This window comes from Aquabacterium sp., from assembly GCF_041915145.1.
Lineage (GTDB): Bacteria > Pseudomonadota > Gammaproteobacteria > Burkholderiales > Burkholderiaceae_C > Aquabacterium.
Genome location: NZ_JAYSBZ010000024.1, coordinates 1 through 43553 on the forward strand (window position 1 = coordinate 1; position 43553 = coordinate 43553).

At 69.0% G+C, this 43553-nt stretch carries 35 protein-coding genes and 1 tRNA gene; 29 read left to right on the plus strand and 7 right to left on the minus strand.

Annotated elements, in window-relative coordinates; genetic code table 11:
• Positions 1-98 precede the first annotated feature (98 nt).
• The 6 genes from ACE3SS_RS06450 to glcF all read left to right on the plus strand — a co-directional run bounded on the left by ACE3SS_RS06450 (position 99) and on the right by glcF (position 6736).
• On the plus strand, positions 99-758 hold the full coding sequence (locus ACE3SS_RS06450) for a PhaM family polyhydroxyalkanoate granule multifunctional regulatory protein (protein WP_374592343.1): 660 nt from the start codon (positions 99-101) through the stop codon (positions 756-758).
• A gap of 4 nt (positions 759-762) precedes the next feature.
• Positions 763-1983 (plus strand): FIST N-terminal domain-containing protein, encoded by a 1221-nt coding sequence (locus ACE3SS_RS06455; RefSeq protein WP_374592344.1) that lies wholly within the window; start codon positions 763-765, stop codon positions 1981-1983.
• Positions 1984-2191: 208 nt separating this feature from the next.
• Entirely contained in the window at positions 2192-2629 is a 438-nt protein-coding gene (locus ACE3SS_RS06460) for a hypothetical protein (protein WP_374592345.1), read from the plus strand.
• A gap of 115 nt (positions 2630-2744) precedes the next feature.
• Entirely contained in the window at positions 2745-4271 is a 1527-nt protein-coding gene (locus ACE3SS_RS06465; RefSeq protein ID WP_374592346.1) for an FAD-linked oxidase C-terminal domain-containing protein, read from the plus strand.
• Between the two features lie 5 nt (positions 4272-4276).
• Entirely contained in the window at positions 4277-5425 is a 1149-nt protein-coding gene (gene glcE, locus ACE3SS_RS06470) for a glycolate oxidase subunit GlcE (RefSeq protein WP_374592347.1), read from the plus strand.
• Positions 5426-5434: 9 nt separating this feature from the next.
• Complete coding sequence (glcF, locus tag ACE3SS_RS06475) at positions 5435-6736, plus strand: glycolate oxidase subunit GlcF (RefSeq protein ID WP_374592348.1); 1302 nt, start codon at positions 5435-5437, stop codon at positions 6734-6736.
• 31 nt (positions 6737-6767) lie between these two features.
• Here the strand turns inward: glcF and ptsP are convergent, their stop codons facing one another.
• The gene (gene ptsP / locus ACE3SS_RS06480) at positions 6768-8576 is read right to left on the minus strand and encodes a phosphoenolpyruvate--protein phosphotransferase (protein ID WP_374592349.1); all 1809 of its coding nucleotides are present in this window, start codon (positions 8574-8576) and stop codon (positions 6768-6770) included.
• A 226-nt stretch (positions 8577-8802) separates the two neighbouring features.
• Here ptsP and ACE3SS_RS06485 point away from each other — a divergent pair, with 226 nt between their 5' ends.
• The 8 genes from ACE3SS_RS06485 to speB all read left to right on the plus strand — a co-directional run bounded on the left by ACE3SS_RS06485 (position 8803) and on the right by speB (position 16375).
• Positions 8803-9645, plus strand: coding sequence for a GNAT family N-acetyltransferase (locus ACE3SS_RS06485; protein WP_374592350.1), 843 nt, complete (start codon positions 8803-8805; stop codon positions 9643-9645).
• 36 nt (positions 9646-9681) lie between these two features.
• Positions 9682-11070, plus strand: a complete 1389-nt coding sequence (gene rsmB / locus ACE3SS_RS06490) for a 16S rRNA (cytosine(967)-C(5))-methyltransferase RsmB (RefSeq protein ID WP_374592351.1) — start codon at positions 9682-9684, stop codon at positions 11068-11070.
• 26 nt (positions 11071-11096) lie between these two features.
• Positions 11097-11723, plus strand: a complete 627-nt coding sequence (locus tag ACE3SS_RS06495; protein ID WP_374592352.1) for a DUF4390 domain-containing protein — start codon at positions 11097-11099, stop codon at positions 11721-11723.
• A 27-nt stretch (positions 11724-11750) separates the two neighbouring features.
• Positions 11751-14009 (plus strand): ATP-binding protein, encoded by a 2259-nt coding sequence (locus tag ACE3SS_RS06500; protein WP_374592353.1) that lies wholly within the window; start codon positions 11751-11753, stop codon positions 14007-14009.
• A gap of 68 nt (positions 14010-14077) precedes the next feature.
• Positions 14078-14773 (plus strand): response regulator, encoded by a 696-nt coding sequence (locus tag ACE3SS_RS06505; protein WP_374592354.1) that lies wholly within the window; start codon positions 14078-14080, stop codon positions 14771-14773.
• 19 nt (positions 14774-14792) lie between these two features.
• A tRNA-Phe gene (locus ACE3SS_RS06510) sits at positions 14793-14868 on the plus strand.
• A gap of 73 nt (positions 14869-14941) precedes the next feature.
• Entirely contained in the window at positions 14942-15346 is a 405-nt protein-coding gene (locus ACE3SS_RS06515) for a YkgJ family cysteine cluster protein (RefSeq protein ID WP_374592355.1), read from the plus strand.
• A gap of 90 nt (positions 15347-15436) precedes the next feature.
• Positions 15437-16375, plus strand: coding sequence for an agmatinase (gene speB / locus ACE3SS_RS06520; RefSeq protein WP_374592356.1), 939 nt, complete (start codon positions 15437-15439; stop codon positions 16373-16375).
• Positions 16376-16404: 29 nt separating this feature from the next.
• Here speB and ACE3SS_RS06525 read toward each other — a convergent pair whose 3' ends face one another.
• From ACE3SS_RS06525 to ACE3SS_RS06550, 6 genes are all read right to left on the minus strand, one after another.
• A complete protein-coding gene (locus tag ACE3SS_RS06525) occupies positions 16405-17178 on the minus strand; it encodes a ferredoxin--NADP reductase (RefSeq protein WP_374592357.1) in 774 nt (257 codons plus the stop codon).
• A 146-nt stretch (positions 17179-17324) separates the two neighbouring features.
• The gene (locus tag ACE3SS_RS06530) at positions 17325-18824 is read right to left on the minus strand and encodes a PLP-dependent aminotransferase family protein (protein ID WP_374592358.1); all 1500 of its coding nucleotides are present in this window, start codon (positions 18822-18824) and stop codon (positions 17325-17327) included.
• A gap of 7 nt (positions 18825-18831) precedes the next feature.
• Positions 18832-19434, minus strand: coding sequence for a TetR/AcrR family transcriptional regulator (locus tag ACE3SS_RS06535; RefSeq protein WP_374592359.1), 603 nt, complete (start codon positions 19432-19434; stop codon positions 18832-18834).
• A 29-nt stretch (positions 19435-19463) separates the two neighbouring features.
• A complete protein-coding gene (gene adeC / locus ACE3SS_RS06540; protein ID WP_374592360.1) occupies positions 19464-20903 on the minus strand; it encodes an AdeC/AdeK/OprM family multidrug efflux complex outer membrane factor in 1440 nt (479 codons plus the stop codon).
• A 1-nt stretch (position 20904) separates the two neighbouring features.
• A complete protein-coding gene (locus ACE3SS_RS06545) occupies positions 20905-24054 on the minus strand; it encodes an efflux RND transporter permease subunit (RefSeq protein ID WP_374592361.1) in 3150 nt (1049 codons plus the stop codon).
• A 27-nt stretch (positions 24055-24081) separates the two neighbouring features.
• Positions 24082-25290, minus strand: a complete 1209-nt coding sequence (locus ACE3SS_RS06550) for an efflux RND transporter periplasmic adaptor subunit (RefSeq protein WP_374592362.1) — start codon at positions 25288-25290, stop codon at positions 24082-24084.
• Positions 25291-25578: 288 nt separating this feature from the next.
• On the opposite strand from ACE3SS_RS06550, the gene ald reads away from it, so the two are divergent.
• From ald to ACE3SS_RS06625, 15 genes are all read left to right on the plus strand, one after another.
• On the plus strand, positions 25579-26682 hold the full coding sequence (ald, locus tag ACE3SS_RS06555) for an alanine dehydrogenase (protein ID WP_374592363.1): 1104 nt from the start codon (positions 25579-25581) through the stop codon (positions 26680-26682).
• A gap of 43 nt (positions 26683-26725) precedes the next feature.
• Complete coding sequence (locus tag ACE3SS_RS06560; protein ID WP_374592364.1) at positions 26726-27538, plus strand: gamma-glutamyl-gamma-aminobutyrate hydrolase family protein; 813 nt, start codon at positions 26726-26728, stop codon at positions 27536-27538.
• A 3-nt stretch (positions 27539-27541) separates the two neighbouring features.
• Entirely contained in the window at positions 27542-28909 is a 1368-nt protein-coding gene (locus tag ACE3SS_RS06565; protein ID WP_374592365.1) for a glutamine synthetase family protein, read from the plus strand.
• 22 nt (positions 28910-28931) lie between these two features.
• Positions 28932-30323, plus strand: coding sequence for an aspartate aminotransferase family protein (locus ACE3SS_RS06570; protein ID WP_374592366.1), 1392 nt, complete (start codon positions 28932-28934; stop codon positions 30321-30323).
• Positions 30324-30380: 57 nt separating this feature from the next.
• Positions 30381-31523: a polyamine ABC transporter substrate-binding protein gene (locus ACE3SS_RS06575; protein WP_374592367.1), complete on the plus strand. Its 1143-nt coding sequence runs from the start codon at positions 30381-30383 to the stop codon at positions 31521-31523.
• Between the two features lie 76 nt (positions 31524-31599).
• Positions 31600-32712, plus strand: a complete 1113-nt coding sequence (locus ACE3SS_RS06580) for an ABC transporter ATP-binding protein (protein WP_374592368.1) — start codon at positions 31600-31602, stop codon at positions 32710-32712.
• Between the two features lie 15 nt (positions 32713-32727).
• The gene (locus ACE3SS_RS06585; RefSeq protein WP_374592369.1) at positions 32728-33642 is read left to right on the plus strand and encodes an ABC transporter permease subunit; all 915 of its coding nucleotides are present in this window, start codon (positions 32728-32730) and stop codon (positions 33640-33642) included.
• Positions 33639-34496, plus strand: a complete 858-nt coding sequence (locus tag ACE3SS_RS06590; protein ID WP_374592370.1) for an ABC transporter permease — start codon at positions 33639-33641, stop codon at positions 34494-34496. Before ACE3SS_RS06585 ends, ACE3SS_RS06590 begins: the two co-directional genes overlap by 4 nt.
• A 54-nt stretch (positions 34497-34550) precedes the next feature.
• The gene (locus ACE3SS_RS06595) at positions 34551-36023 is read left to right on the plus strand and encodes a DUF3138 family protein (protein ID WP_374592371.1); all 1473 of its coding nucleotides are present in this window, start codon (positions 34551-34553) and stop codon (positions 36021-36023) included.
• 26 nt (positions 36024-36049) lie between these two features.
• Positions 36050-37543 carry an aldehyde dehydrogenase gene (locus ACE3SS_RS06600; RefSeq protein ID WP_374592372.1) on the plus strand — a complete coding sequence of 498 codons (1494 nt, stop codon included), beginning with the start codon at positions 36050-36052 and terminating at the stop codon, positions 37541-37543.
• Between the two features lie 7 nt (positions 37544-37550).
• Positions 37551-39281, plus strand: a complete 1731-nt coding sequence (locus ACE3SS_RS06605; RefSeq protein ID WP_374592373.1) for a phytoene desaturase family protein — start codon at positions 37551-37553, stop codon at positions 39279-39281.
• Positions 39282-39418: 137 nt separating this feature from the next.
• A complete protein-coding gene (locus tag ACE3SS_RS06610; RefSeq protein WP_374592374.1) occupies positions 39419-40078 on the plus strand; it encodes a response regulator in 660 nt (219 codons plus the stop codon).
• A complete protein-coding gene (locus ACE3SS_RS06615; protein ID WP_374592375.1) occupies positions 40075-41406 on the plus strand; it encodes an ATP-binding protein in 1332 nt (443 codons plus the stop codon). The genes ACE3SS_RS06610 and ACE3SS_RS06615 overlap by 4 nt, the downstream gene beginning before the upstream one ends.
• A 66-nt stretch (positions 41407-41472) precedes the next feature.
• Positions 41473-42018, plus strand: a complete 546-nt coding sequence (gene pal / locus ACE3SS_RS06620; RefSeq protein WP_374592376.1) for a peptidoglycan-associated lipoprotein Pal — start codon at positions 41473-41475, stop codon at positions 42016-42018.
• A gap of 209 nt (positions 42019-42227) precedes the next feature.
• Positions 42228-43553, plus strand: a 1326-nt coding sequence (locus ACE3SS_RS06625) for an NAD-dependent succinate-semialdehyde dehydrogenase (protein WP_374592377.1), incomplete at its 3' end; no start/stop codon positions are given.

Sequence of the window (43553 nt, forward strand, 5' to 3'; positions counted from 1 at the left end):
ATTGCCATGAAAATCAGCGCGCGTCCCGCTGACGATCAGGTGACACCTGACGCGGCTGCCGATAATCAAAACCATCGATCAAAACCGGAGACCCTCCCATGAGCCAGGACCCATCCTCGACCGACCCCCTCAGCGCCGCCTGGAATCTCGGCAAGCTGATGCCCGGCTTCGGCTTCATCGAGCAATGGACCAAGGGGGCCAGCGCCGCGATGCCGTCCATGGGGCAGTGGGTGGCGCCCACGCTCGACCCGGCCGAGCTCGACAAGCGCATTCAAGACCTGCGCACCGTGCAGTTCTGGCTGGAGCAGAACGCCCGCATGATCTCGATGACCATCCAGGCGCTCGAAGTGCAGCGCATGACGCTCGACACGCTCAAGGGCATGAACGTGCCGGTCGATGCCTTGCGCGAATCGCTCAAGGTGGACACGCCGCAGGAGGCGGCGCCTGCCGATGCTGGCGAACCGGCCGGATCGGGCGGCGCCATCGACCCGATGCGCTGGTGGGGCTCGCTGACCAAGCAGTTCACCGACCTCGCCGCCAGCACCATGCAGGACGCGCTCAAGGCCGATGTGTCCGCCGCGCAGCACGCCGGCGGCAAGGCCGCCTCCGCCGCCAAGCCGGCGCGCAAGACCGGCGCGGCGTCGGCCACCAAGAAGACCGCCGCGCGCGGCAAGGCGGCCGAGGCCTCGCGCCAGTCCGGCACGCGCACCCGGCCGGCTGGCTCGCGACCGGCCCGCGATACCTCGGCTGAAGACTGACCGGATGGCGCTGTTCCTGCAGGCGCATGCCACGCACCCCGATTGGCGCATGGCGCTGGGCCTGAGTCTGGCGCAGCTGCATGCCCAGAGCGATGCGTGGGCGGCGCGGGCCGCGGCCGGTGGCGCCGAGCTGGAGCCGTTCACGCTGGGCTGGTGCTACGTCACCGACCACTACGCCGGGCACGGCGAGGCCATCGTGGCCGAGCTGCACGAGCGGGTGCCGGGGGTGTCGTGGGTGGGGGCCGTGGGGGCGGGGGTGTCGGCTTGCGGGGTCGAGTACCTCGACGAACCCGCGCTGGTCCTGATGCTCTCGACCCTGCCGCGCGGGCACTTTCGCATTTTCTCGGGCCGTCAGGCCTGGCCCGCGCCCGGCTCGGGTTTCGTGGCCCACACGGCGCTCGTGCATGCCGACGGCCACACGCCCGATCTGGGCGAGCTGCTGCCCGAGCTGGCCGAGCGCACCACCACGGGCTATCTGTTTGGCGGTCTGGCGGTATCGCGCGCGCCGTCGCTGCAGGCCTGGCATCTGGCGGACGCGGTGTTCAGCGGCGGGCTGTCGGGCGTGGCGTTCGATGCCGAGGTGGACGTGGTGTCGCGCGTCACCCAGGGCTGCCAGCCCATCGGGCCGGCGCGCGTCATCACGGAATGCGAGGGCAACCTCGTCATCAGCCTCGACGGCGAGCCCGCGCTCGATTGCCTGCTGCGCGACCTCGGCGTGGTCGGCGACATGGCGGCGGAGCTGCCGCAGCGCGAGCTGCTGCCGCGTCTGCGCACCACGCTCGCCGGCCTGACGCCCGCCGGGGCCGATGCGCTGGCCCGGCCGGGGCAGTTCGGCACCGACACCCGCGTGCGCCATCTCGTGGGGCTGGAGCCCTTGCGGCGCGGTCTCGCGGTGGCCGAGTCGGCCGAGCGCGGCGCGCGGCTGGCGTTCTGCACGCGCAACCCGCAGGCGGCGCGGCTCGACCTGACGCGCATCGCCACCGAGATCCGCGAAGAGATCGAGGGCGACGAGGGTGGCGCGCCGCGTCGGGTGGCGGGCGCGCTCTACGTGAGCTGCTCGGGCCGGGGCGGGGCGCACTTCGGGGCACCGCACGCCGAACTTCGCACGGTGCGCCAGGCGCTCGGCGAGGTGCCGCTGGTCGGCTTCTTCGCCGGCGGCGAGATCGCGCGCCAGCATGTCTACGGCTACACCGGCGTCCTCACGGTCTTCACCGCGCCGGCTTGAGCCTCGACAAAAGGCGCTCGGCGGAGCGCCCGGAAGTGGGCGCTCGGATGGGGGAGGGTTACCCTCTTCGGGTGTCGATTCCCCCCTGCCGGGCGGCCTGCAACCCTATCCATAGGGATCGCCCTGAACGCATTGCCTCGGCACAGTTCGATGCCACGCTGACGCTTGCTCACGGCAGGTCGGTCGGCGAAGGTTTCAGGAGTCGAACATGTCGCAAAACAGTTGGATGCGCCCCAGCCTCGCCGATGGCTGGACTTCACCGTCGCTGGAGGACTCGTCGGCCTCGCCCGTTGCCGCGCCGCGCGCCCGCGTTGCGCTGGGGGCCGCCTCGCCGGGCGCGCTCGATGGCTTGGGTGGCCGGGCCGGGCGCGCCGTTGCCCTGGGCGACGGCGGGGCGGCGCGCGCCAAGGCGGCCCCCGCCAAACCGGCAGTTGCGGCACGCGCGGGCAACGCCCCCTTGCACAGCGCCGGGCCGCGCGCGCGACCGCGACTGTTCGAGTTCATCGGCCACGGCGCGCTCAGCGTCACCTCGTCGATCACCGGCAGGCACTACCGCTTCACCGGGCACGGCGCGCAATTGGCGGTCGACCCGCGCGACTGGTCGCAGCTCTCGCGGGTGCCGAGCCTGCGCGTCGTGGTGGTGTGACGGCAACAAGGTGAGGCCCCAGGGCGCGAGCGCGGGGCCTCGCGCTACCATCGACGCCAGCCCGCGCGGGCCTCACGCTTCGTGAGGTGATCCGCGCGGCGCACGGAGCTTGTTGATGGATGCGCCCAGTCTGCTCGACACGAACGAGCTCGATCCCGAACACCCGGTTGACCCCACGCAGCGCGCGCGTCGCCAGGCCGAAGTCGTCAGCGCCTTGCGGGCCGTGCTGCCGGCGCATGCGCTGCTCCACACCGATGAATCGACCACGCCGTATGAGTGCGATGGCCTGAGCGCCTACCGCCGCCGCCCGCTCGCCGTGGCCTTGCCCGAGACCGACGAGCAGGTGGCCGCCGTGCTCAAGGCTTGTCATCGCCTCGGCCTGCCGGTGGTGGCGCGCGGCGCGGGCACGGGCTTGTCGGGCGGCGCCCTGCCGCACCCGATGGGCGTGACGCTCAGCCTCGCGCGCTTCAACCGCATCGTCCATATCGACCCGCTGGCCTGCACTGCGCGCGTGCAATGCGGCGTGCGCAACCTCGCCATCAGCGAGGCCGCCGCGCCGCACGGCCTGTATTACGCGCCCGACCCCAGCAGCCAGATCGCCTGCACCATCGGCGGCAACGTGGCCGAGAACGCGGGCGGCGTGCATTGCCTCAAATACGGCCTCACGGTGCACAACGTGCTGGGCGTGCGCGGCTTCACCATCGAGGGCGAGCCCTTCACGCTGGGCAGCGCCGCGCTCGATGCGCCGGGGCTCGATCTGCTGGCGGCCTTCATCGGCAGCGAGGGGTTGCTGGGCGTGGTCACCGAGGTGCTCGTCAAGCTGCGGCCCAAGCCGGCGCTGGCGTGCTGCATCGTGGCGAGCTTCCCCGACGTGCGCTCGGCCGGCAACGCCGTCGCCAACATCATCGCGGCGGGTTTGATTCCGGCTGGGCTCGAGATGATGGACAAGCCCATGACTGCGGCCGTCGAAGACTTCGTCAAGGCGGGTTACGACCTGAGCGCCGCCGCCATCCTGCTATGCGAGAGCGACGGCACGCCCGAGGCGGTGGAAGAAGAAATCGAGCGCATGGGCCAGGTGCTGGCTGCTAGTGGCGCGACCCGGCTCGACGTGAGCGACAACGAGGCGCAGCGCCTGCGCTTCTGGAGCGGTCGCAAGAATGCCTTTCCGGCCAGCGGGCGGCTCAGCCCCGACTACCTGTGCATGGACTCGACCATCCCGCGCAAGCGCCTGGCCGACATGCTCGAAGCCATCGAGGCGATGCAGGCGCAATACCAGCTGCGCTGCGTCAACGTCTTCCATGCGGGTGACGGCAACCTGCATCCGCTCATCCTCTTCGATGCCAACGACCCCGACCAACTGCATCGCGCCGAAGCCTTTGGCGCGGCGATTCTCGAAGCCAGCGTCGCGATGGGCGGCACGGTGACGGGCGAGCACGGCGTGGGCGTCGAGAAGCTCAACTCGATGTGCGTGCAGTTCTCGGCCGCCGAGCTGGCGCAGATGCGCGGGCTCAAGGCGGCGTTCGACCCGCAGGGTCTGCTCAACCCCGGCAAGGCGATCCCTTCGCTGCACCGCTGCGCCGAGTACGGCAAGCAAGTGGTGCGCGGCGGCGTGTTGAGCTTCCCCGAGCTGGAGCGGTTCTGACCAACATGCAGCTCAAATCGAATATCGACGTCCTGATCGACCAGGTGCAGGCTGCGGCGGCTGATGGCACGCCGCTGCGCATCGTGGGCGGCGGCAGCAAGGACTTTCTCGGTGGCCCGCTGGTGGGTGAGCCGATCAGCACGCGCACGCTCACCGGCATCGTCAGCTACGAGCCCAGCGAGCTCTATATCACCGCGCGCGCCGGCACGCCGCTCGAAGCGGTCGAAGCCGCGCTGGCGCAGCGCGGTCAGCACCTGGCCTTCGAGCCGCCGCGTTTCGGCCCTACCAGCACCATCGGTGGCGTGGTCGCGGGCGGGCTCAGCGGGCCGTCGCGCGCCAGTGGGGCGGCCAGCGGCGGCGCGTTGCGCGACCACGTGCTGGGCGCGACCTTGCTCAACGGGCGCGGCGAGTTGCTGCGCTTTGGCGGCTCGGTGATGAAGAACGTGGCGGGCTTCGATGTGTCGCGTCTGCTCGCGGGCTCGATGGGCACGCTCGGCATGCTGGTGGACGTGACGCTCAAGGTCATGCCCGTGGCGGCCGACACGCTCACGCTGCGCTTCGAGTGCGGCGAGGTCGATGCGCTCGAGAGCCTGGCGCGCTCGGCGTCCAAGCCCTGGCCCATCGACGCCAGCGCGTGGTGGGACGGCATGCTGCTGCTGCGCCTGCGCGGCGCGCGCGCCGAGGTGCAGACGGCCGCGCGCAAGCTCGGCGGCGATGTGATCCCGCCGCCCGCGTCCGACCAGTTCTGGGCCGGCCTGCGCGACCAGCAAGACGAGTTCTTCACCAAGGCCCGTGCGGCGGTGGCGGCGGGCAATGGGCGCGTCGGGCTGTGGCGCCTGTCGGTGCCGCCCACCGCGCCGGCGCTCGGCGTGCCGGGCGAGCAGCTCGTCGAGTGGGGCGGCGCGCTGCGCTGGGTCTGCACGGCGCTCAAGCCCGAGCAACTGCGCGAGCGCGTGGCCAGCGTCGGCGGGCATGCCACCTTGTTCGTCGGCCACCCCGGCACGCGCGCCACGGCGTTGGTGCACGGTGCGCTGCCGGCGCCGCTCGACCGCATCCACCGCGAACTCAAACGCGCCTTCGACCCCGCCGGCATCTTCAACCGCGGCCGCTTGTTCGACGACCGCCTCGGCGCCGACCGCCCTCGCGCGTCCTGACTCCTGCTCATGCAAACCAACCTCGCTCCCCAGTTCAAGGACACGCCCGAGGGCCGCGCCGCCGAGCGCGTGCTGCGCCAGTGCGTGCACTGCGGCTTCTGCAACGCCACCTGCCCGACCTACAGGCTGCTCGGCGACGAGCTCGACGGCCCGCGCGGTCGCATCTACCTGATGAAGCAGGTGTTCGAGGGCGCGCCCGTCACGGTCGAAACACAACAGCACCTCGATCGCTGCATCGGCTGCCGCCATTGCGAAACCACCTGCCCATCGGGCGTGCGCTACAGCGAGTTGCTCGAAGTGGGGCAGCAGGTGGTGGACCGCGCCGTGCCGCGCTCGCGTGCTGACCGCACGCTGCGCTGGCTGCTGCGCAACGGCCTCACCTCGCGCTTCTTCAAGCCGGCCCTGGGGCTGGGCCGCGCGGTGCGGGGCGTGCTGCCGCGCCGCCTGCGCGAGCTGGTGCCGCTGGCGCCGGCCTTGGCCGCGCCGGCCTGGCCGAGCGCCGAACAACAAGCCCTGCACACGCGCCAGGTGGTGCTGCTCAAGGGCTGTGTGCAGCCCGGTCTGCGCCCGCATGTGGACGCTGCGACGGCCCGCGTGCTCGACGTCTGCGGCGTCCGCACCGTGATGGCCAAGGGCTCGGGCTGTTGCGGCGCCTTGCACGCTCACCTGGGCGACCACGACGCGGCACGCGCCGCCATGCGCCGCAACATCGACGCCTGGTGGCCCTACATCCAGGGCCAGGCCAAGGGCGGACGCGGCGCCAGCGGCGTGCGCGCCGAGGCGCTGGTGATCAATGCCTCGGGCTGCGGCGCCATGGTCAAGGAATACGCCCACTGGCTGGCCGACGACCCGGCCTACGCCGACAAGGCTCGGCGCGTCAGCGACTGGGCGCGCGACATCGGCGAGTGGCTGCCCGAGCAGCTGCCCGCCATGCAGCGCCGCATGCGGGTGCGCAAGGGCGAGGCGCCGCCTGCGCTCGGTGCCGTCACCTACCACCCGCCCTGCAGCCTGAGCCACGCGCAGCGCTCGCCAGGCCGCGTCGAAGCGCTGATGCGCGAGCTGGGTTTCGAGGTGAATCTGGCGCTCAACGACCCGCTGCAATGCTGCGGTGCCGGCGGCGCCTACAGCGTGCTGCAGCCCGAGCTCTCGAGCCGCCTGCGCACGCAGAAGCTCGAGCAATTGCAAGCCGACCGCGCCGCGGTGATCGCCAGCGCCAACATCGGCTGCATCACGCACTTGCAGGCCGGCACCAACACGCCGGTCAAGCACTGGATCGAACTGGTGGACGAGGCCTTGTCGCGCGGCGCGTGAGGCGTCGCCAGCCGGCGCGATCAGGTCAACATCAGGCTGCCAGGCTGGTCGCCTTGCTCTCGCCGAAGGCCAGCTTGGCGGCGCGCTCGGGGTCGTCGCTGGCCAGGATGTCGTGCACCTTGGCCTGCAGGCGGCGCGTGTCGGCCCGCAGGATGCGCTGCTTGACCGACGCGATCTGCGTGGGGTGCATCGAGAAGCTGCGCAGGCCCATGGCCAGCAGGATCTCGGTGAAGGCGGTGTCGCCCGCCATTTCGCCGCACACGCACACGCTCTTGCCGGCCAGCCGCGCGAAGTGGATGGTGTCGGCCACCAGGCGCAGGATGGCCGGGTGCCAGGGGTCGTAGAGGTGGGCCACGCCTTCGTCGGCGCGGTCGATGGCCAGCGCGTACTGGATCAGGTCGTTGGTGCCGATCGAGACGAAATCGAAATGCCGCAGGAAGGTCGGCAGCATCAGCGCCGCGGCGGGCACTTCGATCATCGCGCCGATCTCGATGCGGCCCAGTTGCTGGCCCGCGTCGAGCAGTTGCTGGCGCGCCTGGTTGATCGCCTCGAAGGTCTGGCGGATCTCGGTGAGGTGCGCCAGCATCGGGATCAAGAGGCGCACATGGCCGAAGGCCGAGGCGCGCAAGATGGCGCGCAACTGCTGGCGGAACATGCCGGGCTCCGACAGGCTCCAGCGGATCGCGCGCAGGCCCAGCGCCGGGTTGAGCATCGACTCGTGCTTGAGCTCTTGCGCGGTCAGGCGTTCGAGCGGCTTGTCGGCGCCGATATCGACGGTGCGGATGGTGACCGGCAGGCCGTGCATGGCTTCGACGGCGGCGCGGTACGACTCGAACTGCTCTTCCTCGGTCGGCAGCTTGCCGTTGCGGTTCATGAACAGGAATTCGCTGCGGAACAGGCCCACGCCCTGCGCGCCGGATTCGAGCGCGCCGGGGGCGTCGCCCGGCAATTCGATGTTGGCCAGCAGCTCGACTTGCTCGCCGTCGAGCGTGACGGCTGGCGTGTGGCGCAGGCGCGAGAGGCGCTGGCGTTCGAGCTCGCTCTGGCGCTGTCTGAATCGATATTCCTCGAGCACGATGGGCGAGGGGTCGACGATCACCAGCCCGGCGTCGCCGTCGATGATCACCCAGTCGTCCTGCCGGATCAGGCTGCTGGCCTGACGCGCGCCCACCACCGCCGGGATGTCGAGGCTGCGCGCCACGATGGCGGTGTGCGAGGTCTTGCCACCGACGTCGGTGACGAAGCCGGTGAACACGCTGCGCTTGAACTGCAGCATGTCGGCCGGCGAGATGTCGGACGCCACCAGCACCAGCGGGTCTTCGCCGCCGAAGTCGCGCGGCTGGATGGCCGACGACGCCGTGGCCACGCTGGCCACCGGGCCGTGCAGCGCGCCGTTGGCGCTGGCGTTCAGGGCCTTGAGCAGGCGCTCGACGACCTGTTCGAGATCGGCCTTGCGCTCGCGCAGGTAGGCGTCGTCCATTTCGTCGAACTGGCGGGCCAGCACTTCGAGCTGCGCCGACAGCGCCCATTCGGCGTTGTAGTGGCGCTCGGTGATCCATTGCTTGGCCGCGCCGATCAGCAGCTCGTCGTGCAGCAGCATCAGGTGCACGTCGAGCAAGGCGGCGATCTCGGCGGGGGCGTCGGCGCGCAGGTCGCGCTTGAGCGTCTCGAACTCGGCGTTGACGGCCGCGCGCGCCGCATCGAGCCGCTCCAGCTCGGCCGGGGTGCGCGACGCGTCGATGAAGTAATGGTCAACGTCGACCCGGCTGGACGCCACTAGCACCGCGCGCCCGATGGCGACACCGCGCGAGACAGCCAGCCCGAAGATCTGCAAGCTCATGCGAGGGATGCTAACAGCCCGGGCCTGACGCCTCGCAGCGGTGAAACACCCGTTTATCCCGCCTTTATCGCGAGCGCATGACTCTTTTGGCGGATGCCGCCTGGGCCGTTCGGGCGTGCTGCGCCGCACCATCGGCCTCGGTGTTGTCACGGGGGTGTCATGCGGTATTCATGGGCGCGTCATGCCCGGTGCCCACACTGCCGGCATTCCTGAACCGGAGACACCCATGCGGGATCTGCCCTTGCCCACGCTGCCGTTGTCCGACATCCGTAGCCCACGGAGGTCACTTCACCGCCGCTCGACGTCCCCTGCCGACGGCGCTGCGAGCGAGCGCGTCCGGTTTGAAGTCGTTTGGGCTCGCGATGCGGGCGAAATTCTGGAAGCGCAGCGCCTGAGATATCAGGTCTTCGCCGAAGAAATGGGCGCGCGCCTGACGCCGCCCGCCGGCACGCCTGCCGGGCTGGACGTGGACGTGTTCGACCCGTTCTGCGAGCACCTGCTGGTGCGCGCCTATGGCCACGACGGCGAGCCGGGGCAGGTCATCGGCACCTACCGCGTCCTCACGCCCAGCGCGGCCCGGCGCGTGGGTGGCCTGTACAGCGAAACCGAGTTCGACCTGACACGCCTGCGCCCGCTGCGCGGCAAGATGGTCGAATTGGGCCGCTCGTGCGTGCACCCCGATCACCGTTCGGGCGGCGCCATCATGGCGCTGTGGGGCGCGCTGGCCGAGTTCATGGTGCGCAACGATCTCGACACCATGGTCGGCTGCGCCAGCGTCAGCATGCGCGACGGCGGCCACTTCGCCGCCAGCCTGTGGGAAAAGCTGCGCCACACGCATCTGGCCCCGATCGAGCTGCAAGTGCGTCCGCGCCTGCCGCTGCCGGTCAACGAGTTGGAGCATGACCTCGAAGTCGAGCCGCCCGCGCTGATCAAGGGCTACCTGCGCTGCGGCGCCAAGGTGCTGGGCGCGCCGGCCTGGGACCCTGACTTCAACACCGCCGACCTGCCGATGCTGATGCGCCTGCAAGACCTGCCGGCCCGCTACCGCCGCCACTTTCTCGGCGTCTGATCGGGGCGCGCGCCGCGCAGCGCATAGACTGCGCGCGTGACTGCCTCAGCCCCCCATTCTTCGGACGCCCGTTCGGCCAGCGCAGCCAGTCTGCCGCTGGCCGAACTGCTTTTCCATGCCGCCAAGGCGGTGGCCGCCGTGCAGGCCGGCCGTTCGCTGACCGATGCCCTCGCCGCGTGTCCGCCCAAGGCGCGAGCGGGCGCGCAGGCGCTGGCCTTTCACGCCTTGCGTCGCCTGGGGGCCGCCCAGGCGGTGCGCGGCGCATTCGTCAAGCGCGCGCCATCCGGCTGGGTCGATGCCCTGCTGCTGATCGCCCTGAGCCTGCTGCCGCTGGACGCCACCGCGCCGGACGCCGAGGCGCCACGCTACGAGCCGCACACCGTGGTCGACCAGGCGGTGCGCGCCGTCAAGAAGCACGCCCCGGCGCAGAGCGGGCTGGTCAACGCCGTGCTGCGCCGCGTGCTGCGCGAGCCCGAGGCGGTGGCCGCCGCCGTGCAGCGCGACCCGGTGGCGCAATGGAACCACCCCCGCTGGTGGATCGCCGCCTTGCAGCGCGACTGGCCCGACCATTGGGCAGACTGCCTGCGCCAGAACAACACCCGTCCGCCCATGACCTTGCGCGTCAACGCCCGGCGGCTCGATGCCCCGGCCTACGTGGCGCGGCTGCGCGAGGCGGGCATCGCGGGCGAGGCCGTCGGCAGCCACACCGTCGTGCTGGCCGCGCCCCAGCCGGTGCAGCGCCTGCCCGGCTTCGACGCGGGCGACGTGTCGGTGCAGGACGCCGCCGCGCAGCTCGCGGCGCCGTTGCTGATCGGGGCCGGCTTGCGCCCCGGTGCCCGCGTGCTCGACGCCTGCGCCGCCCCGGGCGGCAAGACGGCGCATCTGCTGGAGCTGGCCGATCTCGATCTGCTGGCGCTGGATGTGGATGCCGAGCGCGCCAAGAAAGTGAGTGAAAACTTGTCCCGCATGGGCCTGCATGCCGAGGTGCGCGCGGCCGACGCGGCCAAACCCGCCAGTTGGTGGGACGGCAGGCCGTTCGATGCCATCTTGCTCGACGCACCCTGCAGCGCCTCGGGCATCGTGCGCCGTCACCCCGACGTGCGCTGGCTGCGCCGCGAGGCCGACATCGCCGCGCTGGCCCGCGCGCAAGACGCGCTGCTCGACGCCCTGTGGCCCCTGCTGGCCCCCGGCGGGCGGCTGCTGTATTGCACTTGTTCGGTGTTCCGTGACGAAGGTCAGCATCGGCGCGATGCGTTTTTGCAACGCACCCCAGGCGCCTTGGTGCAATTCGCACCCGGTCATGTGGGGCCGGTGGCTGACAATCCCGAGGCGGGGGCAGGAGCCCCCGTTTTGGTCCCGACGAGCGCCACTTCGGCCTTGCTCGACGGCTTTTACTACGCCCTGTTTGAAAAACGCCCCGGCTGAACCAGCGGGGGCTGCTTTTGCCCCTCGTGACGTTCGCCGCCGTCATCGTTAGCTGCCTGATCGCCGCCGCGCGGGTGGCCGCGCGTGCCCGGCAGGTGCGCGTGGCGGCCTGGCTGGCGTGCGGTTTGCTGGCCGGCGCGGCCTACGCCGCCGACGCGCCCACCACGGCGCCCGTCGAGCTGCGCACGCTCAACGTCAGCCGGGCCGACGACGGCGTGCTGCTCGACTTCGCCGTGCACTTCGACCTGCCGCGCGGCATCGAAGAAGGGTTGAACAAGGGCGTGCCGCTGTACTTCGTGGCCGAGGCCGAGCTGATGCAGTCGCGCTGGTACTGGCGCGACAAGGCCCTGGCCCACGCCAGCCGCACCTGGCGCCTGGCCTATCAGCCGCTCACCCGCAACTGGCGCGTCAGCGTCGGCGGCCTGCATCAGCATTTCGCCGCCCTGCCCGAAGCCCTGCTGGCCATCACCCGCAGCGCCCGCTGGAAGATCGCCGACCCCCTGCCCGGCGAAGGCAATGTCTATCTTGAATTCAGCTACCGGCTCGACACCACCCAGCTGCCGCGCCCGCTGCAGATCGGGCTGGGCGGCCAGGTGGAGTGGGCGCTGGCGGTGCAACGCAACGTGGCGGTGCCCGATGCCGCCGCGCGCTGATCGCGCCCGCCGGGGGCCGGCATGCCCATGAGCAAGAAGGCCACCCGCTGGGCCTGGATCGTCGCCCTGGTGGCGCTCACCGGCGGGGGCCTGGTGCTGGCCTTCCTGCTGGTCACCGCCACCAGCAGCCGCTTCTACGAGCAGCATTTCACCGCGCTGTTCTGGGTCAACGTGGTCATCGCGGCCTTGCTCGTGCTGGTCATCGTGCTGGCGTCGGGGCGGCTGGCCATGCGGTTGTTCCGGCGCAAGTTCGGCAGTCGCTTGTTGCTCAAGCTGGCGGCCATCTTCGCCTTCGTCGGGGTGCTGCCCGGGGTGCTGATCTACACCGTGTCGTACCAGTTCGTGTCGCGCAGCATCGAGAGCTGGTTCGACGTCAGCGTCGAGGGCGCGCTCGAAGCCGGCCTCAACCTGGGCCGCAGCACGCTCGATACCCTCACGCTCGATCTCGCCACCAAGACGCGTCTGGCCGCCGAGCGGCTGGCCGACAACGCCACCGCGTCGCAGCCGATCACGCTGGAGCGGCTGCGCGAGCAGCTCGGCGTGCAGGGTGTGGCGCTGGTGGATGAAACCGGTCAGGCCGTGACCAACGTGGGCGTCGGCGGTGGCGAGGGCTTGCGCGTCGATGCCGCCATCGGCGGCGCCGACCGCCCGACCGCCGCCATGCTGCGCCAGGCGCGCAACAGCGCGGTGGTGGCGGTGGTGGAAGGGCTCGACGACGACGCCGGCACCGCCACCGGCGTGCATGCCCGCATCCGGGCGCTGGCCTGGGTGCCCGCCACCACCTTGAGCCTCGCGGCGCACGACCGCTACTTGCTGGTCACGCAGATCCTGCCCACCGATCTGGCCGTCAACGCGCTGGCCGTGCAGCGCGCCTTCGGCGAATACCAGCAACGCTCGCTGGCGCGCGGCGGCTTGCGCAAGATGTACATCGGCACGCTCACGCTGGCGCTCATCCTCGCGGTGTTCGGCGCCTTGCTGCTGGCCGCCGCGCTGGGCCAGCAACTGGCCCGCCCGCTGCTGCTGCTGGCCGAGGGCATGGACGAAGTCGCGCACGGCGATCTGCGCCCCAAGGCCGTCTTCGCATCGCGCGACGAACTCGGCGGCCTCACGCGCGCCTTCGCCGCCATGACCCAGCAGCTCGCCGACGCCCGCACCCTGGCCGATCGCAGCGTGGGCGAGCTCGAAGCCGCGCGCGCCAACCTGCAGACCATTCTCGACAGCCTCACGGCCGGCGTGATCGTGTTCGACGCCGCCGGCAACATCGACGTCGTCAACCCCGGCGCCACGCGCATCCTGCGGCGACCCTTGTCGGCCTACCGAGGCCGCACGCTCGAAGCCGTGCCGGGTCTGGCCGAGCTGGGGCGTGCGGTGCGCGAGCGCTTCGAGCTGCACGCCAGCGAGCCCGAGCACGGCGAGCGCGATCACTGGCAGGAGTCCTACGATTTGCAGACCGACGCGGCCCAGGAGCCGCTGACGCTGCTGGTGCGCGGCGCGCGCTTGCCGCGTCACGCTCGCCTGATGGTGTTCGACGACATCACCGAGGTCGTCTCGGCCCAGCGCGCCGAGGCCTGGAGCGAAGTGGCGCGGCGCCTGGCGCACGAGATCAAGAACCCGCTCACGCCGATCCAGCTCTCGGCCGAGCGGCTGCAGTTCAAGCTCGAAGCCAAGCTCGAAGGCGCCGACCAGCAACTGCTGGTCAAGGCCGTGACGACCATCGTCAACCAGGTGCAGGCGATGAAGCAGCTGGTCAACGAATTCCGCGACTACGCCCGCCTGCCCACGGCCAAGCTGGCGCCGCTCGACCTCAACGTCGTGGTGGCCGACGTGCTCGCGCTCTACGGCGCCGAGCAAGAGGCCGGGCGACTTGCCGCCGAGTGCGGGCCGGGGCTGCCCTGGATCATGGGCGACCCGACCCTGTTGCGCCAGGTGATCCACAACCTCGTGCAGAACGCGCTCGACGCCGTGGCCGAGCGGGCCGACGGTCGCGTCACGCTGCGCACCGCGCTCAAGCGCGACGAGCAAGGCGCGCCGCGCTCGGTGCGGCTGGTGGTGGTCGACAACGGCCCCGGCTTCACCGACAAGCTCCTCAAGCGCGCCTTCGAGCCCTACGTCACCACCAAGGCCAAAGGCACCGGGCTGGGGCTGGCGGTGGTCAAGAAGATCGCCGACGAGCACGGCGCCATCGTGCGCCTGAGCAATCAACATACAAATACCACCGATCCGAATGCCGTGAGCGGGGCACAAGTTTCGCTATCATTTTCAAAACTGGCGCCGTCGCCAGAGTGACAGCCCGCCGAACGTGCGCAGGAGCCTCGCAAAGCCCCTCGCCAACGCGACGCACTCATCTCAGATTCATGGCCACCATCCTTGTTGTTGACGACGAACTCGGCATCCGCGCCCTGTTGTCCGATATCCTGACCGACGAAGGTCACACCGTCGAGCTGGCCGAGAACGCCGCGCAGGCGCGAGCATTGCGAGAGCGCCTGCGCCCCGACCTCGTGTTGCTCGACATCTGGATGCCGGACGTCGATGGCATCACGCTGCTCAAGGAATGGGCCGCCACCGCGCAGCTCACCATGCCGGTGATCATGATGTCGGGTCACGGCACCATCGACACCGCCGTCGAGGCCACCAAGTTCGGCGCCATGGCCTTTCTCGAAAAGCCGATCACGCTGCAGAAGCTGTTGCGGGCCGTCGAACAGGCGCTCGTCAAGCCCGCCGCGCCGGCTCCGCGCCCGACGCCTGCCCCGGTGGTGTCGCTGCGCAACCATGCCGACCTCACCATCGAGGCGGCCATGAGCGTGCCCGCGCCGCTGGCGCTGCCCATCGTGCACAGCCCGCAGCCCGAGCAGACCTTCGAGCTCGACCGCCCGCTGCGCGAGGCTCGCGACGCCTTCGAGAAGGCCTACTTTGAATTCCACCTCGCCCGCGAAAACGGCAGCATGACCCGCGTGGCCGAAAAGACCGGCCTGGAGCGCACCCACCTGTATCGAAAACTCAAGCAACTGGGCGTCGACCTGGGGCGCAAGAAAAACATGCTCGGGACGTGATAGAATCTAAGTCTTTCACGGCCTGGTAGCTCAGTTGGTAGAGCAGCGGATTGAAAATCCGCGTGTCGGTGGTTCGATTCCGCCCCAGGCCACCAAGATGCAACGCCCAGCAAGCACTTCGTTTGCTGGGCGTTTTGCTTGGGGTCGCGACCGACGCGGGCGCCACACATGAAGTCCTCGATCTTGCTGGTAGACGTTGATCGTCTCGACACCTGGACGCGCTACCGCAGCGGTCTGTGCGACAACTGCGTGGCCAACTGCTGCACGATGCCGGTGGAGGTGAAACTGGCGGATCTGGTGGGGCTGGGTCTGGTGGACCCGTTCGAGGCCGAGCACGAGGCGGCCAAGCAGATCGCCAGGCGGCTGACCAAGGCCGGGCTGCTCGACCATTTCAATTTCAAGCACGAGATCTTCACGCTGGCGCGTCGTGCCAGTGGGGACTGCAGCTTTCTCGACGCCGTCACGCGCCGCTGCACGGTCTACGAGCGACGCCCCGGCACCTGCCGCAAGCACCCGCAGGTGGGGCCGCGCCCAGGGTATTGCCCGTACGGGCCGAAAGCTCGCGGGCGTTGACGCGATGCTGCGCGGCGCTTGTCTTGCGCGGGCCGTTGTGAGACGCTGCGCGGATCGCCACCAAGCGCCCTTGCGCCGCGCAGTCGAGACATGTCGCAACACGGTTTTGCCTATCTTTCGCAAAACACCTTCTTGAAGGCACCGCCGGGCGACGCCGCCCGGCCCTTCGCGGTCGCGGGCATCCCGTTCGACGGCGCGGTCACCAACCGGCCAGGCGCGCGCTTCGCGCCCGACGCCATCCGCCGCGCCAGCCACATGCTGTGCGACGGCACGCACCCGCTGTTCGACGTGGCCCCGCTCGACTGGCTGACCGACGTCGGCGACCTCGTGGCGCCCAACACCGCGCTGGAGGCCGCGCGCGAGGCGCTGCAGCCGCAGATCGCCGCCCTGCTGGGGCGCCACCACCTGTGCTGGCTGGGCGGCGACCACTCGGTCACGCTGGCCCTGCTGCGCGCCTACCGGGCCCGCCTCGGGCAGCCGCTGGCGCTGGTGCACTTCGACGCGCATTGCGACACCTGGGTCGACCACTTCGGCGAGCCCTCGGGCCACGGCACCTGGACGTACGAGGCGATTCAAGAAGGCCTGGTGATCCCCGAGGCCACGGTGCAGATCGGCATCCGCTCGGCGGGCGTGCGCAAGGCGCGCGAGTACGTGAACGACGTGGGCGGGCGCGTGTTCACGGCGCGCGAGCTGCGCGGCCGCGAGAGCCCCGAGCAACTGGCGGGCGTGATCGACGAGATCCGCCGCCGCGTGGCCGCTGCCGGCAACGCGCCGGTCTACCTGACGCTGGACATCGATTGCCTTGACCCGGCTTTTGCGCCAGGTACCGGCACGCCCGAGCCGGGTGGAATGACCACCGCGCAGGTGCTCACGCTGCTTGAAGAGTTGCACGACCTGCCCTGGGTGGGCATGGATTGCGTGGAGGTGGCGCCGCCGTATGACCACGCCGAACTGACGAGCAACGCGGCGGCGACTTTTGTGTGGACGTATCTGAGCGGCGTGATCGCGGCTCGGCGCCAGCAGCCCTGAGCCAGGCCCGGGGCCGCTGAGCGGGGGGCTTACTTCTCGACGAAGGCGCGCTCGATCACGTAGGTGCCGGGCGTGCCCATATTGCCTTCGGTGAAGCCGCGCTTGTCGAGGATCTCGACCAGGTCTTTCAGCATCGCCGGGCTACCGCACAGCATGACGCGGTCGTGCTCGGGGTTGAGCGCCGGCATGTTGATGTCGGTGAACAGCTTGCCCGACTCGATCAGGTCGGTCAGGCGGCCCTGGTTGCGGAAGGCCTCGCGCGTGACCGTCGGGTAGTAGATCAGCTGGTTCTTGACCTGCTCGCCGAAGAACTCGTTCTCGGGCAGCTCTTTGGTGATGTAGTCGTGATAGCCCAGCTCGCTGCATTCGCGCACGCCGTGGGTGACGATGATGCGCTCGAAGGCCTCGTAGTAGTCGGGGTCGCGGATGGTGCTCATGAAGGGCGCCAGGCCGGTGCCGGTGCTCAGCAGATAGAGGTTCTTGCCGGGCACGAGGTTGTCTTTGATCAGCGTGCCGGTGGGCTTCTTGCCCACGAGCAGGGTGTCGCCGACCTTCAGGTGCTGCAGGTGCGAGGTCAGCGGGCCGTTGGGTACCTTGATGCTGTAGAACTCGAGGTGGTCTTCGTAGTGCGGGCTGGCGATGCTGTAGGCACGCAGCAGCGGACGGCCGTTGACCTCGAGGCCGATCATCACGAACTGGCCGGTTTGGAAGCGCAGACCCGGGTTGCGGGTGGTCTTGAAGCTGAACAGCGTGTCGTTCCAGTGGTGGACGCTGAGCACCTTTTCTTCGTACAGATTCGACATGGCAAGAGCAGGGGGTGGTGGCCGGTGAGGGGGGCGGGCCGCGCGTGACCACCGAGAGGCAGCCTGGCGACCAAGGCTGCAGCGGCGCCGGCAAAAGTCGCCATTATCCAACGTCGAGGCCGGTGCGGATTGACATGCCGCAGCGGTCAGCCGCCCCGAGCGGTATTCCGTAACGCCGCGTTGACCAGCCGGGCGAGCTCGCCGGCATGGGTTTCGACCTGATCGAGCGGGGTGTAGCCGAAGCCGACCACCAGGCCCTGGCGGCGCGGCGGGCCCATGTAGTAGGCCGACAGCGGGCGCACGTCCAGCCCCTGGCGGGCGGCCTCGGCGCAGAGGGGTGTGTCGGGGCAGCTGGCCGGCAGGCCGATCACCAGGTGCAGGCCCGTGTCGGCGGACGACAGCGTGGCCTCGGGCCGCAGCGCTTGTTGCAACGTCTGCTGCAGCATGGCGCGGCTGCGTCCGTAACGCTGGCGCAGGGTGCGGATGTGGCTGGCGAAGTGGCCTTGGCGGATGAAGTCGGCCAGCGCCGCCTGCACGGGCATCTGGCCGGGGCGGTGCAGGTCGGTGAGGCCCACGCGCATCGGCTCGACCAGCTCGGGTGGCACGACCAGGTAGCCCACGCGGATGCCGGGGTAGAGGATCTTCGAGAAGGTGCCCATGTAGATGACGCGGCCGTGGCGGTCCAGCCCTTGCAGCGAGGCCACCGGGCGGCCGGCGTAGCGGAACTCGCTGTCGTAGTCGTCTTCGAGGATCCACGCGCCGGTGCGGGCGGCGAAGTCGACCACGGCGCGGCGGCGTTGCAGGCTCATCACCACGTCGCAGGGGTATTGGTGCGAGGGGGTGACGTAGATCAGGCGCGGGCGGGTCTGCCAGTCGGCCGCGTCGGGGGCGATGCCCTCGGCATCCACCGCCACCGGGTGCAGCTGCAGGCCATTGGCGTCGAACAGGCGCTTGGCGGCCCAGTAGCCGGGGTTCTCGATCCAGGCCACGTCGCCGGGGTCGGCCAGCAGGCGGGCACACAGGTCGATGGACTGCTGCGTGCCGCCGGTGATGAGGATCTGCTCGGGCGTGGTCTGCACCGAGCGCGAGATGCGCAGGTAGTCGGCGAGCGCTTCGCGCAGCGGGGCGTGGCCGCCGTCGCGCGAGTAGTCGAGCATCTCGGGTTCGCGGCGCTTCCAGTGGCGGGCTTGCAGCTTGGCCCAGAGTTCGAGCGGGAAGCCCGAGAAGTCGTTGGCGCCGGCCACGAACTCCTGCAGCTCGTAGTGGCGCTCCGAGGCGAACCCGGTGAGCCGCTGGCCGCGCTCGGACAAGCGCGCGGGTTGGCGGCGCCCGCTCGCGGCGCGGGGGGCATCGGCGGCGGGGAAGTCGCTCGTCAGCGTGTCGGCCACGTAGGTACCGCTGCCGGTGCGGCTTTCGACGTAGCCCTCGGCCAGCAACTGGTCGTAGGCACTGAGCACGGTGTTGCGCGACACCCGCAACTCGCTGGCGAGGTCGCGCGTGGACGGCAGCTTGGCGCCCAGCGGGAGTTCTTGCCGCAGGATGGCCTGGCGGATCGCCTCGAAGACGCGGCGGTGCGCGGGCAGCCCGGCGTGCTCGGGGTCGTCCAGCCGCGTCAGCAGCAGCTCGCCCAGCGGGATGGCGCGCATGGGCTGCTCAGTCCTGCATCAAGGCGGCGAGCACGCGCTGCACCACGGGCGCCACGGCGTCGCGGTCGATGCCGGGGTGGTAGATGGCGCGCGCCGTCAGGCCCTTGAAGATGGTGGTGAGCATCTCGGTTCGGGCGGCGATGTCGGGCGGCACGGGGCGGCCTTCGCGCAGCCAGATGGTGCTGAGCAGGTCTTGCAGCTGCGCGCGCCAGCGGGCGTCGGCGGCCTGCACGATCTCGGCCACCTTGGGGTTGCGGCCAGCCTCGGCCAGCACCTCCTGGCTCAGCGCGGCCGATGCCGGGTCGGTGACGTCGCTCACGCCGATGCGCGCGTGCTGCAGCATCGCGGCGCGCACGTCGCCCGATGCCTTCATGCCTTGCGCGATGGCGTCGAGCTTGGACTGATCGCGCGCCACGATGGCGCCGATGATGTCTTCCTTGTTGGTGAAGAGGTTGTAGATGTGGCCCGGGCTCATGCCGGCGGTCTTGGCGATCTCGGCCATGCTGGCGCCGTGAAAGCCTTTGCGGCGGAAGCACTCGGATGCGGCTTCGAGCACTTGCTCGCGGCGAGCCTGGGCGCGGGGCGAAGCGGGGCGGTCAAGGTCGTTCATGGTGATGCAGCGTTACCCAGCACGGCATGTTACTGATGGGCTGGCGCCGGCGCGTCCGTGCCGCCGCCCAGCACCTTGTAGAGGGTGATCAGATTGGTCTGCCGCGACAGCCGCGTGCTGATCAAACCCTGCTGCGCGCTGTAGAGCGCGCGCTGCGCGTCGAGCGTGGTGAGGTAGCTGTCCACGCCCTTGCGGTAGCGCGCGTCCGACAGATCGTGCGCGCGCTGCGCGGCTTGCGTGAGCGCCTGCTGGGCGGCGAGTTGCTCGTCGAGCGTGGCGCGCTGGGCCAGGGCGTCGGCCACCTCGCGCAGCGCCGTCTGCACGGCCTTCTGGTATTGCGCCACGTTGGTGTCGCGTTCCAGCTCGGCGATCTTGAGGTTGGCCTGGTTGCGTCCGGCGGTGAAGATGGGCAGCGTGATCTGCGGGGCGAACGTCCAGGTGCGCGACGCGCCCGTGAACAGGTCGGACAGCGCCGTGCTGGTCGAGCCACCCTGCGCGGTGAGCGTGATGCTCGGGAAGAACGCCGCGCGGGCCGCGCCGATGTTGGCGTTGGCCGCGCGCAGCGTGCGCTCGGCCTGCCGCACGTCGGGGCGCCGCAGCAGCACGTCGGACGGCACGCCCGCGGGCACCTCGGGCAGCGTCACCGCGGGCTGGGAGGCGGCCGGCAGCACGCTGGCGGCGGCCTCGGGCGAGCCGATCAGCAGCACCAGCGCGTTGCGGTCCTGCGCCACGGTGGCGGTGTAGCGCGCCACGTCGCCGCGCGCCGACTCGACGCTGGTCTGCACCTGGCTCACGTCCAGCTCCGAGGCCACGCCCAGCTCGTGGCTGCGGCGCGTGAGGTCGCTGGTGGCCTGCTGGCTGGTCAGCGTCCGGCGGGCCAGTTCGAGGCGGTCCTGGTCGGCCTGCAGCGTGAGGTAGGCCGTGGCGACTTCGGCGATGAGGCTCAGGCGCGTGCTGCGCTGCGCTTCTTCGGTGGCGAAGTACTGTTCCAGCGCCTGATCGCGCAGGCTGCGCAGGCGGCCGAAGAGGTCGATCTCGTACGCGGCGAAGCCCAGCGTGGCGGTGTACTCGCGCCCGATGTAAGCCTGCCCGGTGCTCGAGGTGGTCTCGGGCACGCGCCGCGCGGACTGGCCGGCGCTGGCGTTCACGGTCGGGAACAGATCGGCGCGCTGCACGCCGTATTGCTGCTGGGCCTTCTCGACGTTGAGCGCCGCGACGCGCAGATCCTGGTTGTGCTGCAGCGCGGCGTAGATCACGCGGCGCAGCGCGGGGTCGGAGAAGAACGCCTGCCACTCAAGATCGGCCGCCGAGGCGGCGGACGCGCTGACCGAGGGTGCTTCGGGCCAGTTGGCGGGCACCTCGGCATCGGGGCGTTGGTAGGTGGGGGCCAGCGTGGTGCAGCCGGCCAGCAGCGCGAGTTGCACCGCCAGCGCCAGCACGCGCGGGGTGGGGTGGGCGAGGAGCTTCATGTCAGTGGCCCTCCGTGGCGGACGGTTGAGAGGTGGCGGCGCTTGCGGTGTTGCCCGGGAAGCGCTTGCGCACGCTCACGAAGAACACCGGCACGAAGAAGATGCCCAGGATGGTGGCAGACAGCATGCCGCCCAGCACCCCGGTGCCGATGGCGTTCTGGCCGCCCGAGCCCGCGCCGGTGGCCAGGGCCAGCGGCAGCACGCCCAGCGCGAAGGCCAGCGAGGTCATCAGGATGGGGCGCAGGCGCAGGCGCACGGCTTCGAGCGTGGCGCTGATGAGGTCCTTGCCGTGCTCCATCTGCTCCTTGGCGAACTCGACGATCAGGATCGCGTTCTTGGCCGACAGCCCGATCGTGGTCAGCAGGCCGACCTGGAAGTAGATGTCGTTCGACAAGCCGCGCAGCGTGGCGGCCAGCAGCGCGCCGATCACGCCCAGCGGCACGACCAGCATCACCGAGAACGGAATCGACCAGCTCTCGTACAGCGCGGCCAGGCACAGGAAGACCACCAGCAGCGAGATCGCGTAGAGCGCGGGGGCCTGCGAGCCCGACAGGCGCTCCTGATACGACATGCCCGTCCAGGCCAGGTCGATGCCCGGGGGCAGCTCCTTGGCCAGGCGCTCGATGGTGGCCATCGCGTCGCCCGAGCTCTTGCCGGCGGCCGGCGCGCCCAGCACCTCGACCGCGCCCACGCCGTTGTAGCGCTCCAGGCGGGGCGAGCCCAGCTCCCAGCTCGAGGTGGCGAACGAGCTGAACGGCACCATGGCGTTGCTGCTGTTGCGCGCGTACCAGCTGTTCAGGTCTTCGGGCAGGGCGCGGAAGGGCGCGTCGGCCTGCATGTAGATCTTCTTCACGCGACCGCGGTCGATGAAGTCGTCCACGTAGCTGCCGCCCCAGGCGGCCGACAGCAGGCTGTTGATGCTCGACACGGTCACGCCCAGCGCGCCGGCCTTGATCGGGTCGACGTCGACGCGCAACTGCGGCGAGTCTTCGAGCCCGTTGGGGCGCACGGCGGCGAGGCCGGGCTCCTTGGCGGCCAGGCCCAGCAACTGGTTGCGCGCCTGCACCAGCGCCTCGTGGCCCACGCCGGCGCTGTCGGTGAGGTAGACGTCGAAGCCGGCCGAGTTGCCCAGCTCGCGCACGGCGGGCGGCGCGAAGGCGAAGGTCATGGCGTCGCGGTACTTCGAGAACGCGGCCATGGCGCGGCCGGCGATGGCCTTCACCGAGTTGGCGGGGCCGGGGCGCTCGCCCCAGTCCTTCAGGCGCACGAAGCCCATGGCCATGTTTTCACCACGGCCGGCAAAGCTGAAGCCCGACACCGTGAACAGCGAGGCCACGGTGTCCTTCTCCTGCGTCAGGAAGTGCTGCTCCACGCGCTTGACCACCTCGAGCGTGCGCTCCTGCGTGGCGCCCGCCGGCAGCTGGATCTGCGCGTAGAGCGTGCCCATGTCCTCGTCGGGCAAGAAGGCCGTGGGCAGGCGGGTGAACAACCAGCCCATGGCGCCCACGATCAGCGCGAACGCCACGAGATAGCGGCCGCGCTTTTGCAGCATGCGGCTCACGATGCCCTGGTAGCCCTCGCTGCTGCGATCGAAGGTGCGGTTGAACCAGCCGAAGAACGGGCCGTGGTGATGGGCGTCGTGGCCCTTCTCGATCGGCTTGAGCAGCGTGGCGCACAGCGCGGGCGTCAGGATCAGGGCGACCACCACCGACAAGGCCATGGCCGAGACGATCGTGATCGAGAACTGGCGATAGATCACGCCGGTCGAGCCGCCGAAGAAGGCCATCGGCACGAACACGGCTGACAGCACCAGGGCAATGCCCACCAGCGCGCCGGTGATCTGGCTCATCGACTTGCGCGTGGCCTCCTTGGGCGAGAGCCCTTCGTCGCTCATCACGCGCTCGACGTTCTCGACCACCACGATGGCGTCGTCCACCAGCAGGCCGATGGCCAGCACCAGGCCGAACATCGTCAGCATGTTGATCGAGAAGCCCGTGGCCGACATCACGCCGAAGGTGCCCAGCAGCACCACGGGCACGGCGATCGTCGGGATCAGCGTGGCGCGGAAGTTCTGCAGGAACACGTACATCACCACGAACACCAGCAACACGGCTTCGACGAGGGTCTTGATCACTTCATGGATCGACACGCGCACGAACGGCGTGGTGTCGAAGGCCACCACCGACTTCATCCCGGTCGGGAACTGCTTCTGCAGCTGCGCCAGCTTGTCTTCAACGCCCTGGGCGGTGGCCAGCGCGTTGGCGCCGGTGGCCAGCTTGATGGCCACGCCCGCGGCTGGCTTGCCGTTGTAGCGCGACACCGAGGTGTAGCCCTCGGCGCCGAGCTCGACGCGGGCCACGTCGCCCAGGCGCACATGCGCGCCCGAGCTCAGCGTGCGCAGCACGATGGCGCGGAACTGCTCGGCCGTGCGCAGGCGGCTCTGCACGGTGATGGTGGCGTTGATCTGCTGGCCGGCGGGCGCGGGGGCGGCGCCGAGCTGACCGGCCGACACCTGCGCGTTCTGCGCCGTGATGGCGGTGCTCACGTCAGCCGGCGTGAGCTGGTACTGCTGCAGCTTGTTGGGGTCGAGCCAGATCCGCATGGCGTATTGCGCGCCGAAGATCGTCACCTCGCCCACGCCGTCCACGCGGCTCAGCGGGTCCTGCAGGTTGGTGGCCACGTAGTCGGCGATGTCGTTGCCCGTCATGCTGCCGTCTTCGGAGACGAAGCCCAGCACCATCAGGAAGTTGACGGTCGACTTGACCACGTTCACGCCCTGGCGCTGCACGTCTTGCGGCAGCTTCGACATCGCGGCCTGCAGCTTGTTCTGCACCTGCACTTGCGCGATGTCGGGGTTGGTGCCGGCCTTGAAGGTCAGCGTGACCGAGGCCGAACCCGTCGAGTCGCTGGTGGACGACATGTAGGTCAGGCCGTCGAGGCCCTTCATCTGCTGCTCGATCACCTGGGTGACGGTGTCTTCGAGCGTCTTGGCCGAGGCGCCGGGGTAGGTGGCGTTCACCGAGATCTGCGGCGGCGCGATGCTGGGGTATTGCGACACCGGCAGGGTGTCGATGGCCAGCGCGCCGGCCAGCATGATGACGATGGCGATCACCCACGCGAAGATGGGCCGATCAATGAAAAAGCGGGACATGGTGTGCTCCTGTTGCCGGCCGGGGGATCAGCGCGCGGCGCTGGCGGGGGCGGCTTGCGAGGCGGGCGCTGACGGCGTGGCGGTCGGCGCGGCGCCGGGCTTGGTTTCGTCCGCCTGGGCAGGCGCGCCGGGGCGCACCTTCTGCAGTCCTTCGACGATCACGCGGTCGCCGGCTTGCAGGCCGGCCGTCACCAGCCACTGGTCGCCCACCGAGCGAGCGGCTTGCAGCGTGCGCGCCTGCACCTTGCCGTCGTCGCCCAGCACCAGCGCGGTGGCGTTGCCCTTGGCGTCGCGCGACACGGCCTTTTGCGGCACCAGCAGCGCCTGCTCGCTCTCGCCTTCTTCAACCACCGCGCGCACGTACATGCCGGGCAGCAGCAGGTGCTTGGGGTTGGGGAAGGTGGCGCGCAGCGTGACCGTGCCGGTGCTCGGGTCCACCGTCACTTCGGAGAACTCGAGCTTGCCGTCGAGCGGGTAGGTGCTGCCGTCCTCGAGCAGCAACTTCACCTTGGCTTGCGTCTGGGTCGAGCGCTTGAGCTGGCCCGAGGCCAGCGCGTTTTGCAGGCGCAACAGCTCGCTGCTCGACTGGGTCACGTCCACGTAGATCGGGTCGAGCTGCTGGATGGTGGCCAGCGTGGTGGCCTGGTTGGCGGTGACCAGCGCGCCCGGCGTCACGCTCGAGCGGCCGATGCGGCCCGAGATCGGCGCGTTGACGCGGGTGTAGTCGAGGTTGATCTGCGCGGTGCGCAGGGCGGCCTGCGCCGAGGCCACGTCGGCCTGGGCTTGCTTGAGCGCGGCCTGCGCGTCGTCATTGGCCTGCTTGCTCACCGCGTCGATGCCGGCCAGCTCGCCGTAGCGCTGCGCCTTGAGCGCGGCGGTGGTGAGGTTGGCCTGCGCCTTGGCCAGCGCGGCCTTGGCGCTGTTGGCGTCGGCCTCGTACTTGGCGGCGTCGATCTGGTAGAGCGCCTGGCCGGCCTTCACGTCGCCGCCCTCGGTGAAGAGCCGGCTTTTGATGATGCCCTCGACTTGCGGGCGCACCTCGGCCACCTGATACGGCGCGGTGCGGCCCGAGAGCTCGGTAGTCAGCCGCACGCTGCTGGGCGCCAGCCGCAACACGCCCACCGTGGGCGCCGCCGCCGGGGCCGCTGCGGCGGCGTTGTGGTCGCCGCAGGCGCTCAGCAGCGCGGCGCAAGCCAGCAACGCAGCGGCCAGCGTGGGGGAGGCAAGGGGTTTCATGACGGCAGGAATGTGGGGCATGGCAGAACCTCTGGGCGCCGGAATCGGTTAATGAATGATCGTTCATTCTATTTGTGTGGCAGCGCATGCCAACCAAAACCTGGCGTGAAGTTGTGCAAATCACGGCGCCGCGTGCGATTTGGCACGCGATCGGCGGTAGTGCGCGGCTGTGGGTGGCCCCATCCGATTTGCCGAAAGTGGCGCTTTCGGGGGTGCCAAATGGCACCTAGACTGACTTCGATCCTTCATCGTCAAGTGGCCCATTTGCTGGCAGATCGGGAGTCCACCATGCTGATCGGCGTACCGAAAGAGATCAAGAACCACGAATACCGCGTGGGCCTGACCCCGGCGGGCGCGGCGGCGCTGGTGCGCGACGGGCACGCCGTGCTCGTCGAGACGCAAGCCGGCGCCGGCGTGGGTTTTGACGACGCGGCCTACGAGGCGGTGGGCGCGCGCATCGCCGCCACGGCGGCCGAGATCTTCGCCAGCGCCGACCTGGTGGTGAAGGTCAAGGAGCCGCAGCCGGTTGAATACCGCCAGCTGCGCGCCGGCCAGGTGCTCTTCACCTACCTGCACCTCGCGCCCGACCCCGAACAGACCCAGGGCCTGCTGGCGGCCGATTGCGTGGCGATCGCCTACGAGACCGTGACCGACGCGCACGGCGGCCTGCCGCTGCTCAAGCCGATGAGCGAGGTGGCGGGGCGCATGTCCATCCAGGCCGGCGCGCACACGCTCGAAAAGGCCCAGGGCGGGCTCGGCGTGCTGCTGCCGGGGGTGCCCGGCGTGCCGCCGGCCAAGGTGCTGGTGCTGGGCGGCGGCGTGGTCGGCATCAACGCGGCCCGCATGGCGATGGGGCTGGGCGCGCAGGTCACGATCATGGACGTCTCGCTGCCGCGCCTGACGCAACTCGACAGCGATTTCGGCCCGCGCCTCGTCACCGAGGTCTCGACGCCCGAGAACATCGCGCGCCATCTGCCCGATACCGATCTCGTGATCGGCGCGGTGCTCATTCCGGGTGCGGCAGCGCCCAAGCTGGTGAGCCGGCGCATGCTGGGTCTGATGCGCCCGGGCAGCGTCATCGTGGATGTGGCCATTGACCAGGGCGGCTGCATCGAGACCTCGCGCCCCACCACCCACCAGCAGCCCACCTTCGTCGAAGAAGGCGTGGTGCATTACTGCGTGGCCAACATGCCCGGCGGCGTGGCGCGCACCGCCACGCTCGCGCTCACCAACGCCACGCTGCCCTTCGTGCGTCAACTGGCCAACCTGGGCTATCGCAAGGCCCTTGAAGCCAACCCGCATTTGCGCAACGGCCTGAACGTGCACCGGGGCCGCGTTACCCATGAGGCTGTGGCGCGCGAACTGGGCTACGCTTTTGAGGCGACCCTGTAAGACGTTGCCCGCCACCTCTGCATCTCAACCAGGAGCCGGTTCTGTGAGCACCCTTGCGAGCCTCCCGCCCAGCCGGTCATCTGCATCGGGTGAGCGCCGTCCGGTCGTCGGCATCTCGGCGTGCATCAAGCTGCTGGGCGCGCACCCGTTTCATGCGGCGGGGCAGAAGTATGTGGACGCCGTGCTGCACGGCGCGCAGGCCACGCCGCTGCTGCTGCCGGCCATCGGCGAGGCGCTGGACGTTGACCACGTGCTCGACCTGCTCGACGGCCTGCTGCTCACCGGCTCGGTGTCGAACGTGGCGCCCGAGCGCTATGGTCAGACGCCGGCTCATCCCGCCCTGGCGCAAGACCCGCTGCGCGACGCCACCACCTTCCCGCTGATCGACGCGGCCCTGCGGCGCGGCCTGCCCTTGCTGGGCATCTGCCGCGGCTTTCAAGAGCTCAACGTGGCCTGCGGCGGCACGCTGCATCAACAGGTGCACGCCCAGCCCGGCAAGGCCGACCACCGCGCGGCCGACGACGCCGATGTGGACGTGCAATACGGCCCGGCCCACCCGGTGATGCTGACATCAGGCGGCGTGCTGCAAGGCCTGCTCGGCGGGGCCGCGCAGATCACGGTGAACTCCATCCACGGTCAGGGCATCGACCAGCTCGGGCGCGGGCTGGCGATTGAAGCCACGGCGCCCGACGGGCTGATCGAAGCGATTCGCGTGCTCGAGGCCCCCTTTGCGCTGGCCGTGCAATGGCACCCGGAATGGAAGTTGCATCACAACCCGGACTCGCAACGACTCTTCGCGGCTTTCGGCCAGGCCTGCCGCGCCTACCGCGCAGCGGCTCGTTCTTCCCACAGGTGACCCATGACCATCGACAAAGACCAGAAGGCGTTTCAAGAGCTCGACGCGTGGCTCGACGACAACCGCGTCACCGAAGTCGAATGCCTGGTGCCCGACCTCACCGGCATGGCGCGCGGCAAGATCCTGCCGCGCGTGAAGTTTCAGGAAGAGCGCGGCATGAAGCTGCCCGAGGCCGTGCTCGGCATGACCGTGACGGGCGGCTTCCCCGAAGAGGGCCCGTATTACGACGTCATCAACGAGATCGACGTCGATCTCTTCCTCAAGCCCGACCCCAGCACGGCGCGCGTGGTGCCCTGGGCCATCGACCCGACCGCCGTGGTGATCCACGACTGCTTCAACGCCGAGGGCGAGATCGTCGACTTCGCGCCGCGCAGCGTGTTGCGCCGCGTGCTCAAGCTCTACGCCGACGAAGGCTGGTCGCCGGTGGTGGCGCCCGAGCTCGAGTTCTACCTGGTGGCGCGCAACACCGACCCCAACGAGCCCTTGCGCCCGCCCATCGGCCGCAGCGGTCGCGCCGAAGCGGGCCGGCAGGCCTACAGCATCGACTCGGTCAACGAGTTCGACCCGCTGTTCGAAGACATCTACGACTACTGCGAAAAGCAGAAGCTCGACATCGACACCCTGATCCACGAGATCGGCACCGGGCAGATGGAGATCAACTTCCTGCACGGCGACGCGCTTGAGCTGGCCGACAGCGTGTTTCTGTTCAAGCGCACCGTGCGCGAGGCGGCCTTCCGCCACAACATGTACGCCACCTTCATGGCCAAGCCCATGGCCAACCAGCCGGGCTCGGCGATGCACATCCACACGTCCATCGTCAACCAGAACGGCGCCAACATCTTCAGTGAAAAGAACGGCGCGCCGAGCAAGAACTTCAACTACTTCATCGGCGGCCTGCAGCGCTACCTGCCCAACGCGATGGCCTTCTTCGCGCCCTACGTCAACTCGTACCGCCGCCTCGTGAAGAACTCGGCCGCGCCCACCAACGTGCGCTGGGGCGCCGACAACCGCACCGTCGGCCTGCGCGTGCCGCATGCGAGCCCGGCCGCGCGCCGCGTCGAGAACCGCCTGGTGGGGGCCGACACCAACCCCTATCTGGCGATGGCCGCCACGCTGGCCTGCGGCTACCTGGGCATGAAAGAGAAGATCAAGCCCAGCGCCGAGATGAAGGGCAACGCCTACAACAAGGCGCACGAGCTGCCGCTCACGCTGCGCGGCTCGCTCGGGCTGCTGACCGAGTGCAAGGCGCTGCACGACGTGCTGAGCCCGGCCTTCGTCAAGGTCTTCCTGGCCGTCAAGCAGACCGAGCTCGACGAGTTCAACACCGTCATCAGCCCGTGGGAGCGTGCCCACCTGCTGCTCAACGTCTGACGCTCGCGAAGGACTGCCGATCATGACCGCCTCCCTTGCCCCCCGCATCGACACCCGCGCCTTGCAGCAGGCCGACGCCGAGCACTTCCTGCATCCGTTCACCGACTTCCAGTCGCTGGCCGCCAAGGGCTCGCGCATCATCACGCGCGGCGACAACATCTACGTGTGGGACAGCGAAGGTCACCGCATCCTCGATGGCATGTCGGGCCTGTGGTGCATGAACGTGGGCTACGGTCGCGGTGAGCTCGCCGACGTGGCTGCCAAGCAGATGCGCGAGCTGGCCTTCTACAACAGCTTCTTCCAGACGGCGACCGTGCCGGCCATCGAGTTGGGCCAGCTGTTGACCGAGGTCACGCCGCCGCAGTTCAAGCACGTGTTCTTCACCTGCTCGGGTTCCGAGGGCAACGACACCGTGCTGCGCATGGTGCGCCGCTATTGGGACCTGATGGGCCAACCCCGGCGCAAGACCTTCATCAGCCGCAAGAATGCCTATCACGGCTCGACCGTGGCGGGCGCGTCGCTGGGCGGCATGAGCTACATGCATGCGCAGGGCGACCTGCCCATTCCCGGCATCGTGCATATCGAGCAGCCCTACTACTTCGAGCACGGGCGCGGCATGAGCCCGGACGAGTTCGGCTTGCAGGCGGCCCGCTGGCTGGAGCAGAAGATCCTCGAAGTCGGGCCCGACACCGTGGCCGCCTTCATCGGCGAACCCATCCAGGGTGCGGGCGGCGTGATCATTCCGCCCGCCACCTACTGGCCCGAGGTGCAGCGCATCTGCGACCAGTACGGCATCCTGCTGGTGTCCGACGAAGTGATTTGCGGCTTCGGCCGCACCGGCAACTGGTTCGGCTGCGAGACCATGGGCTTCAAGCCCGACCTGATGACCTTCGCCAAGGGCGTCACCTCGGGCTACATCCCGCTCGGCGGCGTGATGGTGGGCGACCGCGTCGCCCAGGTGCTGATCGACAAGGGCGGCGAGTTCGAGCACGGCTTCACCTACTCGGGGCACCCGGTGGCGTGCGCCGTGGCGATCGAGAACATCCGCATCCTGCAGCGCGAGAAGCTCGTCGAGCGCGTGGCCCACGAGACGGGGCCCTATCTGAACCGGCGCTTTACCGAATTGCTTGACCACCCCTTGGTGGGCGTGGCCGAGAGCAAGGGGCTGATGGCCGGTTTGATCCTGATGAAAGACAAGTCAGCGAAAGAACTATTCGACACCAAGCTGGAAGTTGGTATGGTCTGCCGGCGCCATTGCTTCGAGGGCGGCGTGATCATGCGTGCCGTGGGCGACCGCATGATCATCGCGCCGCCGCTCGTGATGACAGTGGCCCAGATTGATGAAATGATCGGCTTGATTCGTGCTTCTCTCGATCGAACCCTGGACGAGCTCCGGCAGCGCGGCTGGCTCTGAGCGCCCCAGGCGATCCTCTCTCACTCACGCAACCCACCGCGACTAGGAGAAAGACTCATGGCTCATCTCGCTTCGACGTTTGCACTCACCTCGCCCAAGCGCTGGGCGACCTGCCTGGGGGCGCTGTTGCTGGCCTGGGGTGCGAGCGGCGCCGCGCAGGCGCAAGAAGAAGAGAAGGTGCTCAACATCTACAACTGGTCGGACTACATCGCGCCCGACACCATCGCCAACTTCGAGAAGGAGTACGGCATCAAGGTGCGGTACGACAACTTCGACAGCAACGAGATCCTGCACGCCAAACTGGTGGCCGGCAAGACGGGCTACGACCTCGTGGTGCCGTCGTCCAACTGGGGGCGCCTGCAGATCGACGGCGGCCTGCTCAAGAAGCTCGACAAGAGCCTGCTGCCCAACTACAAGAACCTCGACCCCGGCGTGCAGAAGCAGCTCGCCACGCTCGACCCCGGCAACCAATATCTCGTCAACTGGTTGTGGGGCTACACCACGGTGGGCATCAACGTCGACAAGGTCAAGGCCGCGCTGGGCAACCTGCCGATGCCCGACAACGCGTGGGACCTGATCTTCAAGCCCGAGTACATCTCGAAGATGAAATCGTGCGGCGTGTCCTTCCTCGATTCGCCTTCCGAGATCATTCCGCCCACGCTGCACTACCTCGGCAAGGAGCCCTACAGCAAGAACCCGTCCGACTACCAGGAGGCCGCGGCGCTGCTCAAGAAGATCCGCCCCTCGGTGACGCTGTTCAGCTCGTCGGGCTACATCAACGACCTGGCCAGCGGCTCGATCTGCCTGGCGCTGGGTTACTCGGGCGACATCAACATCGCGCGCCAGCGGGCCATCGAGGCCAAGAACGGGGTGCACGTCGAGGCGCTGATCCCGAAGACCGGCGCGATCCTGTTCTTCGACACCATGGCCATCCCGGCCGATGCGGCGCACCCGAAGAACGCGCACCTGTTCATCAACTACATCCTGCGCCCCGAGGTGCACGCGAGCCTGACGAACAAGGTCTTCTACGCCAACCCCAACGCGGCGGCCACCAAGTTCGTGAAGAAGGAAGTGGCCGAGAACCCCACGGTGTTTCTGTCTGACGAGGCGAAGGCCAAGATGCTGCCGCCGCAGACGGTGAACAACGACATCCGCCGCATGGTCACGCGCATCTACACGGCCTTCAAGACCGGCCTCTGAGGCCGGCGCGTCGCAACGATCTCGGTGGGCCGACCTCGGCGTCGGCTCGATTCAACCGCATCCTCATGGGTGGCACATGAGTTCTCCCGGACCCGTCGCGGCCAAGGGCGCGCCGTTTCTTGAAATCCGCAACCTCGTCAAGAAGTTCGACGACATCGCGGCGGTCAACGACGTCTCGCTCACCATCAACAAGGGCGAGATCTTCGCCTTGCTCGGCAGCTCGGGCTGCGGCAAGTCCACCTTGCTGCGCATGCTCGCCGGGTTCGAGGTGCCCACGTCGGGGCGGATCGTGCTGGGCGGCAGCGACCTCGCGGGCCTGGCGCCCTACGAGCGGCCGATCAACATGATGTTCCAGTCGTATGCGCTGTTCCCGCACATGAACGTGTGGGACAACGTGGCCTTCGGCTTGCGCCGCGCCGGTGCGGGCAAGGCCGAGATCGACGAGCGCGTGGCCAAGCTGCTCGATCTCGTGCAGCTCGGCAAGTACGCCAAGCGCAAGCCGCATCAGCTCTCGGGCGGGCAGCAGCAACGCGTGGCCCTGGCGCGCAGCCTGGCGCGCAACCCGCAGCTGTTGCTGCTCGACGAGCCGCTGGCGGCGCTCGACAAGAAGCTGCGCGAGCGCACCCAGATCGAGCTGGTCAACATCATCGAGCAGGTGGGCGTGACCTGCGTGATGGTGACCCATGACCAGGAAGAGGCCATGACCATGGCCAGCCGCATCGCCATCATGAGCGAGGGCAGCATCCTGCAAATGGGCACGCCGCCCGAGATCTACGAAACGCCGAACTGCCAGTTCGTTGCCGACTTCATCGGCAACGTCAACCTGTTCAACGGCAAGCTGATCGAGGACGAACCGAACCATGTGGTGATCGAGTGCCCCGAGTGCAAGCACTACGTGGGCCATGGCATCACCGGCACGCTGGGCATGGACTGCGCCGTGGTGCTGCGCCCCGAGAAGATAGAGCTGAGTCGCACCCAGCCGACGGGCGAGTTCAACTGGGTACGCGGCGAGGTGGAAGACCTGGCCTACATGGGCAGCTACACCGCCTACTACCTGAAGCTGCCCACCGGCATGCGGCTCAAGGCGACGATGGCCAACACCGAGCGTCACCCCGAGAACGTGCCGACGTGGGGCGATCACGTCTACGCCAGGTGGGCCAACGACGCTACCGTGGTGTTGCACGGCTGACGCGGGAGGCATCCGATGAGCCCGGCTTCTCTGTCCAAAGCGTTTCAGGCCCGCGCCCGCTGGCTGGTGATCGCCGTGCCGCATCTGTGGCTCGACGTGTTCTTTCTGGTGCCCTTCCTGATTCTGCTCAAGCTGTCGGTCACCGAGTCGGGCGAGGGCACCGAGCTGTTCGCGCAGATGATCAAGTACGTCGACGGCGTGCTGCAGATGCGCGTCAAGTTGTCGAACTATGTCTTCATCTGGAGCGACAACCTCTACTTCCTGACCTACCTGCGCTCGATCGGCTACGCCGCCGTCACCACGGTGCTGTGCCTGCTGATCGGCTACCCGTTCGCCTACTCGATGGCGCGAGCTCCAGCAGCGCGGCGGCCGGGCCTGCTGATGCTGGTGATGCTGCCGTTCTGGACGTCGTTCCTGATCCGCATCTACGCCTGGAAGGGCATCCTCGCGTCGAACGGCATCCTCAACTCGGTGCTGCTGTCGCTGCACGTCATTCAGCAGCCGCTGCTGATCCTGAACACCTGGATCTCGCTGACCATCGGCATGGTTTACGCCTACCTGCCGTTCATGATCCTGCCGCTGTATGCCAACCTCGTGAAGCACGACGGTCGGCTGCTCGAGGCGGCCGCCGATCTGGGGGCCACGCCCTGGCAGGCCTTCTGGCGCGTGACGGTGCCGCTGTCCAAGTCGGGCGTGATCGCCGGCTCGATGCTGGTGTTCATTCCGTGCGTCGGCGAATACGTGATCCCCGAGCTGCTGGGCGGGCCCGAGACGCTGATGATCGGCCGCGTGCTGTGGGACGAATTCTTCAGCAACAACGACTGGCCCATGGCGGCGGCGGTGGCGGTGGTGATGATCCTGCTCATCATCGTGCCCATCGCGCTGTTCAACAAATATCAGTCCGAGCAAGGCGAAGGAGGTCGCGCATGAGCCATGGCATGCCGCCGGTCAGCAACGCCTTCACCCGCACGGTGCTGGGCGTGGTCTACGCCTTCCTGTACCTGCCCATCGTCTGGCTCATCGTCTACTCGTTCAACGAGTCGAACATGGTCACGCTGTGGAGCGGCGTGTCGCTCAAGTGGTATGCCGAGGTGCTGCACGACCGCGAAATTCTGGACGGCGTGTGGTTGTCGCTGCGCATCGCGTTCTGCAGCGCCAGCGTGTCGGTGCTGCTGGGCACGTTCGCGGCCTTCGTGCTGGTGCGCTACCACCGCTTCGCGGGGCGCACGCTGTTCGCCGGCATGATCAACGCGCCGCTGGTGATGCCCGAGGTGATCATCGGCCTGTCGCTGCTGTTGATGCTGGTGTCGGTGCAGCGCTGGCTGGGCTTCCCCGAGCGCGGCATGCTCACCATCTTCTTCGGCCACGTGATGCTGGGCATGGCGTATGGCGCGGTGGTGGTGCAGTCGCGCCTCAAGGAGATGAACATGTCGCTCGAAGAGGCGGCGATGGACCTCGGCTGCAAGCCGCTGGGCGTGTTCTGGCACGTCACGCTGCCGCTCATCGCGCAGGCCATGCTGTCGGCCTGGCTGCTCACCTTCACGCTGTCGCTCGACGACGTGGTGCTGTCGTCCTTCCTGTCGGGCCCTGGCTCGTCGCCGCTGCCCATCGTGATCTTCTCGCGCGCCAAGCTGGGGCTGAACGCCGAGGTCAACGTGGTGGCCACCATCACCATCCTGATCGTCAGCGTGGGCGTGATCTGGTCGAGTCTGTACATGGCCCGCAAGGAGCGGCGCCACGCCCGCGAGATCGCCGAAGCGTTTTCTGAAGCGAATGCCGGTTGACCGCCGGCTGGATGTTCAACCTGTTCTGAAGCCCTGACCCCTTTTGGAGGAACCATGCAGAAACTGGAAGCGAAAGTCAAAGCAAGCGTCATGGCCGTGCTGCTGGCCCTGCCCATGGCCTCCATGGCGGCCGACAGCAATGCCGATCTGCGCAAGGAGATCGAGCTGCTCAAGGCCAAGCTCAAGGAGCTGGAGCAGAAGATCGAAGCCGCTCCGGCGCCAGCTGCCACGCCCGCTCCGGATGCGGTCGACCCGGTCGAGTTCAACCGCATCCGCGTCAAGACCGAAGGGCTCGAAGACACGCTCGAGATGAACGGCTTCAAGGGCCTGAAGGTCACCGGCTACATCGACCCCACCTGGGTCTACAGCGAGCGGGCCAATGGCGGCAGCTTCACCTTCTTGAACAACAACTACTCCAGCGACCCGAGCGCCGCGGTCAACGACTTCACGCAAGACACCTTCTCGTACTACAACAGCTACTTCGGTGGCGTGACGCTGAAGGTCGAGAAGGAATTCGAGGGCGGCTTGAAGAGCATGTTCTCGCTGCGCCCGCGTCGCTCGGTGGCCAACACCTTGTCGTTCGGGCAGCTCTTCGAGGAGGCCGAGCTCTGGGTGCCGCTGGGCAGCCTGACCTGGAAGGCCACCGCCGGCCAGACCATCACCTGGAACGGCTACGAATACGTGCAGGCGCCGCTCAAGAAGAACATCACGTCCAACCTGCTGCTCGACTTCGGCGGCCCCGGCTACATGACCGGCGCGGGCCTCGAATACCTGCAAGGCAAGTGGTGGGTCAAGACCTCGGCGGGCAACATCAGCAACAGCCACACGCCGCATGGCTACGACGGCCAGGGCGCGCACTGGCGCGTGGACTACGCCAAGGGCGAGTTCCAGGGCTGGGGCGCCTCGGGTCTGCACGGCAAGGTCTACCAGCACGGCTACAACTACCTCGAAGCCGACGCCTATTTCATTCGCGGTGACGTGACCCTGCAAGGCCAGATCGAAGGCTCGCAGTGGCAGCACGCCGGCTTCAGCGGGGGCACCACGGGCACCGTCGGCCTCTCGGGCCTCGCGGCCTACAAGTTCACGCCGCAGCTCGAAGGCATCTTCCGCGCCGACTACCTCGACAACCACCGTGGCGGCGGCGGTACGCCGGCCACCAACACGGGCAACGTGAACCAGCTGTGCCCAACCGGCAGCGCCACGGGCGAGCTCGACAAGAACGGCAACCCGGCGACCGACATCAACGGCGACCCGGCCGCGTTGTGCGGCGACTACCGCAACGGCTTCGGCCCCGGCGCGGTGTACGACGCCAGCACCGGGCTGTGGGCCTTGGGCGACCCGAATCGCGGCAGCAAGCGCACGGCCTTCACCTTCGGGCTGAACTATCAATATCACATGAACGGCCTGCTCAAGACCGAGCTGCGCTACGACCGCTCCAACCTCAACTCGTTCTACGACTGGAGCTCGGGCGGCTACAAGAAGGACAACCTGACCTTCTCGGTGCAGACCGTTGTGAGCTGGCAGTAAAGCTGGCAGCAAGCCAAGGAGCCCGCATGAGCCCAACGAACGCCATCGACTGGAAGCAACTCGCCGCCGGGCTGCGGCTCGATGGCCGCGCCTTCATCGGCGGCGAGCGCGTGGCGGCGGCCACGGGGGCGGTGTTCGATTGCATCTCGCCGATCGACGGCCGCAAGATCGCCGAGGTGGCGCGCGGCGATGCGGCCGACATCGACCGCGCCGTGGCTGTGGCGCGCGCGGCCTTCGACGACCAGCGCTGGGCGGGCCAGGCGCCGGCGCAGCGCAAGGCGACCTTGCTGCGCTTCGCGGCCCTCATCAAGCAGCACGCGCAAGAGCTGTCAGTGCTCGAAAGCCTCGACATGGGCAAGCCCGCTCGCGCCGCGCTCGAGGTGGACATCACCGCCACCTTCAAGACCATCAGCTGGACGGCCGAGGCGGTGGACAAGCTGTATGACGAAGTGGCGCCCACGCCGTCGCACACGCTGGCGCTGGTCACGCGCGAGCCCATCGGCGTGGTGGGCGCCATCGTGCCCTGGAACTACCCGATGCTGATGGCGGCCTGGAAGATCGCGCCTGCCTTGGCCGTGGGCAACAGCGTCGTCCTCAAGCCGTCTGAAAAATCGCCGCTCACCGCGCTGCGCCTGGCCGAGCTGGCGCTCGAAGCCGGCGTGCCGGCGGGGGTGTTCAACGTGGTGCCGGGCTTCGGCCACGAGGCGGGCGCGGCGCTGGCGCTGCACATGGGCGTCGACACCATCGGCTTCACCGGCTCCACGCGCACCGGCAAGCTGATCACGCAGATGGCGGGGCAGTCCAACCTCAAGCGCGCCTGGACGGAGCTGGGCGGCAAGTCGCCCTTCGTGCTGTTTGCCGACGCCGACATCGACGCCGCCGTGAAGGCCGTCACCGGTTCGATCTTCTGGAACCAGGGCGAGAGCTGCAACGCGCCCTCGCGCCTGCTGGTCGAGCGTTCGATCGCCGACCGCGTGATCGAGCAATGCGCCGCCATCGCACCGCGTTATGCCCCGGCCGACCCGCTGCTCGACGGCACCGTGATGGGCGCGCTGGTGGACGACATCCAGCTGCGCACCGTGCTGGGCTACATCGACGCCGGCAAGGCCGAGGGTGCTGCCTGCGTGGCGGGCGGCGAGCAGGTGCGTGCCGAGACGGGCGGCTACTACGTCGCGCCCACCGTGTTTGCCGGCGTGCACAACCGCATGAAGATCGCCCGCGAAGAAATCTTCGGCCCGGTGCTGTCGATCATCCCGTTTGATTCGGCCGACGAGGCCATCCGCATCGCGAACGACACGCCCTACGGCCTGGCTGCGTCGGTCTGGACGAAAGACCTCGCCAAGGCCCACCTCACGGCGCGCGCCCTGCGTGCCGGCGTGATCCACGTCAACTCCTACGACGAGGACGACATCGTCGCCCCCTTCGGCGGCTACAAGCAGTCGGGCAACGGGCGCGACCGCTCGCTGCACGCGTTCGACAAATACACCGAGCTGAAGACCACCTGGATCAGACTGAGTTGAGGCACACATGACACAAACCGCATCGAAAGCCGGCACGCATCGGCACAACCAGGCCGACTGCCCGCGCATCGGCACGCGCTACCGCGACTGGCGGCTCAATGGCCCGTATGACGCGCTGGTCATCGGCTCGGGCCTGGGCGGTTTGACGACGGCCGCGATGCTCGCCGAGCAGGGCTGGAAGGTGGCCGTGCTCGAGCAGCACTACACCGCCGGCGGCTACACGCACAGCTACGAGCGCGCCGGCTACGAGTGGGACGTGGGCCTGCACTACGTGGGCGATATGGGCGCGCCCACCGTGCCGCGCAAGTTGATGGACTGGGTGACGGGCGGGCGCGTGCAGTGGGCGTCGATGGGGGCGGTGATTGACCGCTTTTTCGTCGGCGACCAGGTGTTCGACGCCGTGGCCGGCAAGCAGGCGTTTCGCGACGGACTCGTGCAGCGCTTCCCCGACGAGGCGGCGGCCATCGACCGCTACCTCGCCTTGCTCGCGCAGGCCAAGAAGGCCATGCCCTGGCTGATGGCGGGCCGCGTGCTCAAGCCCTGGCAGCGCGCGTTAGCCCAGCCGCTGCTCAAGCGCCTGCTGCCGCGCACCTTCGGCATGACCACCGCCGCCGTGCTCGCCGAGCTCACGAGCAACCCCGATCTCGCCGCCGCGCTGTGCGGGCAATGGGGCGACTACGGCATGCCGCCGGCCGAGTCGTCGTTCATCATCCACGCGCTGGTCGTCACGCACTACCTGCACGGCGGCTATTACCCGGTGGGCGGCAGCTGGCGCATCGCCGAGGCCATCCTGCCCAAGATCCGCGCGGCGGGCGGCGAGGTGTTCACCTACGCGCGCGTCGAGCGGATCATCGTCGAGCAGGGCCGGGCCAAGGGCGTGCTGATGGCCGACGGCACGCGCATCGATTGCGGCTGCGTGATCTCGGGCGCGGGCGTGTTCAACACCTTCGAGCATCTTGTGCCCGCCGACGCGGTGAAGCGCGCGGGCTACGACCGGCTGCTGCAACAGGTCAAGCCCAGCGCGGCCTATCTCGGGGCCTACGTGGGGCTGCGGCACACCGCCGAAGAGCTGGGCCTGCCCAAGACCAACTTCTGGATCTACGCCGACCGCGATTACGACGCGAGCATCCGGCGCTTCTTGGCCGACCCCGAGCAGCCGCTGCCGCTGGTCTACATCTCCTTCCCCTCGGCCAAGGACCCGGACTTCGCGCGCCGCTACCCCGGCCGGGCCACCATCGAAATCGTGGCGCCCACGCAGTACGACTGGTTCAAGCGCTGGGCCGACACCACCTGGGGCCAGCGCGGTGCCGACTACGAGGCGGCCAAGGCGCGCTGGGGCGAGCGCCTGATGGACGTGCTGTACGAGCATCTGCCGCAACTGCGCGGCAAGGTCGATTACGTCGAGGTCTCGACGCCGCTGTCCACCAACTGGTTCGGTGGCTACCAGCGCGGCGAGCTGTACGGGCTCGACCACGACCCGAGCCGCTTCCAGCAAGACTGGCTCACGCCGCGCACCCGCATCGAAGGCTTGTGGCTGACCGGGCAGGACGTGCTCTCGTGCGGCGTGGTCGGCGCCATGATGAGCGGCGTGCTCACCGCCACCGCGATGGTGGGCGTGCGGCGCACGATGCCGCTGCTCAAGCGCATCATGACCGCGCCCACCGTGATGGCGCCGCCCTTGCCGCAGGCCGCCGCCGAACCCACCGCGCGCGACGAACGCGAACGCCGCGCGGCTTGAGCGTCGGCGTGCCCGCTTAATCGTGGTGCCCGCCTTAATCGTGGTGCCCGCTTAAGCCAGACCTAAGCAGGTCCGGGCAGACTTCGCCCTCAGGGCCACCGGCGCGGTGTCGGCGGCCGACGCTGCTGCACACCCCCATGCGCTTGTTGCTTGTCGAAGACGATCAGATGATCGGTGAATCGGTGCTCGATATCCTGCGCGCCGAAGGCTACGCCGTGGACTGGGTGAAAGACGGCTACCTGGCCGACGCGGCGCTGGGCGCGCAGAGCTACGACCTCGTCCTGCTCGACCTGGGTCTGCCGGGGCTCGACGGCATCGAGGTGTTGCGGGCACTGCGGGGGCGCAAGCAGCGCACGCCGGTGCTGATCGCCACCGCGCGCGACTCGGTGGATCAGCGCATCCGGGGGCTCGACGAGGGCGCCGACGACTACGTGCTCAAGCCCTACGACCTGGGCGAGCTGCTGGCGCGCGTGCGGGCCCTGCTGCGCCGCGCCGCCGGGCGCGCCGAGCCGGCGTATGAGCACCTGGGCGTGGTGATCCAGCCGGCCACGCGCGAGGTGTCGGTGGCCGGCGAGCCGGTGGTGCTGTCGTCGCGCGAATGGGCGGTGCTCGAGCCGCTCATCGCCCGCCCGGGCATGGTGCTGTCGCGCGCGCAGCTCGAAGAAAAGATCTTCGGCTGGGGCGACGAGGTGTCGAGCAACGCCGTCGAGGTCTACGTGCACGGCCTGCGCAAGAAGCTCGGCAGCGGGCTGATCCAGACCGTGCGCGGCGTGGGCTACATGGTGCCCAAGGCATGAGCGGCGCCACGACTCATTCGCTGCGGACGCGGCTGCTGGGCTTCATCCTTGGCGCCATCGTGGTGGCCGCGGTGGTGCAGGTGGTCACCGCCTACCGCACGGCATTGAGCGAGGCCGACGCCCTCTTCGACCGCCACATGCAGAAGATGGCCTTCTCGCTGCGCTCGGGCACCCCGCTCATCAACGACGAGCCCAACAGCGCGCTCAGCGCCGACCGCGAAAACGAAGACTTCTTCGTGCAGATGTGGTCGGCCAACGGGGTGCCGATTTTTCAATCGGCCGCGCACCGACTCTTGCGCCAGCCGGGGCCGCCCGGCTTCTCGAATCTGCGGTCGCTCGACAACCGCACCTATCGGCTGTTCGTCATCGCCACGCCGCAGCAGGTGATCCTGGTGGCGCAAGACATGGCCGCGCGGCGCGACATGGCGCGCTCGCTGGCCTTGCGCACCGCGTTGCCGGCGCTGCTGATGGCGCCGCTGCTGATGCTGGTGGTGTGGTGGGTGGTGAGCCGCTCGCTGGCGCCGGTGGCCAGCGTGCGTACCCAGGTGGCGCGGCGCCGGGCCGATGACCTGCACCCGGTGAACGAGCAGGGTCTGCCGGCCGAGGTGCGCCCGCTGATCCAGGAACTCAACCTGCTGTTCGAGCGCTTGCGCCAGGCCTTCGAGGCGCAGCAGCACTTCGTGGCCGACGCGGCGCATGAGCTGCGCTCGCCGCTGGCCGCGCTGAAGATCCAGCTGCAAGGCTTGCAGCGCGCGGCCGACGAGCCGGCCCGCGAGCTGGCCATCAAGCGCCTGGCCGCCGGCATCGACCGCGCCGGCCATCTCGTCGATCAATTGCTGGTGCTGGCGCGCCAGCAAACGCATGCCAGCGCGAGCGGCGAGCCGCAGCCCGTGGCGCTCGATCAGGTCAGCCTGGTGGCCCTGGCCGATGCCATGCCGGCCGCGCAGGCGCGGGGCATCGACCTCGGCGTGCACCGCTCCGATGCCACCACGGTGCGCGGCGACGCCGAAGCCCTGCGCACCCTGATCCGCAACCTGCTCGACAACGCCATCAAGTACTCGCCGCCCGGTGGCACGGTCGACCTGAGCGTGCAGGCCGACATGGTGGGCGCGGTGCTGGTGATCGAAGACAGCGGCCCGGGCATCGCGCCGCGCGACCGCGCCCGCGTGCTCGACCGCTTCTACCGCGTGAGCGGTTCAGGTGCCGAGGGCAGCGGGCTGGGGCTGGCCATCGTCAAGGCGATTGCCGAGCGGCACGGCGCGCGGCTGCAGCTCGACGAATCGACCCGCCTGGGCGGGCTGCGCGTGCAAGTGATCTTTGCGCCTTAAGCCTCGTCTAAGGCAAGGCGCCCAGAATCGAGGCTTCATCGTTTGAAGGATCCAAGGATCACTGCCATGCGTCTGTCTTTCATTGCCGCGGCCTCCCTGGCTGCCTTGCTGGCTGCCTGCAGCAGCGCCCCCAAGCAAGCCGCTGAGTCGCAGCCGGCTGCCTCTACCCAGTCGAGCGCGCCCGCCGCGTCGCCGGCGGCTCAAGCACGCCCGGTTGACCCGGCGCAGCTCGAGCGCGAGCGCCTGGCCGCGCAACAGCGTCAGCAGCTGGCTGACCTCAACAGCAAGAGCGTGTTCTTCGACTTCGACTCCTTCGTCGTCAAGCAGGACTACGCCGCGCTGATCCAGAGCGAGGCCAGCCTGATGCACGGCCTGCCCACCGACCACCTGACGCTGCAAGGCCATGCCGACGAGCGTGGTGGCGCCGAATACAACCTGGCGCTGGGCCAGAAGCGCGCCGAGGCCGTGCGCAAGGCGCTGGTGCTGCTGGGCGCTTCGTCCGACCGCATCGAAACCATCAGCTTCGGCAAAGAAAAGCCGCGGGCCACCTGCCACGACGAATCGTGCTGGTCGCAAAACCGTCGCGTCGATTTCGTCAACGTGGCCAAGTAAGGCGCTCGTTCGCGTTCCCAGGTTCTCGTCCCCTAGGCTCGGTCTCCCTGCCGAGCTGCTTGCGCGGCCACCTTGTGTGGCCGTCTTTTTTGGGTGGCCTGCCTGCTCGAAAGTGGCTCTCGCGGCTGGCCTGAAGCGGCCCTTCCGACGGGGCCAGATTCCTTCTACCATGAGGCTCTCACGCATCCGCTCACAGGATCGAGGCCTGCATGCTTTCACTCCAAGACCCGGCGCTGCTGCGCCCCGACGCGTTCATCAACGGCAACTGGCTGGCGTCCGACAGCGGCGAGCGCTTCGCGGTGGGCAACCCGGCTACCGGCGCGGTGCTCGCCCAGGTGCCGCGCATGGGTGCCGCCGAAACCCAACGCGCCATCGACGCCGCCCAGGCCGCGCTGCCCGGCTGGCGCGCCAAGACCGCCGCCGAGCGCGGCAAGCTGCTGCGCAAGTGGTTTGAGCTGATGCTGCAGCATCAGAACGACCTCGCCGCCATCCTCACCGCCGAGCAAGGCAAGCCGCTGGCTGAGGCGCGCGGCGAGATCGCCTACGGTGCGTCCTTCATCGACTGGTTTGCCGAAGAGGGCAAACGCGTCTACGGCGAGGTGATCCCGACCGTGGGGGCCGACCGCCGCCTGCTCGTCGTCAAGGAGCCCGTCGGCGTGTGCGCGGCCATCACGCCCTGGAACTTCCCGAACGCGATGATCACGCGCAAGGCCGCGCCCGCGTTGGCGGCCGGTTGCACCATGGTCATCAAGCCCGCCGAGCAGACGCCGCTCTCGGCCCTGGCGATGGCCGAGCTGGCGCAGCGTGCGGGCATCCCGCCCGGCGTGATCAATGTGGTGACGGGCGACGCCCGCGCCATCGGCGGCGTGCTGACCAGCAGCCCCATCGTGCGCAAGCTGTCGTTCACCGGCTCGACCGAAGTCGGCCGCCTGCTGATGCAGCAATGCGCGCCCACCGTGAAGAAGCTCTCGCTCGAACTCGGCGGCAACGCACCCTTCATCGTGTTCGACGATGCTGACCTCGATGCCGCGGTGGCCGGCGCCATGGCCTCGAAATACCGCAACGCGGGCCAGACCTGCGTGTGCGCCAACCGTCTGCTCGTGCAAGCCAGCGTGGCCGATGCCTTTGCCGCCAAGCTCGCTGCGGCCGTGGCGCAACTCAAGGTGGGCGACGGCGCCGCCGAGGGTGTCAACCAAGGCCCTCTGATCGACGACGATGCCGTGCGCAAGGTCGAAGAGCTGCTGGCCGACGCCGTGAGCCAGGGCGCGCGCGTGGTGACCGGTGGCAAGCGCCATGCGCTGGGCCGCACCTTCTTCGAGCCGACCATCGTGAGCGGCGTGACGCCGGCCATGCGCGTGGCGCGCGAAGAGATCTTTGGGCCGGTGGCGCCGATCTTCATCTTCGACACCGAAGCCCAGGCCATCGCCATGGCCAACGACACCGAGTTCGGCCTCGCGTCCTACTTCTACTCGCGCGACATCGGCCGTGTGTGGCGCGTGGCCGAGGCGCTGGAGTACGGCATGGTCGGCATCAAC

What these genes read in the sequence shown, in the direction of transcription:
- ACE3SS_RS06565 (WP_374592365.1), top strand. Translation starts at nt 27,542, where the DNA reads ATGACCATCGACAAAGACCAGAAGGCGTTTCAAGAGCTCGACGCGTGG.
- ACE3SS_RS06575 (WP_374592367.1), top strand. Translation starts at nt 30,381, where the DNA reads ATGGCTCATCTCGCTTCGACGTTTGCACTCACCTCGCCCAAGCGCTGG.
- ACE3SS_RS06455 (WP_374592344.1), top strand. Translation starts at nt 763, where the DNA reads ATGGCGCTGTTCCTGCAGGCGCATGCCACGCACCCCGATTGGCGCATG.
- ACE3SS_RS06570 (WP_374592366.1), top strand. Translation starts at nt 28,932, where the DNA reads ATGACCGCCTCCCTTGCCCCCCGCATCGACACCCGCGCCTTGCAGCAG.
- adeC (WP_374592360.1), bottom strand. Translation starts at nt 20,903, where the DNA reads ATGAAGCTCCTCGCCCACCCCACCCCGCGCGTGCTGGCGCTGGCGGTG.
- glcE (WP_374592347.1), top strand. Translation starts at nt 4,277, where the DNA reads ATGCAGCTCAAATCGAATATCGACGTCCTGATCGACCAGGTGCAGGCT.
- ACE3SS_RS06525 (WP_374592357.1), bottom strand. Translation starts at nt 17,178, where the DNA reads ATGTCGAATCTGTACGAAGAAAAGGTGCTCAGCGTCCACCACTGGAAC.
- ptsP (WP_374592349.1), bottom strand. Translation starts at nt 8,576, where the DNA reads ATGAGCTTGCAGATCTTCGGGCTGGCTGTCTCGCGCGGTGTCGCCATC.
- ACE3SS_RS06505 (WP_374592354.1), top strand. Translation starts at nt 14,078, where the DNA reads ATGGCCACCATCCTTGTTGTTGACGACGAACTCGGCATCCGCGCCCTG.
- ACE3SS_RS06590 (WP_374592370.1), top strand. Translation starts at nt 33,639, where the DNA reads ATGAGCCATGGCATGCCGCCGGTCAGCAACGCCTTCACCCGCACGGTG.
- ACE3SS_RS06500 (WP_374592353.1), top strand. Translation starts at nt 11,751, where the DNA reads ATGAGCAAGAAGGCCACCCGCTGGGCCTGGATCGTCGCCCTGGTGGCG.
- ACE3SS_RS06615 (WP_374592375.1), top strand. Translation starts at nt 40,075, where the DNA reads ATGAGCGGCGCCACGACTCATTCGCTGCGGACGCGGCTGCTGGGCTTC.
- ald (WP_374592363.1), top strand. Translation starts at nt 25,579, where the DNA reads ATGCTGATCGGCGTACCGAAAGAGATCAAGAACCACGAATACCGCGTG.
- ACE3SS_RS06545 (WP_374592361.1), bottom strand. Translation starts at nt 24,054, where the DNA reads ATGTCCCGCTTTTTCATTGATCGGCCCATCTTCGCGTGGGTGATCGCC.
- ACE3SS_RS06610 (WP_374592374.1), top strand. Translation starts at nt 39,419, where the DNA reads ATGCGCTTGTTGCTTGTCGAAGACGATCAGATGATCGGTGAATCGGTG.
- ACE3SS_RS06515 (WP_374592355.1), top strand. Translation starts at nt 14,942, where the DNA reads ATGAAGTCCTCGATCTTGCTGGTAGACGTTGATCGTCTCGACACCTGG.
- pal (WP_374592376.1), top strand. Translation starts at nt 41,473, where the DNA reads ATGCGTCTGTCTTTCATTGCCGCGGCCTCCCTGGCTGCCTTGCTGGCT.
- ACE3SS_RS06450 (WP_374592343.1), top strand. Translation starts at nt 99, where the DNA reads ATGAGCCAGGACCCATCCTCGACCGACCCCCTCAGCGCCGCCTGGAAT.
- ACE3SS_RS06460 (WP_374592345.1), top strand. Translation starts at nt 2,192, where the DNA reads ATGTCGCAAAACAGTTGGATGCGCCCCAGCCTCGCCGATGGCTGGACT.
- ACE3SS_RS06595 (WP_374592371.1), top strand. Translation starts at nt 34,551, where the DNA reads ATGCAGAAACTGGAAGCGAAAGTCAAAGCAAGCGTCATGGCCGTGCTG.
- ACE3SS_RS06530 (WP_374592358.1), bottom strand. Translation starts at nt 18,824, where the DNA reads ATGCGCGCCATCCCGCTGGGCGAGCTGCTGCTGACGCGGCTGGACGAC.
- ACE3SS_RS06600 (WP_374592372.1), top strand. Translation starts at nt 36,050, where the DNA reads ATGAGCCCAACGAACGCCATCGACTGGAAGCAACTCGCCGCCGGGCTG.
- ACE3SS_RS06605 (WP_374592373.1), top strand. Translation starts at nt 37,551, where the DNA reads ATGACACAAACCGCATCGAAAGCCGGCACGCATCGGCACAACCAGGCC.
- ACE3SS_RS06465 (WP_374592346.1), top strand. Translation starts at nt 2,745, where the DNA reads ATGGATGCGCCCAGTCTGCTCGACACGAACGAGCTCGATCCCGAACAC.
- ACE3SS_RS06485 (WP_374592350.1), top strand. Translation starts at nt 8,803, where the DNA reads ATGCGGGATCTGCCCTTGCCCACGCTGCCGTTGTCCGACATCCGTAGC.
- ACE3SS_RS06550 (WP_374592362.1), bottom strand. Translation starts at nt 25,290, where the DNA reads ATGAAACCCCTTGCCTCCCCCACGCTGGCCGCTGCGTTGCTGGCTTGC.
- ACE3SS_RS06585 (WP_374592369.1), top strand. Translation starts at nt 32,728, where the DNA reads ATGAGCCCGGCTTCTCTGTCCAAAGCGTTTCAGGCCCGCGCCCGCTGG.
- glcF (WP_374592348.1), top strand. Translation starts at nt 5,435, where the DNA reads ATGCAAACCAACCTCGCTCCCCAGTTCAAGGACACGCCCGAGGGCCGC.
- ACE3SS_RS06580 (WP_374592368.1), top strand. Translation starts at nt 31,600, where the DNA reads ATGAGTTCTCCCGGACCCGTCGCGGCCAAGGGCGCGCCGTTTCTTGAA.
- ACE3SS_RS06535 (WP_374592359.1), bottom strand. Translation starts at nt 19,434, where the DNA reads ATGAACGACCTTGACCGCCCCGCTTCGCCCCGCGCCCAGGCTCGCCGC.
- speB (WP_374592356.1), top strand. Translation starts at nt 15,437, where the DNA reads ATGTCGCAACACGGTTTTGCCTATCTTTCGCAAAACACCTTCTTGAAG.